At 35.6% G+C, this 57,671-nt stretch carries 53 protein-coding genes and 1 other RNA gene (2 of these 54 cut by a window edge); 36 read left to right on the forward strand and 18 right to left on the reverse strand.

Translation table 11 applies throughout. The features are described from left to right. Window positions 1-204, reverse strand: the 5' portion of a protein-coding gene (fumC, locus tag PGOND44_RS04535; protein WP_003437210.1) for a class II fumarate hydratase. Its footprint begins 1,188 nt before the window's first position; only the first 204 of its 1,392 coding nucleotides appear in the window; its start codon is at window positions 202-204; its stop codon lies beyond the left edge, outside the window. 285 nt (window positions 205-489) lie between these two features. Here fumC and PGOND44_RS04540 point away from each other — a divergent pair, with 285 nt between their 5' ends. Both PGOND44_RS04540 and PGOND44_RS15705 read left to right on the forward strand, forming a co-directional pair. Then, on the forward strand, window positions 490-1,392 hold the full coding sequence (locus PGOND44_RS04540; RefSeq protein WP_003437213.1) for an IS1595-like element ISPgo1 family transposase: 903 nt from the start codon (window positions 490-492) through the stop codon (window positions 1,390-1,392). Between the two features lie 131 nt (window positions 1,393-1,523). Continuing rightward, window positions 1,524-1,691, forward strand: coding sequence for a hypothetical protein (locus PGOND44_RS15705; protein ID WP_003437219.1), 168 nt, complete (start codon window positions 1,524-1,526; stop codon window positions 1,689-1,691). 68 nt (window positions 1,692-1,759) lie between these two features. Here PGOND44_RS15705 and PGOND44_RS04550 read toward each other — a convergent pair whose 3' ends face one another. After that, window positions 1,760-4,195, reverse strand: a complete 2,436-nt coding sequence (locus PGOND44_RS04550) for an outer membrane beta-barrel family protein (RefSeq protein WP_003437222.1) — start codon at window positions 4,193-4,195, stop codon at window positions 1,760-1,762. Between the two features lie 205 nt (window positions 4,196-4,400). Between PGOND44_RS04550 and PGOND44_RS04555 the strand changes: the two genes are divergently transcribed. Both PGOND44_RS04555 and PGOND44_RS04560 read left to right on the forward strand, forming a co-directional pair. After that, a complete protein-coding gene (locus tag PGOND44_RS04555; protein WP_003437225.1) occupies window positions 4,401-6,704 on the forward strand; it encodes a DUF349 domain-containing protein in 2,304 nt (767 codons plus the stop codon). Window position 6,705: 1 nt separating this feature from the next. After that, window positions 6,706-7,374 (forward strand): class I SAM-dependent methyltransferase, encoded by a 669-nt coding sequence (locus PGOND44_RS04560; protein ID WP_003437227.1) that lies wholly within the window; start codon window positions 6,706-6,708, stop codon window positions 7,372-7,374. A 9-nt stretch (window positions 7,375-7,383) separates the two neighbouring features. On the opposite strand, the gene PGOND44_RS04565 is transcribed toward PGOND44_RS04560, so the two are convergent. The 4 genes from PGOND44_RS04565 to PGOND44_RS04580 form a co-directional block, all read right to left on the reverse strand. After that, entirely contained in the window at window positions 7,384-8,745 is a 1,362-nt protein-coding gene (locus tag PGOND44_RS04565; RefSeq protein ID WP_003437229.1) for a tetratricopeptide repeat protein, read from the reverse strand. Between the two features lie 79 nt (window positions 8,746-8,824). Then, window positions 8,825-10,021, reverse strand: a complete 1,197-nt coding sequence (locus PGOND44_RS04570) for an aspartate aminotransferase family protein (protein ID WP_040555825.1) — start codon at window positions 10,019-10,021, stop codon at window positions 8,825-8,827. After that, window positions 10,011-11,717 carry an OstA-like protein gene (locus PGOND44_RS04575; protein WP_003437233.1) on the reverse strand — a complete coding sequence of 569 codons (1,707 nt, stop codon included), beginning with the start codon at window positions 11,715-11,717 and terminating at the stop codon, window positions 10,011-10,013. The genes PGOND44_RS04570 and PGOND44_RS04575 overlap by 11 nt, the downstream gene beginning before the upstream one ends. Window positions 11,718-11,826: 109 nt before the next feature. Then, window positions 11,827-13,404, reverse strand: a complete 1,578-nt coding sequence (locus PGOND44_RS04580; protein ID WP_003437235.1) for an NADP-dependent glyceraldehyde-3-phosphate dehydrogenase — start codon at window positions 13,402-13,404, stop codon at window positions 11,827-11,829. 309 nt (window positions 13,405-13,713) lie between these two features. Here PGOND44_RS04580 and PGOND44_RS04585 point away from each other — a divergent pair, with 309 nt between their 5' ends. The 13 genes from PGOND44_RS04585 to PGOND44_RS04645 all read left to right on the forward strand — a co-directional run bounded on the left by PGOND44_RS04585 (window position 13,714) and on the right by PGOND44_RS04645 (window position 28,579). Next, on the forward strand, window positions 13,714-14,064 hold the full coding sequence (locus PGOND44_RS04585) for a hypothetical protein (RefSeq protein WP_223810197.1): 351 nt from the start codon (window positions 13,714-13,716) through the stop codon (window positions 14,062-14,064). Window positions 14,065-14,112: 48 nt separating this feature from the next. After that, window positions 14,113-18,438, forward strand: a complete 4,326-nt coding sequence (locus tag PGOND44_RS04590) for a CusA/CzcA family heavy metal efflux RND transporter (RefSeq protein ID WP_003437239.1) — start codon at window positions 14,113-14,115, stop codon at window positions 18,436-18,438. A 4-nt stretch (window positions 18,439-18,442) separates the two neighbouring features. Continuing rightward, window positions 18,443-19,594: an efflux RND transporter periplasmic adaptor subunit gene (locus PGOND44_RS04595; protein WP_003437242.1), complete on the forward strand. Its 1,152-nt coding sequence runs from the start codon at window positions 18,443-18,445 to the stop codon at window positions 19,592-19,594. Between the two features lie 2 nt (window positions 19,595-19,596). After that, a complete protein-coding gene (locus PGOND44_RS04600; protein ID WP_003437244.1) occupies window positions 19,597-20,274 on the forward strand; it encodes a response regulator transcription factor in 678 nt (225 codons plus the stop codon). Beyond that, the gene (locus PGOND44_RS04605; protein ID WP_003437246.1) at window positions 20,274-21,653 is read left to right on the forward strand and encodes a sensor histidine kinase; all 1,380 of its coding nucleotides are present in this window, start codon (window positions 20,274-20,276) and stop codon (window positions 21,651-21,653) included. Before PGOND44_RS04600 ends, PGOND44_RS04605 begins: the two co-directional genes overlap by 1 nt. Before the next feature lie 82 nt (window positions 21,654-21,735). Continuing rightward, window positions 21,736-22,164 (forward strand): thioredoxin family protein, encoded by a 429-nt coding sequence (locus tag PGOND44_RS04610; protein ID WP_003437248.1) that lies wholly within the window; start codon window positions 21,736-21,738, stop codon window positions 22,162-22,164. Then, a complete protein-coding gene (locus PGOND44_RS04615; protein ID WP_040555802.1) occupies window positions 22,154-23,134 on the forward strand; it encodes an FAD:protein FMN transferase in 981 nt (326 codons plus the stop codon). The genes PGOND44_RS04610 and PGOND44_RS04615 overlap by 11 nt, the downstream gene beginning before the upstream one ends. Then, the gene (locus PGOND44_RS04620) at window positions 23,131-23,343 is read left to right on the forward strand and encodes a DUF4266 domain-containing protein (protein ID WP_003437259.1); all 213 of its coding nucleotides are present in this window, start codon (window positions 23,131-23,133) and stop codon (window positions 23,341-23,343) included. Before PGOND44_RS04615 ends, PGOND44_RS04620 begins: the two co-directional genes overlap by 4 nt. 7 nt (window positions 23,344-23,350) lie before the next feature. Beyond that, window positions 23,351-24,646 carry a DUF3570 domain-containing protein gene (locus PGOND44_RS04625; RefSeq protein WP_003437261.1) on the forward strand — a complete coding sequence of 432 codons (1,296 nt, stop codon included), beginning with the start codon at window positions 23,351-23,353 and terminating at the stop codon, window positions 24,644-24,646. Between the two features lie 44 nt (window positions 24,647-24,690). Beyond that, window positions 24,691-25,647, forward strand: a complete 957-nt coding sequence (locus PGOND44_RS04630) for an NAD-dependent epimerase/dehydratase family protein (RefSeq protein WP_003437263.1) — start codon at window positions 24,691-24,693, stop codon at window positions 25,645-25,647. Next, window positions 25,634-26,356 (forward strand): glycosyltransferase family 2 protein, encoded by a 723-nt coding sequence (locus PGOND44_RS04635; protein ID WP_003437265.1) that lies wholly within the window; start codon window positions 25,634-25,636, stop codon window positions 26,354-26,356. The genes PGOND44_RS04630 and PGOND44_RS04635 overlap by 14 nt, the downstream gene beginning before the upstream one ends. After that, entirely contained in the window at window positions 26,350-26,979 is a 630-nt protein-coding gene (locus PGOND44_RS04640; protein WP_040555826.1) for a lipid-A-disaccharide synthase N-terminal domain-containing protein, read from the forward strand. The genes PGOND44_RS04635 and PGOND44_RS04640 overlap by 7 nt, the downstream gene beginning before the upstream one ends. Then, on the forward strand, window positions 26,972-28,579 hold the full coding sequence (locus PGOND44_RS04645) for an ArnT family glycosyltransferase (protein ID WP_003437270.1): 1,608 nt from the start codon (window positions 26,972-26,974) through the stop codon (window positions 28,577-28,579). The genes PGOND44_RS04640 and PGOND44_RS04645 overlap by 8 nt, the downstream gene beginning before the upstream one ends. Here the strand turns inward: PGOND44_RS04645 and PGOND44_RS04650 are convergent. From PGOND44_RS04650 to PGOND44_RS04665, 4 genes are read right to left on the reverse strand one after another with little or no spacing between them, the layout of a single operon-like run. Further along, window positions 28,576-29,847, reverse strand: coding sequence for an adenylosuccinate synthase (locus PGOND44_RS04650; RefSeq protein ID WP_003437273.1), 1,272 nt, complete (start codon window positions 29,845-29,847; stop codon window positions 28,576-28,578). The two genes, PGOND44_RS04645 and PGOND44_RS04650, sit on opposite strands and share 4 nt — an antisense overlap. A gap of 3 nt (window positions 29,848-29,850) precedes the next feature. Continuing rightward, a complete protein-coding gene (locus tag PGOND44_RS04655; RefSeq protein WP_003437276.1) occupies window positions 29,851-30,312 on the reverse strand; it encodes a Fur family transcriptional regulator in 462 nt (153 codons plus the stop codon). 18 nt (window positions 30,313-30,330) lie between these two features. Continuing rightward, window positions 30,331-32,550 (reverse strand): RelA/SpoT family protein, encoded by a 2,220-nt coding sequence (locus tag PGOND44_RS04660; RefSeq protein WP_003437278.1) that lies wholly within the window; start codon window positions 32,548-32,550, stop codon window positions 30,331-30,333. A gap of 32 nt (window positions 32,551-32,582) precedes the next feature. Continuing rightward, entirely contained in the window at window positions 32,583-33,815 is a 1,233-nt protein-coding gene (locus tag PGOND44_RS04665) for a M48 family metallopeptidase (protein WP_003437280.1), read from the reverse strand. A gap of 134 nt (window positions 33,816-33,949) precedes the next feature. On the opposite strand from PGOND44_RS04665, the gene PGOND44_RS04670 reads away from it, so the two are divergent. From PGOND44_RS04670 to PGOND44_RS04685, 5 genes are all read left to right on the forward strand, one after another. Continuing rightward, the gene (locus tag PGOND44_RS04670) at window positions 33,950-34,240 is read left to right on the forward strand and encodes a hypothetical protein (RefSeq protein WP_003437283.1); all 291 of its coding nucleotides are present in this window, start codon (window positions 33,950-33,952) and stop codon (window positions 34,238-34,240) included. 2 nt (window positions 34,241-34,242) lie between these two features. After that, complete coding sequence (locus PGOND44_RS04675) at window positions 34,243-34,533, forward strand: cell division protein ZapA (protein ID WP_003437286.1); 291 nt, start codon at window positions 34,243-34,245, stop codon at window positions 34,531-34,533. Between the two features lie 51 nt (window positions 34,534-34,584). Then, window positions 34,585-34,698, forward strand: a non-coding RNA gene (gene ssrS / locus PGOND44_RS15240) — 6S RNA. A gap of 44 nt (window positions 34,699-34,742) precedes the next feature. Beyond that, complete coding sequence (gene rny / locus PGOND44_RS04680) at window positions 34,743-36,305, forward strand: ribonuclease Y (RefSeq protein WP_003437289.1); 1,563 nt, start codon at window positions 34,743-34,745, stop codon at window positions 36,303-36,305. Window positions 36,306-36,429: 124 nt separating this feature from the next. Next, a complete protein-coding gene (locus PGOND44_RS04685; RefSeq protein ID WP_003437291.1) occupies window positions 36,430-36,924 on the forward strand; it encodes an outer membrane beta-barrel protein in 495 nt (164 codons plus the stop codon). A 75-nt stretch (window positions 36,925-36,999) separates the two neighbouring features. Here PGOND44_RS04685 and PGOND44_RS04690 read toward each other — a convergent pair whose 3' ends face one another. Together PGOND44_RS04690 and PGOND44_RS04695 are read right to left on the reverse strand one after the other, a co-directional pair. Continuing rightward, window positions 37,000-37,419, reverse strand: a complete 420-nt coding sequence (locus PGOND44_RS04690) for a nucleoside-diphosphate kinase (RefSeq protein WP_003437296.1) — start codon at window positions 37,417-37,419, stop codon at window positions 37,000-37,002. Between the two features lie 65 nt (window positions 37,420-37,484). Beyond that, on the reverse strand, window positions 37,485-38,540 hold the full coding sequence (locus PGOND44_RS04695) for an alkaline phosphatase D family protein (protein ID WP_003437298.1): 1,056 nt from the start codon (window positions 38,538-38,540) through the stop codon (window positions 37,485-37,487). A 70-nt stretch (window positions 38,541-38,610) separates the two neighbouring features. On the opposite strand from PGOND44_RS04695, the gene PGOND44_RS04700 reads away from it, so the two are divergent. Genes PGOND44_RS04700 through PGOND44_RS04710 form a run of 3 tightly spaced genes read left to right on the forward strand, consistent with a single transcriptional unit; the run spans window position 38,611 to window position 41,211 of the window. After that, window positions 38,611-39,624 (forward strand): DHH family phosphoesterase, encoded by a 1,014-nt coding sequence (locus PGOND44_RS04700; RefSeq protein WP_003437304.1) that lies wholly within the window; start codon window positions 38,611-38,613, stop codon window positions 39,622-39,624. Then, a complete protein-coding gene (gldI, locus tag PGOND44_RS04705; RefSeq protein WP_003437306.1) occupies window positions 39,621-40,163 on the forward strand; it encodes a gliding motility-associated peptidyl-prolyl isomerase GldI in 543 nt (180 codons plus the stop codon). The genes PGOND44_RS04700 and gldI overlap by 4 nt, the downstream gene beginning before the upstream one ends. Window position 40,164: 1 nt before the next feature. Further along, window positions 40,165-41,211, forward strand: coding sequence for a peptidylprolyl isomerase (locus PGOND44_RS04710; protein ID WP_003437309.1), 1,047 nt, complete (start codon window positions 40,165-40,167; stop codon window positions 41,209-41,211). A 56-nt stretch (window positions 41,212-41,267) separates the two neighbouring features. Here the strand turns inward: PGOND44_RS04710 and PGOND44_RS04715 are convergent, their stop codons facing one another. Next, a complete protein-coding gene (locus tag PGOND44_RS04715; RefSeq protein ID WP_003437312.1) occupies window positions 41,268-41,456 on the reverse strand; it encodes a CsbD family protein in 189 nt (62 codons plus the stop codon). 51 nt (window positions 41,457-41,507) lie between these two features. Between PGOND44_RS04715 and PGOND44_RS04720 the strand changes: the two genes are divergently transcribed. Both PGOND44_RS04720 and PGOND44_RS04725 read left to right on the forward strand, forming a co-directional pair. Continuing rightward, complete coding sequence (locus tag PGOND44_RS04720) at window positions 41,508-42,623, forward strand: esterase-like activity of phytase family protein (protein WP_003437315.1); 1,116 nt, start codon at window positions 41,508-41,510, stop codon at window positions 42,621-42,623. A 186-nt stretch (window positions 42,624-42,809) separates the two neighbouring features. Further along, window positions 42,810-43,391, forward strand: coding sequence for a histidine phosphatase family protein (locus tag PGOND44_RS04725; RefSeq protein ID WP_003437318.1), 582 nt, complete (start codon window positions 42,810-42,812; stop codon window positions 43,389-43,391). On the opposite strand, the gene PGOND44_RS04730 is transcribed toward PGOND44_RS04725, so the two are convergent. Beyond that, window positions 43,378-44,127 carry a DUF6503 family protein gene (locus PGOND44_RS04730; protein ID WP_003437323.1) on the reverse strand — a complete coding sequence of 250 codons (750 nt, stop codon included), beginning with the start codon at window positions 44,125-44,127 and terminating at the stop codon, window positions 43,378-43,380. The two genes, PGOND44_RS04725 and PGOND44_RS04730, sit on opposite strands and share 14 nt — an antisense overlap. 86 nt (window positions 44,128-44,213) lie before the next feature. Between PGOND44_RS04730 and smpB the strand changes: the two genes are divergently transcribed. Then, a complete protein-coding gene (smpB, locus tag PGOND44_RS04735; RefSeq protein WP_003437325.1) occupies window positions 44,214-44,678 on the forward strand; it encodes an SsrA-binding protein SmpB in 465 nt (154 codons plus the stop codon). A 23-nt stretch (window positions 44,679-44,701) separates the two neighbouring features. After that, on the forward strand, window positions 44,702-47,176 hold the full coding sequence (locus tag PGOND44_RS04740; protein ID WP_003437329.1) for a DUF5686 and carboxypeptidase regulatory-like domain-containing protein: 2,475 nt from the start codon (window positions 44,702-44,704) through the stop codon (window positions 47,174-47,176). Window positions 47,177-47,184: 8 nt separating this feature from the next. Here the strand turns inward: PGOND44_RS04740 and PGOND44_RS04745 are convergent, their stop codons facing one another. Next, on the reverse strand, window positions 47,185-47,826 hold the full coding sequence (locus PGOND44_RS04745; RefSeq protein ID WP_003437331.1) for a protein-L-isoaspartate(D-aspartate) O-methyltransferase: 642 nt from the start codon (window positions 47,824-47,826) through the stop codon (window positions 47,185-47,187). A 169-nt stretch (window positions 47,827-47,995) separates the two neighbouring features. On the opposite strand from PGOND44_RS04745, the gene PGOND44_RS04750 reads away from it, so the two are divergent. From PGOND44_RS04750 to PGOND44_RS04765, 4 genes are read left to right on the forward strand one after another with little or no spacing between them, the layout of a single operon-like run. Beyond that, entirely contained in the window at window positions 47,996-48,961 is a 966-nt protein-coding gene (locus tag PGOND44_RS04750) for a Gfo/Idh/MocA family protein (RefSeq protein WP_003437333.1), read from the forward strand. Between the two features lie 19 nt (window positions 48,962-48,980). Next, window positions 48,981-49,871, forward strand: coding sequence for a 3-hydroxybutyryl-CoA dehydrogenase (locus PGOND44_RS04755; RefSeq protein ID WP_003437334.1), 891 nt, complete (start codon window positions 48,981-48,983; stop codon window positions 49,869-49,871). 3 nt (window positions 49,872-49,874) lie between these two features. Beyond that, the gene (locus PGOND44_RS04760; RefSeq protein WP_003437336.1) at window positions 49,875-51,113 is read left to right on the forward strand and encodes a DUF1015 domain-containing protein; all 1,239 of its coding nucleotides are present in this window, start codon (window positions 49,875-49,877) and stop codon (window positions 51,111-51,113) included. 10 nt (window positions 51,114-51,123) lie between these two features. After that, the gene (locus PGOND44_RS04765; RefSeq protein ID WP_003437339.1) at window positions 51,124-51,780 is read left to right on the forward strand and encodes a YggS family pyridoxal phosphate-dependent enzyme; all 657 of its coding nucleotides are present in this window, start codon (window positions 51,124-51,126) and stop codon (window positions 51,778-51,780) included. Between the two features lie 79 nt (window positions 51,781-51,859). Here PGOND44_RS04765 and PGOND44_RS04770 read toward each other — a convergent pair whose 3' ends face one another. Beyond that, window positions 51,860-52,285: an Hsp20/alpha crystallin family protein gene (locus PGOND44_RS04770; RefSeq protein WP_003437341.1), complete on the reverse strand. Its 426-nt coding sequence runs from the start codon at window positions 52,283-52,285 to the stop codon at window positions 51,860-51,862. A 335-nt stretch (window positions 52,286-52,620) separates the two neighbouring features. Here PGOND44_RS04770 and PGOND44_RS04775 point away from each other — a divergent pair, with 335 nt between their 5' ends. Genes PGOND44_RS04775 through miaA form a run of 3 tightly spaced genes read left to right on the forward strand, consistent with a single transcriptional unit; the run spans window position 52,621 to window position 55,712 of the window. After that, window positions 52,621-53,985 carry an exonuclease domain-containing protein gene (locus PGOND44_RS04775; protein WP_003437343.1) on the forward strand — a complete coding sequence of 455 codons (1,365 nt, stop codon included), beginning with the start codon at window positions 52,621-52,623 and terminating at the stop codon, window positions 53,983-53,985. A 1-nt stretch (window position 53,986) separates the two neighbouring features. After that, the gene (locus PGOND44_RS04780) at window positions 53,987-54,817 is read left to right on the forward strand and encodes an ion transporter (protein ID WP_003437344.1); all 831 of its coding nucleotides are present in this window, start codon (window positions 53,987-53,989) and stop codon (window positions 54,815-54,817) included. Beyond that, a complete protein-coding gene (gene miaA / locus PGOND44_RS04785) occupies window positions 54,807-55,712 on the forward strand; it encodes a tRNA (adenosine(37)-N6)-dimethylallyltransferase MiaA (protein WP_003437346.1) in 906 nt (301 codons plus the stop codon). Before PGOND44_RS04780 ends, miaA begins: the two co-directional genes overlap by 11 nt. Window positions 55,713-55,776: 64 nt before the next feature. Here miaA and PGOND44_RS04790 read toward each other — a convergent pair whose 3' ends face one another. Together PGOND44_RS04790 and PGOND44_RS04795 are read right to left on the reverse strand one after the other, a co-directional pair. Continuing rightward, window positions 55,777-56,499 (reverse strand): response regulator transcription factor, encoded by a 723-nt coding sequence (locus PGOND44_RS04790; protein ID WP_003437348.1) that lies wholly within the window; start codon window positions 56,497-56,499, stop codon window positions 55,777-55,779. A 4-nt stretch (window positions 56,500-56,503) separates the two neighbouring features. Next, a protein-coding gene (locus PGOND44_RS04795; RefSeq protein ID WP_003437350.1) for a sensor histidine kinase crosses the window boundary here: on the reverse strand, window positions 56,504-57,671 show its 3' portion. Its footprint extends 398 nt past the window's final position; the window shows 1,168 of its 1,566 coding nt (coding positions 399-1,566); the start codon falls outside the window, past its right edge; its stop codon occupies window positions 56,504-56,506.

Below are 57,671 nucleotides of genomic sequence, written 5' to 3' on the forward strand. Positions count from 1 at the left end.
TTCTACTTCAAGAACTCCGAGTTCTGCATTGGTATATGCTGCTGCTTTTTTCAAATACGCAAAGCCGTAAATAATTTCTAGGGGCATAGAAGCTTGGGGACCTATCTTAAAATTATTCCTTGAGCGTTCCGTTTGTGCAGCCCATAATTTGTCCGCAGGAACTTTCACTTCTCCTATGGTATCTTTCTCGATTCTATATGACATTGTATTGGATTTTTAATTTCTCAAATTTAAGAAATTATAGCCTTAGATACGTTTAATACCAAATTAAACCTGTAATGTCACAATTAATCTTTTTACCGAAACGAATTCGGCACAGGCTTTTTTCGCCTGCTTTTTATCAAAAATAATTACCGTAACTAAGGCTATGCTAATTATTTTTTATTTCAATCAATCAAAAAACCTGTGCTGAGCTAGGTCGTAGTATAATTCAATTTATTGAGTTAGTCATTTAGTTTCCGTATCTTGTTTTCAATAAAAACACTGGTTATGGAAGTATTCAAAGGTCAAAATATACTCAGTTTTGTAAAAGAACTACCAAATGATGAAGCTTGTAAAGCATATTTAGCCAAAATTAAATGGCAGGATGGTTTTAAATGTATGAAATGTGATCATACAAAAGGCTGTGAAAAAGCGGGTTATAGATATCATTGCTACGGTTGCAATCATGTCGAAAGTGCCACAGCAAACACCTTATTTCATAAGGTTAAATTTGGTTTACAAAAGGCATTCTGCGTTGTATTTGAAATGAGTACGAGTACTAAAAGTGTTTCCAGTATTCAAATGGGAAAGCGATTTGATATTCGACAAGGTACAGCTTGGTATTTTATGCAAAAGGTTAGAAAATCTATGAAAAGTAGTCAAAAGTATCCTCTAACTGAAATAGTTCATGTAGATGAGTTCACTGTAGGAGGCAAAGAAGAGGGAAAGCAAGGTAGAAGTTATGATTCAAAAAAGAAAAAGGCAGTAATAGCTGTTGAGTTGAACGTAAAACATCAAATAAAAAGAGTGTATGTAAAGTCTATAGATGATTATTCAGCGAAATCATTAACTCCAATATTTGAAGAACATATAAGTCCTTCGGCAAAAATTGTTACCGATAAATGGAGAGGTTATGCTCCGCTTAAAAAAAGCTACGATATAGAGCAAAAACTAAGTAATAACGGGAGAAACTTTAAAGAACTACATGTAGTAATTATGCAGTTGAAATCTTGGTTAAGGGCTATACCAACTCATGTTAGCAAATGGCATGTGCAAAGCTATTTCGACGAATTCTGTTTTAGAATTAATCGATCTCAATTCAAACAAAGTGTTTTTCACAAGACTATTGAAAGAATGGTAATAGCTAAACCGGTTTATCATAAAGATGTAAAACAGAGGTTAAGTGTGTAACTCAATAAATTTATTTATACGACATTATAAATTTAATTTGGTATAACTTTCTATTTCTGCACAATTATTTTTGTCTTTTATAGGTTTGTATTTTTAAGTTTATTTATCTTTGTCAAAATAAATTTATTCTGATGTTCGAATTTGATCAATATTTAGGTTTTTTGCTCTTCTTACTTATACTAACCATCGGCTTTTGGTTATTGATTTTTCTAACGGCTATCATTCCTTATTGGGTTGGAGGCGCGCTAATCGAACGTCTGAAAGAAATTAAAGAAGGCAAAAAGAACAAAGACAAATAGTCACCACCATTCACAAAATAAAAAAAGCAGAATCTTTCGATTCTGCTTTTTTTATTTTGCATCTAAAGCTATGATCCACCGAAATCTCCGTCATCATCATCGCCCTTTCTATTTTGTTCTCGCTTTTGTTGATTAAACCTATAGACAACTGTAGCTGTTACTTGTCTTACCCTCCATTGGAAAGAACTATTCGATGTGAAATTTTCTGCAATAGTGAATTGATCTCTTTTTCTTGAATTAAATAAATCTCTAACATTTAAAGAAATAGTTAGATTATCATCTTTTAAAAAATCTTTACTAAAGGCCAAATCAATTGAGGCTATTGGGTCTGTTTCAGTTTGAGCATTTACCCTAGGCCCTCTATAAAAAGCATTGGTTTGCCATTGTATTTTCCAAGGTAATATAACATTAGAGCTAAATCTTCCAAAATAACTTTCGTTAGTAGCTCCATATTCAATACCCTCAAACGATCCCTCACTCTGAAATCTAAAATAATTGAAGCTCAAATTGGTTCTTAGCCACTTGGTAGGATTGTACAAGATACCAAGCTCAGCTCCATAACGCTCTTCAGAGGAAAGGTTAATAGGTATATTTTCATTAATTTGAATATTATCTTCCTCAGTACGCCTACCGGTATCTCTCTCAACGCGTTCAAAAGCATCAGTTTCTCTTTGGTAATAAATGGAACTGGTTAAGGTTAACTTTTCCCAGCGTTTTAAATAGCCTAAATCAAAAGCATTAGCAAAAGAAGGGTCTAAATCTGGATTACCCTGAAAAACATTTACCCTACTAGATTGTGAAGGAAATGGGTTTAAAAACCAGCTTCTAGGTCTGTTGATTCGTCTATTGTATCCAAGAGTAACATTCTCATCTTCCCCTAATTCATAAACCAAATTGACTGTAGGGAAAAATCCTCCAAAATTTTTATCGAAATCAAAATTTCTATCAAAATTTTCTGGAACCAGCGGCGTTGTAGTTCCCTTCAGCTGAGTTTGCTCATAGCGTAAACCCAATAAAAATGAAAACTTATCAAATTTATTGCCATATTGAGTGTATACAGCTGTAATATTTTGCTGAAAATCGAAATCACTTGAAACAAACTCATCTATTTCAAGATTACCAGTTTCAAGATTTTGCCTTTGGACCAAAAAACCTTGGGATTGATCTGAATAATCTCCTCTAAATCCAGCTTCAAATTGGGCATCACCCATAGGCTTTACGTAATCTGCCTGTATGAGATAACTATCCCTTTTTTCAGTTTCTAGATTATCTTGGAAAGCTACTAAAGAATCGCTGGGAAGGATTTGATTTTCATTGATGATTCCAGTTTTTGTCTCATTACTACTAGAATATTGAATATCGGCCGTTAATTTATGATCACGATTCTCTTTATCAAATCGCTTTTCGTAATTCATCGAGTATTGGAAACTCTCATCATCTTCTAATTCGTTTTCAATTCTAACCGTAGAACTATTTTCAATTCCATCTACGAATCGACTGTTAGTATTGGTCGTCACATCTCCATCATCACCGAGTCTAGCAAATAAACTAGCTGTAACCGACGACATATCATCGATAAAATACTCAGCTCCAGCATTCACATTATAATTTTGACCATTCCTATTATACTCTCTAACTTCAATTATTCTATTGAAATCTAGTTCTGGGTTAGAGAATTCAGTGTCGAAAAATGCATTACCAGGTCTAGTCCTATCGGTATATCCTAGACTTGTAAAAACATTAAAATTATCTGTTCTTAAATTTAAGTCAATAAATGCTCCTGTATTTTTTGGATCCCCAAGCGTCCCTCGTATAGACCCATTAAAGCCAAGTGTTTTTTCTCTTTTTAGTATAATATTTATGATACCAGCAGTACCTTCGGCATCATATCTTGCAGAAGGACTAGTAATCACTTCGACGGATTCAATAGCCTCAGCAGGGAGTTGTTGAAACACATCTTGATCCCCAAATCCAGCAACAGAAGAGGGTTTGCCATTAATCAAAATTCTTACATTATTATTACCTCTTAAACTGATAGCTCCATCTATATCTACCGTTACAGAAGGGACATTTCCTAAAGCATCACTTACTGTCCCTCCAGCTGTGGTTAGATCTTTTCCTACGGTATAGATCTTTTTATCAAGTCTCACTTCCACTTGTGTGGTTTCAGCTACGACGGTAACTTCACCCAGTTCTCCAGCTTTAGCTCTAAGCTTTATGGTTCCTAAATCTGTATCTTTATCTATGGTGAAGTTTGAAATATATTTGACCTCAAATGAGATATATTCAATTTCAAGGTCATAAGTTCCTTTTTCTAGCTTTATGGAAAACATGCCTTCTCGGTTGGTTACTCCTCCATTTATAATACTTCCATCTTCAATGCTTTTAGCTGAAACTGATGCATATTCCAATGGAAAATCCATTGAAGCATCAATTACTTTTCCTGTCAATTCAAACTCCTGCGCAAATCCAATAATAGGAAGAAATGCCAGTACGATCATCATTTTTCTAATCACTAGTCATTGTTTTAATTCAATACTAAGACTAGTTTATTTAAACGTGGTTTAATTGAAGCCCGTTAAAGTAGAGTTAACATTAAACAATTAATAGACCAATGAATTCTTATTACTGAATTCACTCATTTTTTTTGTGAGGTAAGCTACTAGTTGTTATATTTCAACCAATTTACGAACCTTAACATTGAAAGACATGTCTGAACAAGAAAATCCAAAAAATAAAAACGAAGAAAGCCTAGGCGAATCTAAAGATATAGTCGAGTCTTCAGAAAAAGAAGAAAAGTCTACTCCTAAGGAAGAGGAAGCTTTGAAGAAAGAATCTAAAGTTGAAGAACAGGATATAGAAGATACCAATGCTGAAGATAGTAAAGAAGAAAAGTCTACTCCTAAGGAAGAGGAAACTCCGGAGAAAGAATTTAAAGTAGAAGAACAGGGCATAGAAGATGCCAATGCTGAAGATAGTAAAGAAGAAAAGTCCACTCCTAAGGAAGAGGAAGCTTTGGAGAAAGAATCTAAAGTAGAAGAACAGGGCATAGAAGATGCCAATGCAGAAGATAGTAAAGAAGAAAAGTCTACTCCAAAGGAAGAGGAAACTTCAGAGAAAGAATCTAAAGTAAAAGAACAGGGCATAGAAAATGCAAATGCTGAAGATAGTAAAAAAGAAAAGTCTACTTCTAAGGAAGAGGAATCTTCGAAAAAGGAATCTAAAGTTGAAGAGCAGGACATAGAAGATGCCAATGCTGAAGATAGCGAGGATGCTGATATTTCTAGACGACATGATATCGAAATGAAAGATTATCATGCGATGTCTCTCGATGAGTTGGTTTTGGAAATCGAAAATCTTGTTAAGAAAGAGAAGGTTCAGTCTATAAAAGATCACGTAAATAATATCAAAATTGAATTTGATAAGAAATTCAACGAAATTACAGAAGAGAAAAAAGAAGAGTTCCTAGCAGAAGGTGGAAATATTATCGACTTTCATTATTCTTCACCTGTTAAGAAAAACTTCAATACTATTTATTTCGATTATCGTGAAAAAAGAGATCATTACTATTCTCAATTAAAAAAGAATCTCAATACCAATCTTAAAACCAGACTGGGTATCATTGAGGAATTAAAAAATATGATAGGCTCTGGAGAAAGTATGAATTCCAGTTTCAAACAATTTAAAGAATTACAGGAGCGTTGGAAAAATGCAGGTTCAGTTCCAAGAAACGACTATAATACTGTCTGGAATAATTATCACCACCACATAGAAAGGTTTTATGATTTTTTACATCTAGACCGGGAGTTTAGAGATATGGATTTCAAGTATAATCTAGATCAAAAACTCAAAATTATAAATCGGGCTGAGGAGCTATCCCAAGAAGAAGATGTCAACAGATCTTTTCGGGAACTTCAGTTGCTCCACAAAATATGGAAAGAAGAATTAGGCCCAGTAGGAAGAGAATACAGAGATGAAATTTGGGATAAGTTTAGTGAAGCTACCAAACTAATCCACGAGAAGCGTCAAGCTCATTTTGAAGAGTTGGACCAAAAACGCGAGGAACACCTATTGGTTAAAAAAGATATTATCCTACAGATAGAAAAGCTGACTGAAAAAGAGATTACCCAACATAAGAACGCTCAGGAACGAATCAAAAATGTAGGTCAGCTTAGGGATTTATTTTTTAAAGCTGGAAGCGTTCCAAAATCTAAGCAAGATGAAACTTGGGATGCTTTCAGAAAAGTGACTAGAGAATTCAATAAAAAGAAAAATGATTTCTATAAAGACCTTAAGAAAGACCAATACGATAATCTTGAAAAGAAGAAAAAACTTATAGAGATAGCGGAAAATCATAAGGATAGTGAGGACTTTAAAGTGACTACTCCCCTCATGAAAAAAATCCAAAACGACTGGAAAAGCATAGGTCATGTGCCTAGAAAAGATTCGGATAAGATTTGGAAACAGTTCAAAGCTGCTTGTAACGCTTACTTCGACAAATTCCACACGCATAAAAACGAGGAGAACAATGAAGAAATACAGGCATTTAATGAAAAAAGAGACCTCATCACAAAACTTAAAGACGAAGTCTTAAGCGATGATGACGAGGTTAACATCAAGCTGGTGAAATCTTATATTTCTAAATGGAATGACATCGGGATGGTGCCCAATCAAAAACGCTATGTAGAGAATAAATTCAACAGAGCTCTAGACCAAATTTTCAAAAAAATAGATGTGAGTAAAACAGATGCTGAATTGATGAAGTATCAGAATAAACTCCAAAACCTTGAAGACACTGACGATTCCAACAGCATTTATAAAGAGCAAACTTTTTTAAGGAAAAAAATTGATGAAACAAAAGCTGAACTTCAGCAACTAGAAAATAATCTTCAATTTTTCTCCAATGCAGATCGAGAAAACCCGTTAGTAAAAGACGTTTATAACAATATGGACAAGCTGAAAGAAGATCTGGAGATGTGGAAGACTAAATTGCAAAAAATAAAAGCTTTGTAAGGTGAAACGCTCTTCAGAAGCCAAAAGTTTACCTTGCCCGCTTTGTGAGCAACAAGCTGACTATTTTTGTAAAATAGGTCGAAAAGGCAGATTTTATTACAAGTGTTCAACCTGTCAATCTGTCTTTTTGATTCCTAAGAAATATGTAGATCACTCATCAGAAAGGGCGCGTTATGAAGAGCATAATAATGATGTAGAGGACCTTAGATATCAAGAATTTGTAAGTCCAATTACGAAGGCAATTCAGGATCACTTCCCTACCAATGCAGAAGGTTTGGATTATGGCTGCGGAACTGGGCCAGTAGCTTCAGTGGTTTTGGAAGATTTGGGCTATAAAACTCTAGCCCTCTACGATCCTTTTTTTCAACCCGATGAAGGATATCTTTCCAAATCCTACGATTATATAATTTGCTGCGAGGTCATGGAACATTTTTATTATCCCAAAAAAGAATTTTTGAAATTGAGGAATTTACTTAAGCCCTTCGGAAAATTATTTTGCAAAACAAGTCTTTTGAAAAGCAAGTCTAGTGTAAAAGAGTTTAGTGATTGGTGGTATAACAATGACCCCACTCATGTCTTTTTTTACACTGTGGAAACTCTAGAGTACATATCGAGACACTTTGGCTTTAAAAAGGTTAAAATAGAACCTAAGTTAATCACCTTTAGTTAAAATAACCTTCTAGTCAAGTTTGAAGGAAGGAAATAATTCATTCAAAACAAAACTATAGTGAGTATCCAGCTGTATAGCTTTGTTGTAGTGCATTTTTGAATTTTTATAATCTCCCAATTCAAAATAAACACCCGCGTATCTATATTCTAACTCTGCGAAATCTGTAAAGAAATCCTCGGCCTGATTTAGAGTTTGCAAAGCATCCTTAAAATGCCTTAGTTCTATAAGAATATCCAAACGAGTTATCCAAGTATCTAGCTCATAATTTCCAAGTTCAAGACTTTTTTTAAAACCAAAAGCTGAATCTTTTATATTATCCAATTCAAGATTAATGATGGCGAAATGCTTCCAGTAAAGCACATTTTCTTCATCTATATTAATGGCTTTATTGATATAATACAAAGCCTTCTTATAATCTTTAATTTTGACGTGATAGTCTGAGAGTGCAAGCCACACTTTGTCCAACAAAGGATCTTCGTGAAGTGCTTTTTTGTAGTGCTTTAATGCTTTTTCAGGTTCATTCAGTTTCAAAAAGCACTTCCCAATTCTCAAATAGGCAAAAGCAGTAGGATCATCAATTTGAAGAGTGAGTATATAGCATTCTATAGCTTCTTTATAGCGCTTTAGACGTTCAAGTACCTTCCCTTTCTCTAGGTAAGCCCCTATAAAATATTCGTCTGAGATAATGGCATATTCGAAAGCCTCTAAGGCGTTATCGAACAGTTTATTTTCGAAATATATTTTTCCGAGTTGATGCCAAGCGACTTCGCAATAGGGTTGACGATCCAAAAAAGATTTTAAAAACTGAACTGCTTCTTCATTTTGATTTAAAAAGTCGAAGCAATAAATAATATTATATAAGGCGGTAGAGTCGCTTTCATCGTTCTCTAGACATTTGATGTAACTTTGCTTAGCATTTTCAAAATCTTCTAGAAACATATACTCCATTCCCATAATACTATGGATTTCTAGGAGATCATCGGCAAAGTTTAAAGATTCTTTTAAAATTTGAATAGCATCTAGATGAAGATCTTGCTTTGAGTAAATATTTGCAATAAGAATATATATTTCTTCATTATTGGGTTCCAAAGATTTTAGGCTTTCCAATAAATCCATAGCTTTTTCAAACTTATCTTCAAAAGAAAGCAATTCTGCTTTCATCAAAAGTAAATTAACCGACTTTGGATGTTGATCTAAAGCAAGTTTTAAGGCCTTTTTAGCTAGAGCTAAGCGACCACTATCGATATAATGACCTATGATATTTTCAAACTCCGTGGCATCGAAAAACAATATCTCATTGGTTTTCAACATCATTTCAAATTTCTCTATAGGAAAATCGAAGTCATCGTGATGAGAGGATCCTAATTGCATATAAAATGATTTAAGTTTTGGTTAAGGTAAAGGTCTTTTTTCAATTTAAATCGAGATTTAATAAAATGTTATCCACAAGTTATTCAGCTTTTTTGTGTTTAGAATACTCATTCAATATATCAATAATAATGCCACAGCCCTTGGTTATTTCTTCCTCAGAAATGGTTAATGGCGGGGAAATTCTTACAGCTTTTGTTTCGTAAAGTAACCAGAATAAAATAAGGCCTCGATTCTTGGCTTCAAGCACTAAATAATTAGCAATCTCATCACTTTTAAATAGCGGAGCTAGCATGAGTCCTTTGCCCCTTACTTCTTCAATAAGATCATGCTGAAGCAACTCTCTAAATAGTTTTTCTTTATGATCCACATCCTGTATAATAGTCGTGGAAAGAAGCACCTCTAAAGTAGCTTTACAAGCTGATGCGATCACAGGATTACCGCCAAAGGTCGTGATATGCCCAAGTTTCGGGCTGTCACTTAGTAGACCCATTAAAGCTTTGGACGCTGTAAACGCCCCCACTGGCAATCCAGAAGCCATAGCTTTTCCTAAAACAAGAATATCTGGGACCACATCAAAATGTTGGAAGCCAAAAAGCTTTCCTGTTCTTCCAAATCCAGGTTGGATTTCATCTAAAATCAACAAGGCTCCAACCTCTTCACAGCGTTGTTTTACTTTTTTTAAATAATCATTTTGAGGTAGAATGAACCCAGCCCCCCCTTGGATAGTTTCTAATATAACAGCTGCGGTTTGCTCTGTTATAATATCAAAGCAAGTTTCTGTATTAAATTGCAAATGAGTGATATCTCCAACTAAGGGTCTGAAGGGTGCTACACGCTCCTCATAATCCATCAAACTTAAGGCTCCATAAGAATTACCATGATAGCACTTTTTGGCAGCTATAATCTGACTTCTACCCGTCGCTCTGCGGGCCAACTTCATCGCACCATCAATGGCTTCTGTACCGCTATTTACAAGGTAAGTTTGAGATAAAGGCTCAGGTAATTGCTCTGCCAAAAGTTTGGTAAATTCTACCGCTGGAGATTGTATGTATTCCCCATACACCATGACATGCATGTATTGATCTAGCTGATTTTTTATAGCTTCAATCACTTTGGGATGTCTATGACCCAAACCGCAGGCAGAAACACCTGCCACAAAGTCTAGATATTGGGTTCCATCTTTTGCATAGATATAAGAGCCTTCTGCAGAGACTACCTCAACTCCTAAGGGATGAGGAGTCGTTTGCGCCTGAAAATCTAAAAAATCACTTTTCATCATCTGTTTGTACAGCTTTTATTTTTCTTAACGGTAATTTTTCATCCTCTGGGACTTCATCTGTATTTGAGGGTTTTAAGTTTGCTTTTTCTAAATTTGAATTTGAATTTAACTCTCTTATTCCTTCAAAAAAGTCATCGTAAATCTCAGGATCTTCTAGTCCTTTTATCTTAGGCAAGACTAGGCTATCTCTACCTTCAAATAAGTCAGCTTTGCTCGTCAGCCGCTCATCTCCCCTCCAACTGAAGTCTTTTAATTTCCTAGCATTATCTGGAAACATAGAACTTGGATGCGTTTTGGAATCCACTTCATTGTAATAATAGACATCCACGATTTCTTGTTTTTCCAACAAGATTTTAATTTTAGCCGAGATCGATTTATTGATGCCTAAAAGATCTGAGGTATCATCCCTCAAAAAGAATAAGGATTCTGTATTTCGAATAATATTAACTTCATAAATTTCATTATCTCTAAATAAACCGTAAAGTTCCTTTCCCTTAATTTGATTGTAACCTTCGATGGAATCTTTTTGGATCATAAACGCATTATAAAAAACTTTAAGAGAATCTAATTGCTCCGTTTCAGTATTACTGATTAAATGAATGGTATCTCCAGTGATTTGACTTTCACCTGACCACAGAATTGGATCTCGAATTAATTTAGTAAGTCCGGTGACTTCATTACTATGTATAGAGTCTGCTTTTCCGCTCAAATCCGATTTATACAATCTAGCATCATAAAAAGCCCGTATGTCTCTATTTCCAGTCTTTCCTGTAACCATCAATGTATCACTTGCAATAAAGACTGAATCCTTCTCTTGTTTTATAGCTGCAAGCGGATTTTTAGTAATAAACAGGGAGTCCTTCATCCTAAATACCTCCGCATAATGACCTTTAATAACCGACTGATTCACCGTGTCGGTGACTTTGATATTGTTGGTTGCAGAAGCGAAACCTGTGGGCCTGTCAAAATAAATACTATCGCCTTCCAATAGTCTATTTTCGTAATCGATTTTAGAATTCTTTACAAAGAAACCATTATCTTTTCGCGTATCATAAAATCCTCTCTCGCAATACACGGTACTCGTTTCGCTTGTTATCGTAGAAGGACCATATAAATAAGCATGACCTTTCTCAGAATAAAAATCTAAATAATCTGAGTCAATATCATACTCTGGATTTCTGACCTTAACTTCTTTCCGAAACGAAAATTTTTCTTGATTCATAAAATATCTACCTATCACGCTTGTAATCGTAGATGCAGAATCCTTTACAGCGCCGCCACTTCTGTAAAAAGCCTGTTGCTTGAGTCTATTGAAAAATAAGGAATCTGTTGTGAGTCTATTGCTAGGCGTTGTTAATACCACATCTTCACTAGCAAAAGCAAATTGGGTATTTCCATTATACTCGGCATACTTACTAGTCATATTCACCGTATCACCCTGCTTCATTCTTACATTCCCAAAAGCTCTAAAGAAGTCATCTGTTTGATAAAAAATAGCCCGATCGCACCAGATCTCAATACCCTCATGAAGGAAGTAAACCTGATTATTGACTTTCGATAAGATAAAAGCTCCGGGGTAGTTTGCTTCATCCACACGAGTTCTATCGCTAGTGTAATCTATTTTTTTTCCTTGTTGAGAATATAAAATGTTTCCAAAAAGCAAAAAAGATACTAAAACTATAAGGTATTTCAAATCGATTTCTTTAGGCTCACAAAATTACATTTTTATTAAAACAAAATCAGCAATTAACTGCTGCTTTAAGTGTATCGAATAACTTCACATTAAATCCCTTCAAAATCTATTAAAGAAGGTAATCTGTACTCACAAAATTGGACGTTTTACTTTCCAAAAGTTTACGAATAATATCATTATTGTGAGGATTGTCTTTTGATGCTAAAAAGGTTCTTATAGAAAAAGACCTTAGGGCATCGTGAACACTCAAGGTTCCAACTGCAGAATCTTTTCGCCCTGTAAATGGTAAGACATCGGGTCCTCGTTGGCAAGAGCTATTTAGGTTGACTCTACACACTAGATTTACCAATACATCTATGAGTGGTGCAAGGGTATCGACATTTTTGCCAAATAAACTAACCTGCTGTCCATAATTAGATCTTGCCATTTCGTCCAGCAGCTCTTGTGTATCATTAAAAGATTTTATAGGCACCACAGGCCCAAATTGCTCTTCTTGATATACGCGCATAGATTCGTTGACGGGGTATAATACTGCAGGGTAAATATAATTATCGGTAACAGTTCCTCCTTTTTTATTGAGAATCTTCGCTCCCTTTTCTTTGGCATCATCTATTAGTTCTTTTATATAAGCAGGCTTGTTAGGCTCTGGAAGTGGTGTCAATTTTACGCCTTCTTCCCAAGGCTGACCAAATTTAAGCTCATCCACTCGTTTTGAAAATCGCTCATTAAACTCCTCCTTAATTTTATCGTGGACATATATAATTTTAAGAGCTGTACAGCGCTGGCCATTATAAGATAATGACCCATTAATACACTCTTCAATAGCTAAATCTAAATCAGCATCTGGAAGAATGATCGCTGGATTTTTGGCTTCTAAACCGAGTATAAGTCTTAATCTATTTTTGTAGGGATGTTGATCCTGAAGGGCAATGGCAGAAGTTGAGTTTCCTATAAGCGCTAAGACATCAATCTTACCCGTTTTCATGATGGGTGCTGCAACTTCTCTTCCTCTTCCATAGATTACGTTTATAACTCCAGCAGGAAAACTTTTTTGAAAAGCCTCTAGCAAAGGAGATAACAAAAGAACTCCGTGCTTGGCGGGTTTAAAAACAGCAGTATTTCCCATCATCAGTGCTGGAATAAGCAAAGCAAAGGTTTCGTTCAAGGGGTAATTGTAAGGTCCTAAACATAGAACAACCCCGAGCGGCCCTCTTCTGATATGAGCATTGATTCCATCTATTTTTTCAAACTTGGCACTATCCCTGTCCAGCTGTTTGTAATCATCTATTGTATCATAGATATACTGAACAGTTCTATCAAATTCTTTTTCTGAGTCTGGTAGCGTTTTTCCAATTTCCCACATCAGTAGTTTTACAACTTCAGTTCGTTTGGTTTGCATATGCTTCACAAAAGATTTCATACAGTCAATTCTTTCTTTTACGCGCATAGTTGGCCAATCCCCTTTTCCTTTATCGTAGGCATTTACTGCAGAATTTAAAACTCCCAAAGCTGTTGGCTCATCCATATGAGGAACAGTGCCAAGCAAGGTCGGCTTATATTCTGAACTTGTAGAAATTGTAGAATGCACCTCATCCATTTTTCCATCCCAGTTGACTAGTTTACCGTTATCTAAATATGTATTTTGATGAAGTAACGAGTCAATTGTATCTAAATTTGTATTTACCATAATGTTTTAAGGGTTTTTATTGAAATATATGACAATTTAGATAAACTAACTTATCGTCCTGTCATAACCAAATAAAATGATTTGTTAAGCTTTAGTGATGCATACGTTTTGATAAAAATCCGCACAACTATTTCTAACCTCAAAATATCTAAAAAAGCAGAGGAGAATTTCCAATAATGAAGACTAACCTAGATGAAAGAATTTTACGTTTCTTCTAGGACAGACATTATTAAGCAAATCTTAAGTTCACAAAATTAAAAATGCACTACATTTGTAGTAATGAAGAATATGTTTTCATATCTACTAGTTATGCTTTTTACCCTACAATCGTTTGGTTTAAACGCTGCTAATTTAGTCAACCTCACTAGTTTGGCGGAACATTACGAGCTTCATAAAACTGAACATCAAAATTCATTTTTAGAGTTTTTTGAGCTGCACTATGGTAGTCAGAAAGAGGCGCACGAAAAGGAACACGATGAACATCAAAACCTTCCTTTTCAAGAATGCCACCATTATTCCAACAATTTTTTCTTTGAATTACCTCAGGTCATAAGTATAAAGCTAACAGCCCCTCTTGAAATAGTTCAGAATAATTTTAATTATACTTCACAATTTAATTTATTGATTGAAACTGATATTCTTCAGCCGCCGAAACATTAAACTCTGATGTCATCCAAGTTTATTGTTTCATTTTCAATTTAAAATTTCATGTTATCAAAAATTATTGAATTTAGCTTAAAGTCTAAATTCTTTATCCTATTAATGGTGAGTGGTATTGTTGGTTTTGGGGTTTATTCCTTAACCCAAATACCGATTGGTGCCGTACCCGATATCACCAACAACCAAGTACAAGTCATCACAACATCACGTAACCTTTCTACCACCGATGTTGAACAGTTTATTACCTATCCCGTCGAATTGGAAATGGTGAATTTACCAGGCGTCAAAGAAATACGCTCGGTCTCTAAGTTTGGCCTTTCGGTGGTTACCATAGTCTTTGAAGATGATTTAGGCACGTATTTACCACGCCAACTCATTGCCGAAAAACTAAAATCTGCAGCTGAAAATATTCCTTCAGGGTTTGGTACTCCAGAAATGGGACCTATTACAACTGGTTTAGGCGAGATATATCAATATACTTTAGAAACCAAACCGGGCTACGAAGACCAGTATGATGCTACCGAATTGCGTACCATTCAAGATTGGATTGTTCGCCGACAATTATCTGGAATTCCTGGCGTCGTTGAAATTAACACTTGGGGAGGCTTCTTAAAAGAGTACGAGGTCAGCATTAATTCGAAGCGCCTACAGGCCAATAACATCACTATTGCTGAAGTTTTTCAAGCCCTTGAAAACAACAATTCTGTAGCTGGTGGTAGTTATATCGAAAAAAATGAAGAAGCCTATTTTATAAGAGGCGAAGGACTTATTAAAAGTTTAGAAGACATTAAAAATATAAGTGTTACCACTCGAAACAATCAACCTGTTTTCATCAAGGATATTGCTGAAGTAGGTTTTGGTTACGCCAGACGCTTTGGTGCTATAACTGGAAATGGAGAAGGCGAAAAAGTTTTGGGGCAAGTGATGATGCTCAAAAATGCCGATTCCAAACGTGTCATTGATGCGGTAAAGACACGTATAGCTGAAATTGAAACTACTTTACCTGAAGGGGTGTATATCAACGGTTTTTTGGACCGCTCAGAATTAATACAACGCACAACTACTACTATTGCTGAGAATTTGTTGTTAGGGTTTTTGGTGGTTGCCTTTATTGTGGTTTTACTTATCGGCGATTGGCGTGCTGGTTTAGTGATTTCTTCTATTATACCGCTTAGTTTTTTAGTAGCGATAAGCTTAATGTACATCTTTGGTGTTGACGCCAATTTAATGAGCCTAGGTGCTTTAGACTTTGGAATCATCGTTGACGGTGCTGTTATTATAGTTGAGTTTGTCGCCTTCAAAATGTGGCAACGCTCCAATGAGTTTTCCAACAAAACATCGACCGAGATCAGTAAATTAAAAGATAAAATCACTTCTAAGGGAGCATCTAAAATGCTTAATTCAGCCATTTTTGGTCAGTTGATTATCTTGATTGTATTTATCCCAATTTTATCGTTGAGTGGCATAGAAGGTAAGATGTTTAGACCTATGGCGCTTACGTTTAGCTTTGCTCTTATTGGTGCTATGGTATTGTGTTTTACCTGGGTCCCAGTAGCCTGTAGTTTGATTTTGAAACCACAATCTAAGTCAAGTTTCACCATATCTACTAAACTCCTCAATGGCGTTAAACGCGTTTATTTACCGTCCATTAAATGGTCTTTAAAACATACTAAACCCGTACTGATTTCAGCGGTCGTTTTACTTGCACTTGGCGTGTTTACGTTTACTAGAATGGGAGGTGAATTTGTTCCCACACTCGATGAAGGTGACTTTGTCATTCAACCCATTTTAAAAACGGGGAAATCCTTAAAAAGCACAGTTGAACGCACTACTGCAATAGAAAAAATACTGCTTGAGCAATTTCCTGAAGTCACCCAAGTAGTCTCTCGTATTGGTGCTGCTGAAGTACCAACCGATCCAATGTCGATGCAGGATTCAGATGTAATTGTGCGCCTGAAACCCAAATCAGAATGGACATCTGCCGATACCAAAGAAGGCTTAGCCGAAAAATTTGAAGAGGCTTTATCTGTTTTTCCAGGAATGGAACTCGAGTTTACTCAACCTATTGAAATGCGTTTTAATGAATTGATTACTGGAGTTCGTTCAGATATTGCCATAAAGGTATTTGGTGAAGATTTAGATATTTTAGCTAGAAAGGGAAATGAAATAAAGTCGCTTATCGAAAATGTAGATGGGGCTGCAGACATCTCCGTAGAAAAAATTGTGGGTTTACCACAAATGTTGGTAAATTTTGAGCGTGATAAGATTGCACGATACGGTCTTGATATCAAAACTATTAACGATATTATCACCACAGGATTTGCAGGAAAATCTACCGGTGTTGTCTTTGAAGGTGAAAAGCGATTTGACTTAGTGGTAAGGCTTCAAGATACCCAGCGCCAAGATATAAGTGATCTTAGAAACTTAATGATTGATGCACCTGGTTATGGTAAAATCCCTCTAAATGAAGTTGCCGATATTACTTTTGATAGAGGTCCTGCTAAAATCTCTAGAGATGAATCCAAACGCCGAATTGTAGTAGGGGTAAATGTTCGTAACCGAGATTTAGAATCTGTCGTTACAGATATACAAAAAATCATTGATGAAAACCTAGAGTTGCCCGTTGGATATACCATGACTTATGGAGGCCAATTTGAGAATTTAGAAAGTGCCAAAGCACGCTTAAAAATTGCAGTACCGATAGCCTTGGTCTTAATTTATATTATGCTGTTTTTTGCCCTACGAACACATAAGGACGCCCTACTTATTTTTACAGCTATTCCATTTTCTGCCGTTGGTGGTGTCTTTTTACTATGGCTAAGAGATATGCCCTTTAGTATTTCGGCTGGAGTTGGGTTTATTGCTTTATTTGGAATAGCCGTTTTAAACGGTATCATTTTAGTTGAATACTTTAAAGACATCCTAAAAACCCACGATAAATTGAGTTTACAACACATTATAGATGCTACACAAGATCGCCTAAGGGCAGTTTTATTAACAGCCAGTTCTACAGCTTTAGGCTTTTTGCCTATGGCTATTTCAACTGGTGCTGGTGCAGAAGTCCAACGTCCATTAGCTACAGTTGTCATAGGTGGCTTGATAACGTCTACAATACTTACCTTAATTATACTTCCTGTGCTTTATGCTATTAGATATAAAACTCCTAAAATAAAATTAAATTCAAAGCTTAGTTTTTTTGTTATTTTGATGAGTTGCGCTGGTTTTACAGCCAATGCTCAAGATGATGAATTTGATCGCTTAAAAGAACAGATGCTCGATAACAATAAGCAGTTAAAAGCAGTTCAACTTAAAGCGGAAAGCACTGAAGCTGCCGAAGGACAAGCCTTTACTTTTAATAATGCCCAGATTTATCAAAATTATGATGAATCTGAAGCAGATCCTATTGCAAATCAACCTTTGTATCAATGGGGTATTATTCAGCAATTTGACTTCCCGACAGTATATGGGAGTAGATTGAAGTTGAATAAAGTTAAAACGAAGCTAGCAAGAACCCAATATAGTATTGTAGAAATCAGAAAGATTAAAACCCTTCAAGTTAATTATCAAAATTATCTTGAAACTGTGGCAAAACTGGCAATATATGATAGCATATATAAAATCTACAACGACTTCTCTCGTATGGCTAAACGAAAGTTTGAAGAAGGAGAATCAAATTATTTGGAAAAGATCACCGCACAATCCAAAGCCAATCAAATCACGATTGAACAAGCACAGCTAAAGCAAGAGTTGAATAATAGTATACTCGCTATAAAAGGCTTGCTGCAAAGCCAAGACAGTTTAGTCTTAAGGGAAAAAACGCTCTACAAGCTTCAATTGGATATGGCGAACAACGACTCTGAAAATCTGAGTTTGTCAGCATTAGAATTAGATCAGAAATTGGCAAAGCGCAACTCAGCTTTAGCTAAAAATGAGTTACTCCCTGGGATTTCTGCCAGTTATTTTATCAGAAGTAATTCGGCTATTGAAAAAAATTTTAATGGGTATCAAATTGGCTTAAATATCCCTCTGTTATTTTTCGGAGATCGTTCAAAAATTAAATCTGCAGAAATCAATACCCTTTCAAAACAAGCGGCTTTTGAAGATGCCCAAATCACCTTAACTCAGCAAAAAGACCAGTTGGTCAATCGGCTTTCAGTGCAGCAAGAAGCTTTGAATAACTATGAAGAAAACCAACTTAAAATCGCCGATGAACTATTAAAAACAGCTAAGCTGAGTTACAAAGCCGGTGAAATTGATTTTTTTAGATATGTGCAAAGCTTAGAATATGCCCAGCGCATCCAACTAGATTATTTAACAAAACTGCGCGATTATAACCAAACTATTATAGCCTTAAATTATTTTTTACTAAACTAAACTTATGAAACGATATATATATACGAGCCTGTTCCTATTCAATTTGATATTTTTATCTTGTAATGATAGCAAGTCTACTTCAGCTGAAGTAGAGCATAATGAAGACGAGGATTTAATAGAGATTACAGGCGAGCAATTTGAAACCGCGCAACTAGAATTAGGGAATTTAAAACAAAATAGATTTTCAGAGCAATTTCAGGTGACTGGAATGATAGATGTTCCCCCAGAGAATCGAGCTAGTGTAAGTTCTTATTTTGATGGTTATATTTCTGAGACTCGACTTTTAGTTGGGGACGAAGTTCAAAAAGGAGATTTACTAGTCACATTGAAAAATCCCGATTTTATTAAAATGCAACAAAACTATGTTGAGAGTTTCAGTAATTTAGAATTTCAAACTTCAGAATTTGAACGAAAAGAAAACTTATTAGAGGATAAAGTGATTGCACAGAAAGTCTTTCAATCTACCAAAAACGACTATCTACAAGCTAAAGCACAACTCCAAGCAACAGCAGAGCAAATCAAGTTGATGAATCTCAACCCAAAGGAAATTGCTGAGGGGAATTTCACATCAGAAATTCGCATCTATGCACCTATCAGTGGTAAAATTTCAAAATTGAATGTAGCCCAAGGTAAGTTTTTGGCTAAATCTGAAATGATTATGGAGATTCTTGATGTCGAACACGTTCACCTTGAACTGGATGTCTTTGAGAAAGACATCTTAAAAATCAAAAAAGGGGATACATTAAGCTTTAAGATTCCAGAAATTTCTGATGAAAGTTTCAGTGCTTACGTGAGATTAATTGGCGCTGAAGTAAATGAAAACAGGAGCGTTCGCATTCATGCACACCCCAAAAAGGACAACGTCAACTTTTCGGTTGGCATGTTTGTAAATGCCTATTTCAAATCTAACTCTAAAGACTATTTAGCTTTGCCTGAGACCGCTTTTACAGAAGTCGATGGGGAAACCTTCGTCTTACAACTCGATTCTAAAACCGATAGTTTATACACCTTCACTAAAATTGAAGTAAAAACGAATGCACCTCAAAATGGGCTCAAACCTATTTTAAACTCAGAACAAATCGATACAGAAGCTCAGTTTTTAACCCGAGGTGTATTTGATATTATTACAACAGGTGGCGGTGGTCACAGTCATTAATTATGAACAAAGGAAATTTTACCATTTTAATAGCAGAAGACCAGGTTGATATTGCTAAACTCTTGAAAAAAGGCTTAACCGAAGAGGGTTACCAATGCTTGGTGGTTAAAAACGGTGAAGAGGTTTTAAAACTTGTAAAACATAATTCCATCAGTTTAATTTTGCTGGATTGGATGATGCCAAAGCTAAAGGGTATTGACGTTTGCAAACAATTGAGAAGTGAACACATTTCAATACCAATTATTTTTTTAACCGCGAAAGATACCGTAGAAGATACTATTGAAGGCTTAAAAAGCGGTGCTAACGATTACATTAAAAAACCTTTTAATTTTGAAGAGCTTCTCGCAAGAATTGAAACTCATTTGCGTTTATATTATAAGATAGATGAGGTATTGCATCTCGGTGACTTATCCTTGAACATGAGTAAACATAAGGTTTTAAAGTCGGAAAAACCCATCAATTTAACCGATAAAGAATTTAATTTTTTAGCTCATTTAGTTCGCCATAAAGGACAAGTATGCACCAGGCAATCTATTATTGAAGACGTGTGGGATATTCACTTCGACTATGATTCTGGGGTCTTAGATGTCTATATGAATGCCATACGGAAAAAAATGAAGCTTGATAAAAATGAACTTATCAAAACCGTTCGCGGGGTTGGTTTTATAGCTGATGAGTAATGAAATTATCGATTAGAAATAGAATTGCTTTATATTCAGTTTTAGGTATAGCAAGCATATCTATTGTTGTATTTATTGCTATTTATTTTACCGTTAAAAATATTGTCTTTAGTGAAATCGATGGAGCATTAAAATTTGAAGCTAAAAAGCATATCAATGAAGTAATGTTTCGCAAAGACAGCGTTTATTTCGCCTATAAAGATGAGTGGCTAGAGCGCGAGCATATAGAAATTGAAGTATATCCCTTATTTGTTGAGTTATACAACGCCAAAGGTCAAGGTTTAGACAAATCGCCAAATCTTCGTGAAAGCAGTCTGGAATTAGACCTTCAACAAGAGAATACCTTTATCAGCAATCAAAATTTGGACGGTGAAAACATCAGGCAAATTCAATTTCCGCTTATAGAGAACAACACCATTCAAGGCTTTATTGCCATCGCCATTCCTTTGGGTGACGCAGAGTTAGTCATAAAAACACTTTTAGATACCTTATTATTTATCTATCCTATTTTACTGGTCATTACATTTTTCATGTCTAGATTCATATCGCAGATCACCATTAAGCCTGTGACTTTTATAGCCAAAACCGTAAATGAAATTAGCTCGAACAACCTCAACAAGCGCGTTCCTGAAACTAGTAATGGTGATGAATTAGAAACTCTGTCTAAAGCGATTAACAACTTTTTAAACAGAATAGATGCTGCCGTAAAACGCGAAAAGCAATTCACTGCAGATGCTTCTCACCAACTCAGAACACCACTAGCAATTCTCAAGGGAAATCTGGAAGTTTTAATTAGAAAAAGACGTGAGCCGGAACAGTATGTCGAAGAGATTAAAAACAATATTAATAAGATTGACGGCATGTCTGATGCTGTTGAAAAATTGCTCATTCTTGCTCGATTAAACAGCCATACCCTTAAGAATCTAGAAACCGAGGAGCTGTGTCTATACGACGAAATAGAGGCCATTTTAATAAATTACAAAAAGGATATTTTAAAAAAAGGCATCAGTATTACATTAGATAAATCTGAGGATTGCCAGATACAAACCCATAAAACTTATTTAAGGTTAGTCCTTGATAATTTGATTTCTAATGCGGTAAAGTATGGCGAAGACCAAACTAGGATTAGTATTTCACTAGAACCGACAACCCATCACTTGAAGCTTTCTATTTGTAATAAAGGCCAAAAGATTCCAGCTGATGAAATCAACGACATTTTCAATCCCTTTTTCAGAAACAGGTATCACGAAAATACTGAGAAAGGTTATGGTTTAGGTCTTGCCATCGTTGCCAAAGCCATAGATTTATTAAAGATTAAAATTCATGTAAGTTCTGATGAATACACTTGTTTTAGTCTTAAAATTCCAAGAACACCTTGAAACTTAAGATTCGCTTAAGATCTGTTCATTCCTAGAGTAAATGCTTTTTCTTGACGTTATTTTGTAAGTAAAAACAAAACTTATGAAGTTAACTGCGTTAATCATGTTTCTATGCCTAGGTCTCACAAGTTTTGCACAAGACTGGACCTACGATATAGAAGAAGCTAAAACACAAGCCAAAAAAAATAACAAAGACATCTTGCTTTTATTTTCAGGTTCAGACTGGTGTGCCCCTTGTATTAAACTTGACCGCCAAATCTGGCAAAGTGAACAATTTAAAGCTCATGCCAGTGAAAAATTGATATTGGTACGCGCAGACTTTCCTAGGCGTAAAAGCAATAAGCCGTCCAAGGCTATACAAGATAAAAACAATGCTCTTGCAGCAGAATATAATACTAGTGGATACTTCCCCTTTGTATTATTGCTAAACAGCGATGGTGAAGTCCTTAATAAATTAGGGTATAAAAACATATCACCAAATGAATACATAACTGCCATATATGCGAAGTAAACTAATGATTTTGCTTGTTTTAATAAATTTTGCTGCTCAAGCTCAGGATATTTTTAAGAGAGAGTTGGGCTTAATGGGAAGCAACTTTGATATTACCGTTATAGCTGATTCAAAAAAAGAAGCAGAAAATTACATAGACTTAGCCGTTTTAGAGATGCAACGCATCGAAGAATTGATATCCTCCTGGAAATCTACCTCTCAAACGTCTGCTATAAACCGTAATGCTGGTCTTAAGCCGGTTCAAGTCGATAATGAATTGTTTCAGCTTATCAAAAGGTCCATTTCTATTTCAAAAATAACCGACGGTGCTTTCGATATCAGTTTTGCGGCCATAGATAAAATATGGGTATTTAATGGTGAAGAAACACAAGTACCAGATAAAGCTTTGATCTCTTCCTCTGTAAATGCTATTGGATACAAGAATATCAAATTAGATGAAAAAAATTCAACTGTTTTCTTAACTCAAAAGGGAATGAAAATCGGCTTCGGCGCCATTGGTAAGGGCTATGCAGCAGATAAAGCTAAAAAGCTATTGATGGAAAAAGGAGTGTCTGGAGGAATAATAAATGCCTCTGGAGATATGAATGCCTGGGGCCTTCAACCTAACGGTAAACCCTGGAAAGTTGCAATTACCAACCCTGTGGATAACTCTAAGAACTATGGATTATTCGACCTAAAAAATAATGCTGTTGTCACTTCTGGCAATTACGAAAAATTTCTGCTCATCGATGGGGAGCGCTATGCCCATATTATTGATCCTCGAACAGGGATGCCCACAAAAGGTATATTGAGTGTTACTGTTTTTGCTCCTAAAGCAGAATTAGCTGATGCTCTAGCAACCTCCATTTTCGTAATGGGTAGCGAAGTAGGATTAAATACGATTAATCAACTTCCCGATGTGGAAGCCATAATTGTAAAAAATGACGGAAGCCTAGCCACGTCAACACACATAAACATTACAACACCATGATTAAAACACTCACAAAATTGACGCTCATAAGTTTCTTCTTTATGTCTTGTGTAGCAGTAAAAGAATACGAAAAAATCAATATCAACGATCCTGATATGCGATTATCAGAGCGAGATTTAGATAAGTATAAATCAACCTTTCAATCCTACCGCGAAGCAGCAGCTGGAGCAAATGGAGGTAAAACAGGCGGCGGTTGCGGCTGTAATTAAAATAAATATGAAGAAAAACATAGCTTTTTATAGCATCGTCTTACTACTTGTTTCAGGACATATAATGGCACAAGAAGAAGAACCCACTGAGTATAAAAAACGAGTACTAGAGGCGGTAGAAGTCAACTTATTGTCCAGTTATTATACTCAGGATGGGGAAAATGCTGCTGTTACAGGAGGTCGAGGCACAGAAGAATTAACTGATATTGCCCCATCCATCAACATATCTATTCCTTTAAACGATGATGATGTTTTGACTGTAGATGCAACCGTTTCTGCATATACTTCAGCCTCTTCTAGTAATATTGATCCTTTTGATGGTCCGCAACCTGCAGACCCATTTGTGGCATCATCGGGAGCATCAGAACAAGATACTTGGTTTGGTCTAACCGCCAATTATGCACATTCATCAGACGACCGAAATACCATCATAAGTGGAAATGTTTCTTTTGCCAATGAATACGACTACAGCTCGATTGGTTTTGGAGGGAGTATCACCAAACTATTCAATGAAAAAAACACTGAATTACAACTTAATGTCAACGCTTATTTTGATTCATGGAGACCGCAATATCCTATTGAATTTAGAGAAGGTTTCAATTTATCTGATTATTCCTTTAGTGGAAATCCAAATTTCTCAAGTAATTATACAGAATTTCAAGATGAGAGTAGGAACTCTTATAGTATTGGAGTAAGTCTTTCACAAATTCTTTCAAAATCTATTCAAACAGCATTTATTGGTGACGTTGTTCTTCAAAACGGCTTGCTATCTACACCGCATCAACGTGTCTATTTTGGAGATTTTGAAGATACGATGGTCGAGAACTTTACTTTAGGAAATGATATTGAGCGTTTACCAGATACACGTACAAAAATAGCCTTGGGTAACCGTACTAATTTTTACTTGAATCAAAATTTCATTTTAAGAACGTATTATCGTTTTTACACAGATGATTGGGGAATAGATTCACATACCTTTAAAGCCGAATTACCAATAAAACTAGGGTTGAATTATACGTTTTATCCTATGTACCGTTACTATACACAAACCGCAGCAAACGATTTTGGAGAATACAATACTATAGTCTCAACACAAGAATTTTATACTTCAGATTATGACTTAGCAGAATATGATGCCCATCAATATGGCATAGGCTTTAAGTACTATGATCCTTTAAATAAATTAAACATTGGTGGTTTTGGTTTGAAAAGCATAGATTTGAAATACAATTATTACGAGCGGACTACTCAGAATTTTAATGCAAACATAACGTCACTCAGTTTTAATTTCGTGGCAAACTAATAGTCTTAAATGATCAAATTTGATTGATTTTTAAATTGTTTTAAATGAAAGTTTTAATTACTGGTATTGCAGGTTTTATCGGCTCGCATATGGCCGAATACCTTAATAAAAAAGGGTATGTAGTTGATGGAGTGGATAACTTCAATCCTTACTATTCTGTTAAGTTGAAAAAGATAAATGCGGATAATCTTATTAAAAAAGGGATTTCCGTTATCGAAGGCGATTTACGAAACGATACCTTGTACGACAGACTAGAAAAGGATTATCAATTTATTATTCATTTTGCTGCTCAACCTGGGATTTCTGCAACAAGCAGTTTTGATAGTTATCTTACCAACAACCTTATTGCCACTCAGAAGCTCATTGAATTTACGAAGAAACAAAAATCCTTCATTCAATTCATAAACATCTCGACCTCATCCGTTTATGGAGATTATGCCACTAAAAGTGAAAAGGCAGTTCCTCAACCAACTTCATACTATGGAGTTACCAAACTCGCGGCAGAACAGCTCGTTCTTGCTGAAGCCAGAAAAAAAGAATTTAGAGCCTGTTCCTTGCGCTTGTATTCAGTATATGGCCCAAGAGAACGACCCGACAAGCTATACACCAAGCTTATTAAAGCGAGTTTAAACCATACTCAATTCCCTTTGTTTGAAGGGAGTAAGCAGCATAAGCGAAGTTTTACTTATGTTGAAGACATTGTTAATGGCATTTATTTATGTTTGAAAAAACAAAAATTAACCAATTTGGAAATTATAAACATAGGCCATCACAAACAGGAAACTACAGAGCAAGGTATCTTATGCGTGGAAAAATTATTAAAAAAGCATATTTCAATTGAATTAAAGCCAGCACGAGAATCCGACCAAAAAGAAACCGTTGCAAATATTACTAAAGCACGAAATTTATTCGGCTATAATCCTAAAACCAATCTAGAAGAAGGTATTCAACACCAGATCGATTGGTTTAAAACGACCATTGAAGACCATGGAGAATTTTAAATTAACCATAATCGTCCCCGTTTATAATGAAGCTGAAAATTTGCATAGACTTGCCGATGTATTTGAGGCCTATTTTAAGCAGTCAAATCATAAAATGAAACTGCTGTTTGTAAATGATGGTTCTAAAGATGAAAGCTTGGACATCATGAAACAATTATGTGAAGGAAACCCCTATTTCCAATACCTCAACTTTACTAAAAATTATGGATTAAGTGCTGCTATTAAAGCAGGATTCGATCACGTAACGACGGAGCTAACCGGATATATAGATGCGGATTTACAAACTCATCCAGAAGACTTCGACCTTCTTTTAGAACATGCCCAAGAATATGATTTGGTAACAGGAAATAGATCTAAAAACAGAAAAGATAGTAGGGTCAAAAATTTGAGTTCCACTATAGCAAATGGAATAAGGCGCTTATTTACTCAAGATGGTATGGACGATACAGGTTGTCCTTTAAAAATCATAAAAACAAGTTATGCTCAAAACATTCCCATGTTCAAAGGTTTACATCGGTTTTTACCTGCTATGATTTTACTTCAAAATGGAACGATAAAACAAGTAGATGTGAGGCATTTTCCCAGAATAGCTGGAACAGCAAATTTTGGTTTAATCAATCGACTTGTCGGACCCCTAATGGATTGTTTTGCATATCTATGGATGAAGAAAAAATATATCAATTACAAGATAGAGTCCAAATCATGCTAAGTTCATCAGTTGTGATCTATACTATTGGTTTTATAGCGCAGTTCCTTTTCTCCAGTCGAACCTTTTATCAATGGTTGAGTTCAGAAAAACAAAAGAAAGTGATTGCCCCGCGTTTTTTTTGGCAAATAAGTTTATTGGCTTCTTTTCTGTTGTTCGTCTACGGCTATCTAAGAAATGATTTTTCTATTATGCTAGGTCAAAGTCTAACTTATTTTATTTATATCCGAAATATTCAACTCCAAAATCAGTGGCATAAATTCCCATTGGTATCTAAGATTTTCTTGCTGCTTTTTCCTTTAGCAATTGTAATTTACTATTATAACAATAACACCTTTGATATTAATAATCTGTTGGTAGACAATGGCTTTTCAAACCAACTCTTATGGCTTGGGATTGTAAGTCAACTTATTTTCACCTTTCGTTTTGTTTACCAATGGTTGTATTCCGAACGCTTAAAATTATCGAAGTTACCCAGCGGGTTTTGGATTTTAAGCTTACTGGGATCCTTACTTATTTTGGTTTACGGAATTTTAAGAAGCGACCCTGTTTTGATAGTGGGTCATAGCTTTGGAATTATCATTTACATTAGAAACCTTTATCTTATAAAACGGGAATATGCTTAAACTTATTAATAAATATCCTGTCATCACCCTCATCTTAGTGTGTGTGATTTTATTTTTCTTCAACTTGGGTAAACTTCCAATCAGTATTATGGAAGCGAGAAACTTTAATGTTGCCAGAGAAATGCTTACTGAAAATAATTGGTTATTGACAACCATGAATGCTATACCTCGTTATGAAAAGCCGCCCTTTCCGGCATGGTTTACTACCATGTTTAGCCAATTTGACATTAAATCGGTTTTTCTATATCGATTACCCACCAGTATCGTAGCAACTTTAGGAGTTCTCTTTAGCTACTACCTCTTTAAAAGTTTAGCACAAACCAAAAAAATAGCCCTTATTGCCTCATTGGTTCTTTCCACCTCCTTCTACTATGTCGCAATTCGGTTTGAAGGACCTTCCGACACCTATACTCATGTATTTATGATTGCCGGTTTGCTCTTTATAACCAAAGCCATTCAATCTTCAACCAAAAGCCTACTTTATACTAGCCTTGCGATTTTAGGCATAGGCATTTCAGTATTATCCAAAGGCCCGGTTAGTTTATATGCGGTCTTTCTCCCTTTTATAATTGCTTACTTTATCGCATATTCCTCTTCAAAAAAAGCGATCATAATTAGCATTTCCACTTTACTCTTTGGTATTGCCTTGGGAGCTTCATGGTATTTATATGTTCAATTTTTAGACCCTAAAGTCCTTACCCAAATTGCGAATGAGGAGACCTCCAACTGGTCGAGTTATAATGTTAGACCCTTTTATTATTATTGGAGTTTCTTCATTCAATCGGGAATATGGAGTGTTCCTGCACTTATTAGTTTAGCTTATCCTTATTTTAAATCTAAAGTGGATAACAAAAAACTGTATAAGTTCAGTTGGCTATGGACTGTTCTAGCAGTAATTTTATTGTCGGCTATTCCAGAAAAGAAATCTCGGTATTTAGTTCCCGTTTTGTTTCCTTTAGCCTTGAATCTAGCTCAAGTTCTACTTTATCAGTTTAGAACTAAAAAATTGGATATCGTGAGCAGAATTGCTATGAAATTCCACTATGTTTTAATTTTCTGTATTGGAATTTCGGTGGTTGCCATTCCCTTGATCATAGAAGTCAGAACGACTTCATTTTGGATTTGGTATTATACTTTGGTCGCCTTGATGTTTGCTATTTCAGCAGTCATCTTTTTTAACTACAGCCCTCTAAAAAGCAAGGTGCTGTTTGTATCCAATATTCTTTTAATAATGGTGGTGACAAGTGTGGGGGTTTACGGCATTCAATTTTTAAAACAAAACGATAAGTACAACACCTTAACCTCAGCAGAGCTTCAACCAAGTTCTCTTTACTATTACAAATCGATGCAGCCTGAGGTAATTTGGGACTCTAATAGAGTTTCACAACCACTTGATTTCACGAAGAGCTTCCCGTCACAACCTAACGTTCAGGTGATTGTGGGAAATGGGTATGTGGAAGAATTCAGAAAACAAATTCCCTCGGAATATGAGATTGAATCGATAAAAGCTTACGACAGGAATTACTTTAGTAGCGCCGAAGACAATAAGCATCGTGGTCGCAAAGTAACATACCTATACACCTTAAAACGAAAGAATTAGCGTAAAATGGTCTCAGTTCGGTCTGGTCCCACAGAAACTATGCTTATTTTAACTCCAACACTTTCTTCAATAAAGGCCACATAATCTTTCAAGGTTTGCGGTAATTTTTCGAAATTATCTCCAGATGAAATATCCTCTTGCCATCCTTTAAACGACTTATAGATAGGTGTCACGTTTTCTGGCTCTATATTAAAAGGGAAGTGTGATATTTCTTTTCCTTTATAATTATAAGCAGTACAGACTTTTAAGGTTTTAAAACCGCTTAAAACATCAGCCTTCATCATAATAAGTTCGGTCACACCATTAACTTGAACAGCATATTTCAAGGCTACAAGGTCTAACCATCCACAACGTCTTGGCCTACCTGTTGTAGCTCCAAATTCGTTTCCAACTTTGGCCATTTTAGCACCATCAGCATCAAAAAGTTCAGTAGGGAAAGGACCGCTTCCTACCCGTGTAGTATAGGCTTTAAAAATTCCATACACGTCCTTAATTTTATTAGGCGCAATACCCAAACCTGTACATGCTCCAGCAGCAGTTGTGTTGGATGACGTGACGAATGGATAAGTTCCGAAATCAATATCTAGCAAAGACCCCTGAGCACCTTCGGCCAAGATCGTTTGATTATTGGTTTGTGCATTGTGTAAATAGTCTTCAGAATCTATGAAGGTAAGTGATTTGATGGCTTCAACAGCTTCAAAAAATTCATGCTCCAACTCCTTCAAATTATATTGAACATCTACATTGTAAAATTCGATAAGATCTTGATGCTTATTGGCTAACTGTCTGTACTTATCTTTCCAAGAATCCAATTCCAAATCGCCAATTCGTATTCCGTTACGACCCGTTTTATCCATATAGGTTGGACCAATTCCTTTAAGAGTCGAGCCAATTTTAGCTTTCCCTTTAGACGTTTCAGAAGCTGCATCTAGCAGTCTGTGGGTAGGAAGAATGATGTGAGCTTTTCTAGAAATTAACAGGCTTTTCTTGATATCAATATTGAATTTTGATAAGGCTGTTAGCTCTTTTTGAAAAATAACAGGATCGATAACAACTCCGTTACCGACGACGTTTATGGCCTCTTTATGGAAAATTCCTGAAGGAATTGTGTGGAGTACGTGCTTGATACCGTCAAATTCCAAAGTATGCCCAGCATTTGGACCTCCTTGGAATCTTGCTATAATGTTATAATCTTTGGTAAGATAATCTACAATTTTGCCTTTGCCTTCATCTCCCCACTGAAGTCCTAGTAGTAAGTCTACTGCCATGTCTTAATCTGTCTTTGGTTGGTTTTTTGTTCCGTAGAAATATAATGAATGGCGTTCTATTGAAATATCAAACACCTCTTCAATTGTTTTTTTAATAGATTCGATCCTTGGGTCGCAAAATTCTATGACTTCACCAGTATCGGTTAAGATCACATGGTCATGCTGTTTATCGAAGTAAGATTTTTCGTATTGCGCTTGATTTTTACCAAACTGATGCTTTCTCACCAATCCACAATCCAACAGTAAATCTATAGTATTGTATAAAGTCGCTCTACTAACTCTATAGTTTTTAGTTTTCATTTTAATATATAAAGACTCAATATCAAAATGATCGTCACTTTCGTAAATTTCTTGAAGGATAGCAAACCGTTCTGGAGTTTTACGATGACCATTATTTTCTAAAAATTTAGTAAAAACGTTTTTTACAACAGCTAAATCGTTTTTTAAATTCTCTTTATTTATCATAGTTACAAAAATAGACTTTTATTGACGCTTAACCTTGTCGATCCCATCGATTTTTTCTAATCTTTCGATAAGTTTATTCAATATGGATATATTCTTAACTTTTACGACCATTTTCCCTTCGAAAATACCATCGGTGCTTGTAAAAGAAATACTGAGAATATTGACATTGAGATTTTTTGAAATCTCATTCGTGATGATACTTACTAGACCAAGATCGTCTATTCCAGTGAGTTTAAGGGTAGCACTAAATTCTTCTTGACTGGAGTCTATCCATTTGGCCTTGAGTATTCTATAGGCATAATTACTTTGAAGTTGAATAGCATTGGGGCAGTTTTTTTTATGGACTTTAATCCCCTCTTTGATGGTTGTAAAGCCAAAAACTTCATCTCCTGGTATCGGGTTGCAACAAGCTGATAGTTTATAATCTAGCTTTTGCTCATCATCTCCAAAGACAAGTTGATCGTAATTACTCGATACATCATCTTGGTCTATTGAACTATCTTTTTGTGGCGAACGCCGAATTTTATTTTTGAAAAACGACACCAAAGCATTACTTCTGGAAGACGCAAAATTCTTAATTTGTTTATTGTCTATAGAACCAATTCCAACTCTGTAAAATAAGTCGAGACTGGTTTTTAATTTAAAGAAAACAACCATTTCGTTAACGGCTCTTTCATTGAGACTTATGCGTTGAGACTTCAGTTTTCGTCTTAAAATCTCTTTACCTTCTTCAGCAACTAGCTTGCGTTTTTCTCGTAAAGCTGACTTAATTTTGGTCCTTGCTCTAGCGGTAGTGGCATAATCCAACCAGTTTTTGGTAGGCTTGGCGGTAGAGGATGTAATGATTTCTACCTGATCGCCACTTTTTAAGACACGACTTAAAGCCACAATCTTTCCATTAACTTTTGCTCCACGGGTTGTATAGCCGATGTCGGTATGAATAGCAAAGGCAAAATCGAGCACAGTAGAGCCCTTGGGCAAGGATTTAAGATCACCTTGGGGGGTAAACACGAATATCTCTTTGGAGTATAAGTTGAGTTTAAATTGCTCCACGAAATCAACGGCATTCATTTCATTATTCTCTAATGCCTCTTGTAGCCTATTAAGCCATAAATCCAAACCTTGTTCATCTTGAGCTTCACTCTTATGTTTGTATTTATAGTGAGCCGCGTATCCTTTTTCTGCGATTTCATTCATGCGCTCACTTCTTATCTGTATCTCTACCCATTTTCCTTTCGGTCCCATAACAGTGATGTGGAGAGCTTCATAACCCGTGGTTTTTGGAGAAGAAATCCAATCTCGTAGTCGGGTTGGGTTGGGCCTAAAATAATCTGTAACTATAGAATATATCTTCCAAGCTAGAAATTTTTCATCTTCTGTTTTGGATTTATAAATGATTCTGATGGCAAACTTGTCGTAGATTTCGTCGAAAGAAATGTTTTGAATTACTATCTTTTTTCGAATGGAGTAAATAGATTTTGGCCTTCCTTTTACCTCTACTTCAATATCTTCTTTTTCTAAAGCAGTTAAAACAATCTTGGAAAAGTCATGTATATATTGATCTTGTTGTTCTTTACTGTCCTTGATTTTATCATTTATATCATGATAAACTTCTGGCTCAGTATACTTCAAGCTTAAATCTTCGAGTTCAGTTTTGATATTGTAGAGCCCAATTCTATGGGCTAAAGGGGCGTAAATATATAAGGTTTCACTGGCAATTTTGACCTGCTTATCTGGACGCATGGCATCCATGGTTTGCATATTGTGAAGTCGATCTGCTATTTTTATGATGATGACACGAATATCATCATTCAAAGTCAGCAACATCTTCCTAAAGTTTTCTGCTTGCATGGAGATATCGCCATCTTTTTTAAGGCTAGAAATCTTAGTGAGTCCATCCACAATTCTGGCTACAACCTCTCCAAACATTTGCTCGATATCTGTAAGAGAATACTTCGTATCCTCCACTACATCGTGAAGCAAAGCAGAGGCTATTGAGGTGGCATCTAGCCCAATTTCTTGGGCTACAATTTTGGCAACGGCTATAGGGTGAAATACATAAGCCTCGCCAGATTTTCGACGTTGATCTTTATGTGCCTCAACTGCTGTATCAAAAGCTTTTCGGATTAGTTTTTTATCTTCAGAACCTAAAGTCCTATAGCTAATACGTAAAAGCTCCTTATATTGTTTGGTAATTTTTTTGCTTTCTTGCTCTAAATACGCATCGGTGATCTCCATAACTTTCGACTCTTATTAAAATGAAATTACAATTAATTTTTTAAATTTTTCAATCTTTCTTTCAAAGGAGGATGTGAGAAATGAAAAAACACATAAGCTGGATGAGGGGTCAAATTACTGAGACTTTTCTTAGACAGCTTTTTTAAAGCAGAAGATAAGTAGTCTCCTGAATAAGTAAAGCTGGCAAAATCATCTGCCTGAAATTCGAAGACCCTGGACAGGTGATTTGTCAATAAGCCACTCACCAAAGAAATAGGAGCATATAAAAAACTAAAAGCCACTAAACCTACATGAAAGCTTGGCTGCTCAATACCTAAGGCTTGAGACAAGACAGGCTCTTCTATAAAAAGAGAAAATAACCAAAGCATAAACCCGGTTGACATTAAGGACACAAATAGATTTATGATGATATGATGCTTTTTATAATGTCCGACTTCATGAGCCAGAACCGCCACGATCTCTTTGATGTTGAGATCCTTAATTAAAGTATCGAATAGTGTAATTCGTTTTTCATTTCCAAATCCTGAAAAGTAAGCATTAGCTTTCTGACTTCTTTTAGAACCATCAATCACAAAGATATTTTTCAAATTGAAATTCATGGAAGAAGCATAATCTTGGATTTGCGACCTCAACTCTCCTTCTTCAAGCGGAGTTTGTTTATTGAATAAGGGAACTATAAGTTTAGCATAGAACATGTTCATAAAAACAGAAAATACTGCTATTAAAATCCAAGCATACCACCAGAAATCCGAACCCACGGCAGAATAAACCAGTAAGATGAGGCTTAAGATAATTCCTCCAAAAATAAACGCAATGAAAAGAGACTTCAGCTTATCCAACCAAAATAGGCGTTGAGTAGAGGTATTGAATCCATAGCGCTCTTCAATTCTAAAGGTAAAATAATAGTCGAATGGCGTACTTAAAATTTCACCACCCAAAAAGAGGATGAATAAAAAGGAAAGCGAAACTAAAATGGGATGATCAAAAAGACCATGAGCGATTTCATTTACAAAACCAAACCCATCAAGGCTTAGAAAAACCAGAATTAAAGTTATAGATAAGATAGACTGTAAAGTTCCAAACTTAAATTTCTCTTTTTTATAGGCTTGTGACTTTAAGTAGTCCTCTTTATCGTACAAATCTCTTAGGCCTTCAGGAAGCTGAGCATCAAATCTGGAGGCGTTTAGGTAATCGAGAAATGTTTCCAAAAGAAAATTGAAAACCAGAATACCAACGATAAGATAAAAAACAAATTCTGAGGTCATTTTATAATTTTAGGCAAATTTAATTCATGTGAATTGAATCTAGTATAGAAATAGATTTTGAATTTTTAGCCAACAGGGTTGCCTTATTCATTAATAGATGCTAAATTTGCTTTAAAGCAATGCGAAAGTTGTAGATGAGTAAATTGGTAGAAAGCGTCAGATTTTTAGAAGATAATTTGAAAAAATTAATCTCTGAACATCAAGATTTAAAAGTTAGATACAGCGCCTTAGCTACCCAGTTTGATTCTGAAAGCAATTCTATCTCTGAATTAAATTCAAAAATAGAAATGCTTCAAAAAGAGAATAAAACACTTAGAACAGCCAACGCAATGCTAGGCAGTACCGAGTACAAAAGAGAAACAAAACTTAAAATAAATAGTTTAATTAAAGAAATAGATAGTTGCATTATTCAATTGGCTGAATAAAGATGGGAGATAAACTAAAAATAAAATTATCGATTGCAGATAGAGTTTATCCGCTCACTATAAGACCTGAACAAGAAGAAGGCTTAAGGAAAGCAGCCAAACGAATAAATGAAGTTATTAAGAAATTTGAACAAGATTATGCAGTAAGAGACAAACAAGATGTCTTGGCCATGAGTGCCTTACAATTTGCTGCTGAAATTGAACAAAATCAATTATCCTCTACTTCAGAATTACAAGAAGCAGAACTAAAACTTGTAGAGCTGAATGAGATGCTAAAAGATCAATTAAACTAACGTTCATTACATAAATCGACACTGCCTGTATTAGTCGTACCTTTTTGATAAACTCAACATTTACTATTTAAAAAGGGTGAGTTTCAGTTGCTAAAGCAAGCCGCCACTTCGGTGCAGCGGATCCTTGATCAGCTGGGTATCCCTAAACCTGTTTACACGGAGTTTTATACAAAACTAGGCTAGTACAGGCTTTTTTTATATATACAATTATGGAGATTACATTTATTATCATAGCAGCTATAGCTGGCCTTATCATAGGATTTTTAATATCAAAAACCATAGATAGCAAAAGCGCCACAGGAACTTTGAAATCTGCTGAAAAAGAAGCCAACAAACTCTTAAAAGAAGCCGAGAAAGAAGGGGAAAGTCTCAAAAAGGATAAAATCCTTCAGGCTAAAGAAAAATTTATTGAACTTAAATCTGAACATGAGAAAGTTATTCTTTCTAGAGATCAGAAAATTAATGAAGCAGAGAAAAGAACGAAAGACAAAGAATCTCAAGTCTCTAACGAGCTTTCGAAGAATAAAAAATTGAATGCTGAAGTCGAAGAAAAGCTTAAAGATTACGCCTATAGAAATGAGTACCTAGAGAAAAGGCAAGAAGAAATAGATAAGATACTCCAGCGTAAGATCAACCAACTTGAGGTAGTAAGTGGCCTTAGTGCTGAAGATGCAAAAGCTCAATTGATGGAATCTCTTAAAGAGACCGCAAAAGCTGAGTCGATGCAAATGATACAAGACACTGTAGAAGAAGCTAAACTCACAGCTCAACAAGAGGCTAAGAAAATTGTCATTAACACCATACAAAGGGTAGGTACGGAAGAAGCTATAGACAACTGCGTTTCTGTCTTTAACCTGGAAAACGATGATGTAAAAGGGAGGATTATTGGTCGAGAAGGAAGAAATATTAGAGCAATTGAAGCCGCAACGGGTGTAGAAATAATTGTTGATGATACTCCAGAAGCTATTATTTTATCTTGCTTTGACTCCATACGCAGAGAGGTAGCAAGACTATCTTTACACAAATTGGTAACCGATGGTAGAATTCACCCTGCCAGGATTGAAGAAGTTGTAAAGAAAACAAGAAAGTCGATTGACGAAGAAATTATAGATATAGGGAAACGAACTATTATTGATTTAGGCATACATGGTTTACACCCAGAATTGGTGAAAATGGTAGGCCGAATGAAGTATAGATCGTCTTATGGTCAAAATTTACTCCAACACTCTAGAGAAGTGGCTAAGCTTTGTGGCATTATGGCTTCAGAACTTGGGCTTAACCCAAAACTAGCCAAACGCGCTGGTCTTCTTCATGACATCGGTAAAGTGCCAGAGACGGAAACAGAACTTCCTCACGCTATTTTGGGAATGCAATTGGCCGAAAAATATGGAGAGAAACCAGAAATTTGTAATGCCATTGGTGCTCACCACGACGAGATAGAAATGACTTCCCTTCTCTCACCCATTATACAGGTGTGTGATGCCATAAGCGGAGCTAGGCCAGGAGCTAGACGCCAAGTTCTAGACTCCTACGTAAAGCGTCTAAAAGATCTTGAAGAAATTGCCTTCGGATTTGGAGGGGTTAAAAAAGCTTATGCTATCCAAGCGGGGAGAGAATTGAGGGTTATTGTGGAAAGTGAAAGGGTAAGCGACGAAAAAGCTTCTGCCCTCTCGTTTGAAATTTCCCAAAAGATACAAACCGATATGACCTACCCAGGTCAGGTAAAGATTACCGTTATTCGGGAAACTAGAGCTATTAATATTGCTAAATAAGCAAACTCATAACGCTACATAAAAAAAAGGGCTGTTTCTAACGAAACAGCCCTTTTTAGTTGGTGAAAAATATATTCCTTCTTATATTTACTTTATGTATTACTAACCTTAAATTATCAGAGACATGAAAAAATTACTTTTACTCTCAGCAATTGTCGTCTCGACGATGACTTTAAGTGCCCAAGAAGCTAATATTGGTCTAAGTGGAGCACTACCGATTGGTGACGCTGGAGACATTACAACTTTTGGTCTTAACCTTGACGCCAATTACTTGTGGGAAGTTTCCGAACAATTCGACCTAGGTGTAGCAGCAGGATATCATTATTATTTTGGCGAAGATATAGACACACCCTTTGGAACTTTTGAAGCTGAGGATGTTGGTTTTTTACCCATCGCAGCAGCTGCTCGTTTTAATGCATCTGAAGATTTTACGATTGGTGCAGATGTAGGTTACGCCCTAGGAATAAACCCTGATGGAAATGATGGAGGTTTCTATTATGCCCCAAAAATTCAGTACAGTGTAAGTGAAGCATTGGACATCGTCTTTGCCTATAAAGGAGTAAGTCTAGATGGTGGATCCTTTGATGCTATTAGCCTAGGTATAGAATTTGGACTATAATTCAAATAATTGAATAGATTAAAAAAAGGGCTGTTTCAAAAGAAACAGCCCTTTTTAGTTTAAACATATAATTTGTTAGAATTGCTCTCTTCCTGCAAAATGAAAATTGCTTTCAATCGTAGCGTTTTCATCGCTATCACTCCCGTGAATTGCATTTTCGCTTATGGACGTAGCGTAGTTTTTACGAATAGTGCCTTCTGCTGCTTCTTCAGGATTGGTCGCCCCTATTAAAGTTCTAAAATCGTCTACAGCATTTTCTTTTTCAAGTACTGCCGCAACGATAGGACCGCTGGTCATATAATCTACAAGCTCTCCGTAAAAAGGACGTTCTTTATGAACTTCGTAGAAAGCTTTAGCATCATTTGTGGTCATGTGCGTCATTTTAAGCGCTACAATTTTAAACCCTGAGCCTGTAATTTGTTTGAGGATATCACCAATATAGCCTTTAGATATTGCATCTGGCTTAAGCATTGTGAATGTTTTAGTTCCTGCCATTATAATGTATTTTATTTTCGTGCAAAAGTAATCATTTCAAAAGATATACAAATCATCTCTTAACATTAGAAATCTAGGTGTAATTCTCTAATCGTATGACCATCTGTAGTGGATTTAATTTTTAGTTCAGCTTCTTCAGTGACTAAGTTCAAATCTATAATACCATAACTTGTCTGCGCAACAACCTCCCCTACTCTATATCGATTAGGCTCACCACTATAACTACTATAAGAATGCGTTAAACCACTAGACGTAAAGTCGGTTAAAGGGTAAGCTAGACCGTCAATTTTCTTTTGAGAAAACTCTGAAATATGCCTGTCACCACTAAAAAGTAAAATATTCTGAAGTGGATACTCTAGCCACAAGTTTTGCATTTTTTCAATTTCATTCGGGAAATTACCCCAAGTTTCAAAGCCATGCTCGCTGGATAAAAACTGAATGCTACTCACAATGATATTAAAATTAGCCTTCGAACTTTTAAACTCCTTCTCTAGCCATTCCCATTGTTGCTCGCCTAAAAGGGTAGAATCTTTGGAGGTATGTGGTTGATATCTTTTTCCAGAAACCTCTGCATCGACCAATCCATCTCTAAAGTATCGACTATCTAACATGTAAAATTTAATCGATTTGCTACCTAAAGGAATAACTTTTGAATAATACGTCCCCTTTCTATTGGCCACAGCTTGGGTTGAATCGATATCCAAAAAGTCTAAAAAAAGTTCTTTTGCCTCATCTTTGTAAGGCCATTCTTTACCCGCATCGTTTTTGCCGTAGTCATGGTCGTCCCACACTCCCAAAGGAGCATTTGGTAAGCTCTCTATAAAAGATTGATAATAGGGATTTGACTTTATGCTGTCGTATGTTTCCCCCATAAGACCCATATCTGGGGTGTCTGCATAAATATTATCCCCACCCCACACAAAGATATCTGCCGAATCTTTCTCTATAATAGACCAATACTCTTGGGGTAGATCTTGACGATTGCAACTGCCAATGGCTATTCTAAAGGTTTTAGGTTCACTTTCAGCAAGCTTGCTTTCTGTTTTTTTATCATCGGTGTTCGATTTACACGATGCAAATAGGATCACTACTAAAGTGACAATCCAATGTATTTTTTTCATAATTATATTTTTTTCAAAACTAGGGATTCCTGTGTTACTGCATTATTAAGAATTTGTACATTTGGAATCTATGAGAAAAGAAACGTTGGAAGGCTTAAAAGATCAACTGAATCCCACTTCCAAAATCAGTATTATCAGTCATAAAAATCCAGATGGAGATGCCTTGGGGTCCTCATTGGCCTTACATTTGTTTCTGAAACAACTTGAAATTCCCTCTCAAGTCATCATGCCAAACAATTATCCAGATTTTTTGAAATGGTTGCCAAATAATCAAGACATACTCTGCTACGACTCTAAAGAAGCAGAATGCAAAGCTGCTTTAGAAGCTTCAGACTTTATTTTTACGCTGGATTTTAATCATTTAAATAGAGTTGGGAGTCTGGGCGATTTCTTAAAGGACTTGGAAGCGACTTTTGTAATGATAGACCACCATCAAGAACCGTCAGACTATGCAAACTATATGCTGGTCGATACTCAAATCGCCTCTACTTGCGAATTGGTTTATGAGTTTATCACTTCTCAATATCCAAGCACCTCTCTAAGCGCTGATGTGGGCAGTTGTTTATATACTGGAATTATGACAGACACTGGGTCCTTCAGGTTTCCATCTACAACTAGTAAGACGCATAGAATTATTGCAAACTTGATAGATGCTGGTGCAAATAATAGTCAAATCCATCAACATATCTATGACAGTAACAACATAAGCCGGCTTCATCTTTTGGGAGTCGCGCTTAATAATCTGAAAGTTATTGAAGAATTTAATACTGCTTACATTTATTTATCTCAAGAGGATTTAAATTCAAATGACTTCAGAAAAGGTGATACAGAAGGTTTTGTAAATTATGGCTTATCGATAAAAGGTATTAAGTTTGCAGTTATATTTATAGAACATAAAGCTGAAAATATTATTAAAATATCATTAAGATCTATTGGTGACTTCAACGTTAACGCCTTTGCTAGAAAGCATTTCAGCGGTGGTGGACACAATAATGCAGCTGGAGGCAAAAGCGATTTAGATTTGAAATCTACTTTAGCTGAATTTGAAACTACACTAAAACACTATAAAGACGATCTATCATGAAGAGCATCCTATATATGATATTATGTTGTTGTTTGATTTGTAGTTGTAAATCACCAGAACCTAGAAAGCCAGTTTCAAGAGCTTCACAAAGTTTTACAACAAAATCCTTGACGCTTAATAAAGCTATAGTCAAAAAGGAAGAAGCCTACATTAAGGAGATGATAGACGCAGACTCTACCAACAACTACATTAGTTCTGCCGATGGATTTTGGTATTACTATAATTCAGAAAATAAAACAGACAGCATCACGCCAGGTTTTGGTGATGAAGTAGAGTTTAATTATAACCTATTAACGCTACAAGGCGACACCATATATTCTAGAGAAGAACTTGGAGAACGCGCTTATACGATAGACAAAGAAGAAATTTTTACGGGCTTACGTCAAGGCTTAAAGCTAATGAAAGAAAGAGAAACGGTTACTTTTTTATTCCCTTCTCACCAAGCTTATGGCTACTATGGCGATAATGATAAAATCGGAACCCACGTCGCTCTAAAATCTACTGTAACTTTAAATGAAATAAAACCAAAAACTGAATAACATGAGAACTTTAAGATTATCGCTTGCCACATTAGTCGGAATACTGCTTTTTAGCTGTTCTTCCCAATATCCAGAATTAGAAGATGGATTGTATGCTGAATTCCAAACCTCTATGGGAGATTTTGTTACAGAACTTCATTACGACAAGGTCCCTATGACTGTTGGAAATTTTGTTGCCTTAGCAGAAGGTGAGCATCCATTGGTTGATGAAGAGTATCAAAACCAAAAATTTTATGATAGCATAATTTTCCATAGAGTGATCGACCAATTCATGATCCAAGGAGGGGATCCTAATGGTACTGGCCAAGGAGGACCAAGTTATGAATTTGCAGACGAGATTGATTCTTTATTAACCCATAAAAAGGGAGTCTTATCTATGGCCAATGCCGGTGCAGACACCAATGGAAGTCAATTTTTTATCACTCTTGTTCCTACACCACATTTGGATGGAAAACATAGTGTTTTTGGCGAATTGGTAGTCGGCATGGAAGTGGTAGATAGCATAGGAAAAGTAGAGACTATAAAAGGTGATAAACCTGCTGAAGATATCGTTATTGAAACGGTGAATATCATTAGAAAAGGTAGCGATGCCAAAGATTTTGATGCTGTTACCGCTTTTACTACTGGTGTTGAAAAAGCTAAACTAGCCAAAACCGAGGAAGAAGTTGCAAGAAAAGCTAAACTTGAAGGAGCTAGTGAAGGCTTTGAAGTCACCGATAGCGGGTTACGTTACTTAATTACTCAAACAAATCCAAGTGGAACATCACCAGAAGCCAAAGACATGGTAAGCGTTCATTATACAGGCTATCTCCTAGACGGAACCAAATTTGATTCTTCTTTGGATAGAAATCAACCTATAGAATTTCCTGTAGGAACTGGTCGTGTCATTAGAGGATGGGACGAAGGAATAATGCTTTTAAAGACTGGTGAAAAGGCAGAACTTGTCATTCCATCTTATTTAGCTTATGGTCCAAGACAGACTGGACCGATTCCTCCAAATTCAATTTTGAAGTTTGAGGTTGAGCTTTTAGATATAGTAAAGAAATAAATTAAAAATCCCCGTTATGATATCATAACGGGGATTTTAATTTAATAGAAGTTAGATTATAAACCGTTAATCTCCTTCTCTAACTCTTCCTTAGTTTTTCCTGTTTTAGCTTGAAGCTTACCTAGCATTTCTTCAAATTTACCTTCAGAATATTGAAGGTCATCGTCTGAAATATGCTCAGCATACTTTTGTTTCAATTTACCTTTATTCTCTTTAAATTTTCCTTCCAATTGATCTAAGTTCATAATATTAAGTTTTTATGGTTTATTTAAATATAATCAACAATCCTATGCTTTATGTTAACAGCCTCCCATTTAACTCAACTTTTAAAGTTAAGCGCCTTTGCATTTTTAATAACGAGTTGCAGTACTACTAAAGCTTTAGACGATAAATTGTATGAAGTTCAGTTTTTGGATGAATACATTATTCCTTCGAATTTCAAATTTCAAAATGAGACCTATGGTGGAGTCTCCGGTGTAGATTATGCTAAAGGTGAACTTCTTATGGTAAATGATTCGCCTTCCAATCCATTGATCTTTAGAGCACGATTAAACCTTGACGGCTTTCGTTTGGATACCCTCGAATTCAAATCGGTTATTAGATTACAAAACAATACCTTCTTTAGAAAAAATGCACTGGATATGGAGTCCATTAGATACGATGGAGGTGGATATTTAATTTCTACGGAAGGAAGTATCAATTCCAATTTATCGCCAAGAATTTTCAAAGTAAGCAAGACAGCAGAATTTATTGAAAGTTATTTGTTACCAGATTATTTTCTGGTCAATGGGAATAACCAACCACGTCATAATGGCGTTTTCGAAGGCCTATCGAACAGCATAAATTCTTCTGGGTTTTGGTTTGCTAACGAATTACCCTTAGAAAAAGATGGTAAATCACCAAAATTGTATAACACCAACTCTCCTATTCGATTGAGTTTCTTTGATAAAGAGGAGAAAAAAGTGACTCGCCAATATGCTATGGATTTGGATAGGATTACTAAATTTCCTTTGCTTCCTTTTGCTATCAATGGACTTACAGAGATTTTGCAGGTGACCGAGAATTCTTTTTTGGTCCTGGAACGCTCCTATTCTGCAGGTCATAAAAGCCAAGGCAATAAGGTGAAACTATATTTGGTAGATGTGAGTAAAGCATCCGACATTCATGCCATAGCAAAACTAGAAGACGCCTCTTCAAAAGATATCATTTATGCAGAAAAAAGTTTAGTGTTCGACTTCAAATCGATCAAAAGAAAATTAACTAAAGGTATTGTCGATAATATTGAGGGGCTATGCTTTGGACCAATACTCCCCAATGGTAATTCTTCCCTCATTGTCGTTTCTGACAATAATTTCAATAAATTTGGTACACAATTGAATCAAATCATTTTATTAGAACTAATACCAATTTAAACCTATAATGTCGCAATAAATCGTTTCTTTTTTGACTCCTTTTAATCAAAAATAATTACCGTAACTAAGGCTATGCTAATTATTTTTAACTTCAATCAATCAAAAAACCTGTACTGAGCTACGTCGTAGTATAATTCAATTTATTTACACGACATTATAAATTTAATTTGATATAAAACAAATCCGATGAAAACATTTTACTATTTAATTTTGAGCATCTCGATTCTTTGCCTGTCTTGCCAGGAAAGTCCGTCGAAAAATAAAGATTTTCAATTTGATATTCCAGAAGGCTTAGAGGCTCAAAAGACCACTTACTATTTTGTGAGACATGCAGAAAAAGACACTACAGACAAAGAGAATAGAGACCCTCAACTCACAGAGGAAGGTATACGCAGAGCAAATTTTTTGGCGACTTATTTTAAAGATAAGTCCTTAGATATGTTCTATTCTACAGATTACAGTAGAACCCTTCAAACCATCATCCCTACACTACATCAATTTAAAGGAGACATCAAAAGCTATAGTGCTGGAAAAGACACCCTTTTCAATGCTGAATTCTGGAAAGCAACCTACGGTAAAAAAGTATTAGTCCTAGGACACAGCAACACAAGCCCAAAGTTCGTAAATGAAATTCTTTCAGAATCGATGTATGACGACCTAGATGAAAACACCTATGACGTTTTTTTCAAAATAGAAATCAATGAAGATTTGTATTTAAAAGACACTTTAATTCAACTTAAAGTTCCAAAAGACTTTAGTTACAATTAAGAGCAGAAGACTCTAAAGTAACATTTTCATTTTCAATTTTAGAGAGAAGTTCCAGGTCTCCGCTTTCCCAAAACTGACCTAGATCTTCTAATTTTCGGGAAGTCTCTTTGGGTTTATAATTTTCATAATCCTGAAAAACAACACCTTTAATAGTTCTTTGGTTAATCGCCCTTCTAAAACGCAGTCCACCTCCATTGACTAAAAAGCTATAAGCTAGAAAGTCCATTGAAAAATCTGAGGTGTCGAACCAATAGATATAAGTATCTTTGAAGTCTTCGCCACCATCATTTTCGGTAAACTTAACCTTCAATTTATGGTAAGCTTTGCCATCAATTTCTTCTTCACCTAGATAAGTTGGGCGTACAGCATCATCTTCTAAACGAAGAGGTAACTGAGTAAAATAGTGGACAGAATTAACTGATTCGTAATAAGAAAATGCAGTGGTGTCGGCCAACTTCACGATAGAATCTTGATAAAAACGCGTCAACTCTCCATTTTTTACAACATCTTTTGTTGGTGAAGCTGTTGAAAGTCTTTCCAACTGAAACCCTTCGCAGGTAGGTATTGCCTTGTAAGAATAGTCTCTAAATTTGAACTTTAAGACATTCTCATTAAGTTTTGACTTACCAGAAAACTCAATTGCTTTCTCCATAACCTCTGAAGGTTCAATCGTTTTATGTTCAGATTTTTGACATCCTACCAAACTCAGCAAGATGAATCCAATTAAATACTTCATATCATTATTAATTTAAATATAAACACTGTCGTTAATTCTAGCTATCCTTTCAAAAGTCTTATTTTTGAAAGATATATTTCAGTTCTATGGTTAAAAACAAAATTAATATACAAAATAAAAAAGCCAGGTTTCAATACGAAATTCTGGACAAATATACAGCTGGAATTGTATTAGCCGGCACCGAAATTAAATCTATTCGGGAAGGAAAAGCCACAATCACTGAAAGCTTTTGTGAATTCAATGATAAGGGAGAATTATTTGTGATTAATATGGATGTTCAAGAATATTCACATGCCACCCATTTTAATCATAAGCCAAAGAACGCTAGGAAACTTTTACTCAATAAAAAAGAGCTGAAAAAACTTCACAAAGAGGTAAAAAACAGCGGTCTTACTATTATTCCTTTGCGCTTATTTCTCAACGACAGAGGCTTTGCAAAATTACAAATCGCCTTATCTAAAGGTAAAAAACTTCATGATAAACGAGAAACGATCAAGGATCGGGATACCAAAATAAAACTCAATAGAATCAACAAAACCTATAACACCTAGTTTCTATATCATTTATTAAATTTATGAAGCATCCTTTCCTTATTATTTTTTTATTGCTGTCTTTTTTTACTAGTCATTCCCAAATTACAGGAAGGGTGACTGATACCGTCGGTAATCCTTTACAAAATGTAAATGTTTATGATGAAGGCACCTTCAATGGAACCACTACCAATGCCAATGGTGAGTTCAAATTAAAACTTGAGCAAACTAAAGAGTCTTATCTCATTTTTAAATTTTTGGGGTTTCAGACCGAAAAAAGAAAGATAGAAACCTCTACTGATATTATCACTATACAATTGATAGAAAAAGTAACAAGTTTGGACGATGTTGTCATTACCAATAACGAAGATCCTGCCTATTCTATTATCCGCAATGCAGTGGAAAATAGAAAGAAAAACCTGTCTAAAATTCAAGAGTATAAAGCTGATTTCTATTCCAAAGGGCTCTGGAAAATCGAAAATGCCCCAGAAAAAATATTAGGCCAAGAGGTTGGTGACTTAGGAGGTGGTTTGGATTCCACCCGAAGTGGCGTGGTCTACCTTAGTGAAACCTTTTCAAAGATTTCATACAAAGCGCCAAACCGTTTCAAAGAAAACATCGTCGCTTCAAAAGTTAGCGGAAACGATAACGGATTTAGCTTTAATTCTGCGGAAGATTTTAACTTCTCATTTTACGAAAACACCATCGACTTAGGTAAAAATCTAGTCTCTCCGATTGCTAACTTTGCCATGCAATATTACGACTATGAGCTGGAAGGAACTTTTTATGAAAATGATAAATTTCTAATCAATAAAATAAAAGTTATCCCTAAGAGACCTAACGATGCTGTATTTAGCGGATATATTTATATCCTAGAAGATACTTGGGAAATTTATGGTGTTGACCTTATGACGACAGGCAAATCACTTCAAGTCGAAGTGGTGGAAGAACTCAATCTCAAACAAACCTTCAACTATAGCGAGGAGTATAAATTCTGGACTCTTATTTCCCAAGATATTTCTTTTAGTTGGGGGATTTTAGGAATTTCTGGAGGCGGTAATTTTGTAGCTTCTTATAAAAATTATGAGTTCAACCCTCAATTGACCAAAAAGGATTTCTCGAATGCCATTATTACCTTCGATAAGGAGGCGAATACCAAGGACAGTTTGTTTTGGGAACAAAATAGGCCTGTGCCACTCACTAGTTTAGAGCGAGAAGATTACACCTTTAAAGACAGCCTACAGACCCTAAAAAACTCTCAACCTTATAAAGATTCTATAGATACAGTACGTAACACCTTCAAAGTAACAGATCCTTTATTTGGCTACTCTTGGCAAAATTCAACGACCCATCAAGAAGCTGGATTTACGGGCTTAACCGATCTAAATTATAACACTGTACAAGGGTTTAATATTAAATCGGGAGTATATTTTAGACAAAAAGATACTGCTGGAACCTTTAGAACCTTTTGGGAAATTCGATCTGATTTAGATTATGGATTCTCCGATGAAACCCTGAGACCTAGACTTACTTTTACGAAAAAATTCAATAATTTTTCAAAACCTTTTTTAATAATTTCTGGTGGTGTCAAAGCCGAAGAAATCAATTCTACCAATCCTATCAACGAAAGATTGTCGTCCATTGCTTCAGTGTTTTTTGAACGCAATTACCTTAAACTTTACGAAAGGATTTTTGGAGAAGCCACTTATAGTCAAGACGTGTTTAATGGCTTTAGACTCAGTGCCCAATTAGGATTTGAAAGAAGACGTTCTCTTATCAATTCTACGAATTCACCAATTATTGAAAATAAAAACGGAGGCTTTACCTCCAATAATCCTCTAGCGCCAGAAGCTTTTGGATCTCAATTGTTCCCTTCCCATAATATTGGTAGGTTAAGAATTGCAGGACGTATAAATTTTGATCAGAAATATGTGCTAACGCCTAATGGGAAATACGACACCTTTAGTGATAAATTCCCCGTATTTAGCTTTGCTTATGAGAAAGGCTTTGCTTCAGATATAAGTGATTTCAATTTTGATGTTGTAAAAGCAAGACTCACTCAAACCAAAACGATTTCTAGATTTGGAGAGCTGGCTTATAGCCTTAACGCTGGTTTATTTTTCAATGCAGAAAACATCTCCTTTTTAGATTTTAAGCATTTCAATGGCAACCAAACTCGAATAGGAACCTCAGATAATTATCTCAATCAATTCAACTTGCTACCCTATTATGAATTGTCTACCAACTCAGATTATGCAGATGTTCATTTAGAGCATAATTTTAAGGGATTTCTCCTTAATAAAATTCCGCTTCTCAACCAGCTGAATTTCAATATGGTCGTAGGGGCTAAAAGCTTATTTACGGACTCTCATAAACCCTATTCAGAATTTTCGGTAGGTCTAGACAATGTTGGCTTTGGTCAATTTCGATTTTTTAGAATCGATTACGTCAAGCCTTATCAAGGGGGTTGGCAAAGTGGAGCTTTGGTTTTCGGAATTAAACTATTGGACCAATTCTAAGGGAATCCCTAATTTTTATCCTCCAAAAGTGGCACAAAACGAAATTCGCCAAAAGTTTCTTTTTGAAAGCTTTTAGCAGAAGTCCTTTTCAATAAAGTCATAATTTGTGGGTCTTCCCCTACGGGAATCACGAGTCTACCTCCAACTTTCAATTGAGACATTAAAGGTTTCGGTATAAAGGGCGCCCCAGCAGTCACAATAATTTTATCGAAAGGGGCATACTCTGGCAAACCTTTGTAGCCATCGCCAAAACTCATAAATTTGGGTCTGTAGCCTAACTTTTGAAGAAAGTTTTTAGTTTTCTTATAGAGTTTTTGCTGTCTTTCGATGGTATATACTTTCGCTCCTAGTTCACATAAAACAGCGGCTTGGTAACCGCTCCCCGTGCCTACTTCCAAAATTAAATCACCAGGTTCTACCTGCAAAAGTTCCGTCTGGAAAGCCACTGTATACGGCTGAGAGATTGTTTGTCCAGCAGCAATAGGGAAAGCCTTATCTTGGTAAGCATGATCTTCGAAACTGCTATCCATAAATAGATGCCTCGGAATTGCATTTATCGCTTGAAGAACTTTTTCATCTTTAATGCCCTTTTCTCGAACCAATTCTACTAGTAATTTGCGTTTTCCTTGCTGTCTATAACTGTCTTCCAAGCTTTTATATTTAAGTTGTAATAAGAGTAAAATTAGAAAAAAATGTTGGATACATCCATTCAAAGAGCCTATTATTAGTCTAAGAGTTTTTAAAAGAAATCTTATAAAAAGCCTCTGCTCACAGTTAGCTTAAAAAGAAATGTTACTTTTGTGTAAAACCATATAATTTATGCTAAAAGTTGGTGTTTTGGGCGCAGGACATCTCGGAAAAATTCATCTGAGATTGCTCAACGAATCAAAGAAATATAAACTTATAGGATTTCACGATACAGATCATACTCACGCAAAGAAGATCGAAAAAGAATTTGGTTATTCTTACTATAAGGACTATGCGGAATTACTGAGTAATGTAGATGTTATTGATATCGTCACTCCTACCACCTACCACTATAGTATGGCAGAACAAGCCATAAAAGCAGGTGTTCACGTCTTTATAGAAAAGCCTATCACTTCTACAGTGGAAGAGGCTGAGGCGCTTATAAAACTAGCTAAAGCTCATAATGTAAAAGGGCAAGTTGGACATGTGGAACGGTTTAACCCCGCCTTTAGAGCTGCTATTGGCAAAATAGACACTCCCATGTTTATTGAAGCCCACCGACTTTCAGAATTTAATCCAAGAGGAACCGATGTTCCTGTCGTTTTAGACTTGATGATTCATGATATTGATGCTATCTTAAGTATCGTTAATTCTAAAGTGAAAAAAATCAATGCAAGTGGCATATCTGTCATTTCTGAAACTCCTGATATTACCAATGCAAGACTAGAATTTGAGAACGGTTGTGTGGCTAATCTTACGGCAAGTAGAATATCGCTTAAAAACATGCGTAAGTCAAGGTTCTTCCAGAGAGATGCTTACATTTCGGTAGATTTTCTTGAAAAAGTAACCGAAGTTGTCAAAATGAAAGATGCTCCTAAGGACCCAGACGATTTTGCAATGATTTTACAAAACGCTGAAGGTGTAAAGAAACAAATCTACTTTGATAATCCAGATATAAGTCCAAATAATGCTATTTTGGACGAATTAGAAACATTTGCAGAAGCTATTGAAAACGACACGATACCTATTGTAACTTTAGAACAAGGTACCGAGGCTTTAAGAGTAGCCATGCAAATCATAAAAGCATTCGACGAGTAATCATTTTAAATATAAAATCATGAAAAATATAGCTATAATAGGTGCAGGAACTATGGGAAATGGTATTGCACATACTTTCGCTCAATTCGACTATAACGTAAGTTTAATAGATGTCTCAAAAGATAATCTAGATAAAGGTATTGCAACCATTACTAGAAATCTAGACCGGATGGTCAGCAAAGAAAAGATAAGCGAAGAGGACAAAAAGAGAACTCTAGGAAATATTAGCACGTTTACAAGTTTAGCAGACGGGGCAAAAGATGCAGACCTTGTCGTTGAAGCTGCTACAGAAAACGAAAAAATCAAACTAGAGATCTTTAAGGAACTTGATAGCCTTTGTCCAGCCAAAACGATTTTAGCAACAAATACTAGCTCTATTCCAATCACCAAAATTGCAGCAGTCACGGGCAGACCCAAGCAAGTGATCGGGATGCACTTTATGAATCCAGTACCCATCATGAAGCTTGTGGAAATCATAAGAGGCTATAATACTAGCGATGACATTACAAACCAAGTTGTAGAACTAGCTAAGAATCTGGGTAAAGTCCCAACTGAAGTTAACGACTACCCTGGTTTCGTAGCCAATAGAATTTTAATGCCGATGATTAATGAGGCTGTAGAAACTCTATACAATAATGTAGCGGGCGTAGAAGAAATCGACACCGTAATGAAGTTAGGCATGGCCCATCCTATGGGCCCACTTCAGCTTGCCGATTTTATTGGATTGGATGTATGTCTATCTATTTTGGAAGTGATGTACGAAGGTTTTAAAAATCCAAAATATGCTCCTTGTCCCTTACTCGTGAACATGGTAAGAGCAGGTAAGCTTGGAGTGAAATCTGGAGAAGGATTTTACGACTACAGCGAAAGCAAAAAGGCAGAAAAAGTATCCTCACAATTTGTATCTTAAAAGATGCCTAAAGTTATTCCATTCCAAGCGACTAGACCTACTCGAGATAAAGTAGGTCTAATCGCTTCAAAGCCTTACGAAACCTATACCAAAGCTCAAGTTGAAGCGAGATTGGATAACAATCCTTTTTCCTTTTTGCATATCGCAAATCCTGGGTATAAGTACAATAAAGAAATTTCTGGAAAAGAACGCTTTAGCCTCGTCAAAAACAGGTTTGAAGAGTTCAAAGAAGACGGCAGTTTCCGGCAGGATGATAAACCTTGCTATTACCTTCATAAAATCATTTATAGAAATGAAATAGAGTTTGTAGGCTTTGTAGGTGCTGCAAGCACTGAAGATTACGAAAACAATATCATTAGAAAACACGAAGACACCCTAACGGAAAAAGTAGAGGTGTTTACCGAATATCTCAAGACGGTGAGATTCAACGCCGATCCTGTTCTTCTCACCTATCCAGATAATGAAGTCCTTGACGGCATTTCAAAAAAATTGATGCAGACTCGACCAGAGTACGAATTCACAACCACCTCTAGAGAAACACATCACTTTTGGGTGATTGATGATACAAAGCTTCAGGAGCAAATTCAAAAAGAATTTGAGGTGATGGAACATATTTATATCGCCGATGGACACCATAGAAGTTCCTCTTCTATTGACTTAAAACAAGTGCTTCAGGCCGAAAATGATCACCATACAGGGAAGGAAGCCTATAACTTTTTTATGGGATTTTTTATTCCAGAAAGTCACTTGAGAATTCATGAATTTAATAGACTTGTAAAGGACCTGAATGGTTTAAGTAAAGACGAATTTCTTATTAAGCTGGATGAACAATTCAAAATTGAAAACTTAAAACAGAATTATTACAAGCCTAAAAAGGCTCACCATTTTAGCATGTATCTCGATGGTGATTTTTACGAATTAAATTTAAGGGATAGAAATTACGATTTTAATGATGCGCTATCTAGATTGGACGCTCAGATTCTGTTTAATACCATTTTGAAACCAATTTTGGGAATTCAAGATTTGAGAACAAATTCTAGATTGATGTACAGTCAAGGTCAAAAAGACATGGCTTTTGTAAAAGGGGTTATAGACAAAGGAGAATATCAGGTTGGATTCGGAATGTACCCTGCAAGTATTGAAGAAATGAAAACCATAGCAGATGAAGGAATGAAAATGCCTCCAAAGACAACCTATATTGAACCTAAGTTGAGAAGTGGGATTACGATTTATGAATTTTAAAATTAGAAAGATGGAAGGGTCAATTAAAGAACATATTAAAACATTTACAGAAGAATTAGGGGAGAATATCGACTTGGTTGCCGTATCCAAGACCAAGCCCAACGAAGACTTGATGGAAGCTTACAACGCTGGTCAGCGAATTTTTGGTGAAAATAAGGTTCAAGAAATGACGGACAAATGGGAAGCTTTACCCAAAGATATTAAATGGCATATGGTAGGTCACGTGCAAACCAACAAAGTGAAATACATGGCTCCCTATGTAGATTTAATTCACGCAGTCCAAAAGATGAAATTACTTCTAGAAATCAATAAACGTGCAGAGGAAAATGACCGAGTCATCGACTGTTTATTACAAGTAAAAATAGCTGAAGAGGATTCTAAATACGGCATGTCTCCAGAAGATTTAAAACTATTTTTAAAGGATGACAAACTAGCTGAATTAAAAAACGTAAGACTAAAGGGCTTAATGGCTATGGCTACGTTTACAGATGATGAAGAGCAAATTCATAGAGAGTTTAAAATTCTGGAGACGCTTTATAAGGAGACTTCCCAAACTCAAAAAGACTTCAGTATCCTATCCATGGGAATGAGCGGAGATTATAAAATCGCAATGCAACATAACACCAACATGGTAAGAATAGGGAGTTCTATTTTTGGAGCTAGATAAACATAAAAAAGCTAACCCGAAGGTTAGCTTTTTAGCTAATTCACAAACTGTAATTCAAACAAACTTATTGACTCTATACTTACTTAACTGCGATTTGCTTAGGTAATTTTGGCTTTGCTTCTTCTCGCTTTGGAATATCTACGTATAAGACACCATCTTTATACTGTGCAGAAATTTTATCACCATCTACAGTTTCAGGTAGGGTAAATGATCTCCTAAATGACTGGTAACTAAATTCTTTTCTTGTATACTTTTCACCTTCTTGCTCTTTATTCTCTTCTTTTTCTGAAGAAATAATGAGTTCATTTTCATTCAATTCAATATTGAAATCATTTTTGTCGAATCCTGGAACAGACATTTCTACGCTATACTTGTCTTCAGCTTGTTTGATATTTACTAAAGGTGAGCTTGAATTGGTCTCAGAGAAATCTCTATGAAACTTATCTGCATTAAAAAGTCGATCCATTAAACTTAGGTCTTGGGTTGAAAATCGTGTTGGTATCATACTATTAAGTTTTAAAATTATTTTAGTTTAATTGTAAATCTATAGTCAAATAGAGTACCAAGCTAAATCAGATAATAGGTCTTACAACAAAGCAGAACGCCATACCGCATAAATACTGATCTTTCGATTCAATAGCTCATAAACCTAAAAACTGCCATATTGTCTACTAAATTCAATTTTAAATGCCATATTGTCGCTTATTCAAATTCTAAAAGCACTTCATTTTAAACATTTGATGAAAATTATATGCAGTGGTTAAACTTTAGAAACTCAGCGAAGGAAACGGAATTATATCTTTATTTTTGCTACCTTGAATCAAAACACATAAAGCTAGGTTGTACGCCATTTTAGACATAGAATCCACCGGAGGAAAATATAATGAAGAAGGGATCACAGAAATCGCTATTTATAAATTTGACGGTAATGAAATTGTAGATCAATTTAGCTCACTTATAAACCCTGAGCGAAAGATCCAATCGTTTGTTGTTGGCCTAACGGGTATCAACAATGAAATGCTCCACCAAGCACCTAAGTTTTACGAAATTGCAAAACGCATTATAGAAATAACTGAAGGATGCATTGTTGTAGCTCATAACGCTAAGTTTGACTACAGGATGCTAAGGCTTGAGTTTGATAGACTGGGATACCCTTTTGAACGCAAAACACTGTGTACCGTTAAACTATCTAAAAAGCTTTTGCCCGATTTTGAGTCTTACAGTCTTGGTAAGCTGGTAAGGAAACTTGGAATTCCTATAACAGATCGCCATCGAGCTAGCGGAGATGCTCTAGCTACGGTAAAACTTTTTAAACTTCTACTAGAAAAGGATACCGATAAAGAAATAATAAGCTCCCATTTAAAGCTAAATGCAGTAAGTAGTATCGACACAAAACTCATTAGACTTATAGACGACTTACCCAATGCAGTTGGAGTCTATTATTTCTCTAATAAAGAAGGGGATATTATTTATGTAGGCAAAAGCAACGACATCAAAAAAAGAGCTAACCAACACTTTATAAGTGACGCCCCAAAATCTAGAGAGATTCAAGAGCATATTTCATCGGTAGATTATGAAAAAACTGGCAATGAACTCATGGCATTGCTAAAAGAAAATCAATCCATCAAAAAACTCAAACCAAAGTATAACTCTGCCCTAAAGAAAGATCTGTTTACCCATGGGCTTTATATGTTCGAAGACCATAAGGGATATTTCAACTTGACTGTTTCTAAGCTAGACTCTAAAAAAGAGTATATCACCAGTTTCACCAACTACCAACAAGGGAAAGCATTCTTAGAAAGAGCTTTAGAGACTTATCAACTTTGTCAGAAATTAACGGGTTTACATAAAACCAAGGGAGCCTGTTTTAATTACACCATAAAGAAATGCGATGGAGCTTGCATACAAGAAGAAGATGCTGTTTCTTATAATTCTCGCGTTATAGCACTTATCGAATTTTATAATTATAAAGATAAAAACATGATTATTCAAGATCGAGGTAGACACCTAGGTGAAAAAAGCGTTGTCTTGATTGAACATGGTAAACTCATAGGTTTTGGATATACCGAGTTAAATTTTCAAATTGAAAATATTTCAATTTTGAAAAATATCATCAATCCTATGCAAAATGATAGAGATGCCCAACATATCATACAAAGTTATTTGAGGAAGAATAATAAAAATTTGAAAGTAATCCATTTTTAAAATGACTTGGAAGGAGAAGGTTCACGAAGTAATATACGAGGCAGACACCAAAGCAGGGAAAGTATTTGATGTGGCATTATTTATCATTATTGTTGCAAGTCTGGTGTTGGTGATACTTGACTCTGTTGAGCACATTAGCCTTGAATATCATACCTTATTTGTCACTTTAGAATGGATCATAACTATATTTTTTACGATTGAATATATCCTAAGAGTCATCAGTATAAAAAAGCCTAAAAATTATATTTTTAGCTTTTATGGTATTGTAGATTTTCTTTCCACTATTCCTCTATATGTTTCTTTAATTTTTGCTAGCTCTGGAGCGTTATTATCCTTGAGAGCTTTAAGGTTACTTAGAGTCTTTAGAGTTTTTAAACTGGTGAGGTACACTGGAGCTGGCTCCAGTGTAGCCGTTGCCTTAAGAAAAAGTATACCAAAAATATTAATTTTTCTTTATAGTGTAGTTATTATCTCCTTCATAGCTGGAACCGTAATGTATATTGTAGAAGGCCCTGAAAACGGCTACACTTCTATCCCAACGGGAATCTATTGGGCTATCGTTACTCTTACCACAGTAGGATTTGGAGATATTCACCCGGTAACGCCTTTAGGTCAGTTTATTGCTACTATTATTATGCTACTCGGATATGGTGTTATAGCCGTTCCTACGGGTATAGTAACCGCAGAAATGACTAAAGAAAATACCAGAAAAAATACACAAGTTTGTTCTAATTGTGGGGAAGCTGATCACAGAGATAGTGCAGAATTCTGTCATAATTGCGGCGATTCACTACATAAAGAACAGGAGAAAGAAATTAAGAATGAAGACTGAAGACTCTTCTTTGATCTGTATCGTTGGGCCAACTGCCATCGGGAAAACCAATTTAAGCATCAAGTTGGCTGAACATTTTTCTACTGAAATTTTGTCTGCAGACTCTAGACAGTTTTTTAAAGAAATGGAAATTGGCACAGCAGTCCCCAATCAAAATGAGCTTTCTCAAGCAAAGCACCATTTCATTCAACATATTTCCATTGGAAAAGCATACAATGTTGGAGAATTTGAAAAAGAGGCCTTAGAGGTCTTAGACACTATTTTCAAAACTCATTCCCAGGCTATCCTAGTTGGGGGAAGTGGTCTATATCAAAAAGCGATAACCGAAGGTCTGGACGTCTTTCCAGAAATTCCTTCAGACATAAGAACAAAAATCGAGAATCTCCTCAATTCCGAGGGTATAGGAGCATTACAGAGCTTGTTAAAGAAAAAAGACCCTGACTATTACCAACAGATTGAAATAAGCAATCCAAGACGATTGACGAGAGCGCTTGAAGTTATAGAAACCTCTGGAAAACCCTATTCAACTTTCCTTAACCAAAGCAAACCAGAACGGGGTTTTGATAGTATTAAAATAGGCTTGGATGCTCCACGAGAAGTCATTTACAATAGAATTGAAAAACGTGTAGATAGAATGATTGCAAATGGGCTTATAGAAGAAGCAAAATCTCTAATCCCCTTCAAACACTTGAACGCTTTACAAACCGTAGGCTATAAAGAATTATTTGCCCATTTTGAGGGTAAAGCAACATTAGATGAAGCCATTTTTGAAATTAAAAAGAATACCCGAAGATTTGCCAAAAGACAATTAACATGGTTCAAAAAAGATCCACAAATTAAGTGGTTTCATTACGAGACTCCTAAAGAAGATATCATCAGCCATATTAAAACATAAATAGCTCACTGTAGTATACAGCAAGCTATTTATGAAACTGAAAAAGTAAACCTAAAGCTAGGCTTTAAGCACCTTTCCCATCAGATCCCTTTACTACTAGACGGAATCCTTCACCATGAATATTTAAAATCTCGACTGAATCGTCTTTTTTCAAATACTTTCTCAATTTGGCAATATACACGTCCATACTTCTTGATGTGAAGTAATTGTCATCTCTCCATATCTTAGTAAGCGCTAATTCTCTTGGCATTAGATCATTTTCGTATAAAGCCAACAAGCGCAATAACTCATTCTCTTTTGGAGATAACTTGATAGGTTCTTCCTCTCTGAAGGTTAAAAACCTCAGTTTAGAATTTAAGTGAAAGTTACCCACGCTAAACTCAAATTGCTTACTATCTGCAAGTGTATCTGAATTCTTTCTTTGCATGATGGCTTTGATTTTCATCAAAAGCACTTCACTATCAAAAGGCTTATTGAGGTAATCGTCAGCCCCAACTTTATAGCCTTTTAAGACATCGTCTTTCATAGCTTTAGCCGTCAAGAAGATAATAGGAATATCCTCATTTTTAGCTCTGATCTCTTTGGCTAAAGTAAAACCATCTTTATAAGGCATCATGACGTCTAAAATACAAAGGTCATAGTTTCCTTTTTTGAATTTCTCGAAGCCTTCCATGCCGTTTTTTGCATGCGTAACGTCGTAACTATTCATAGATAGGTAGTCTTTTAATACGATTCCAAAGTTAGGATCGTCTTCTACTAATAAAATTTTCTTGTTTTCAGTTTCCATATATTTATGATATTAATGGTAATTTAATTATAAATGAACTTCCTTTTCCTTTTTCGCTTTTCACGGAAATTTCTCCATGATGATCGTCTACGATTTGCTTAACATAAGCCAATCCTAGGCCGTGGCCCTTTACGTTATGAACATCTCCTGTGTGTTCTCTGTAAAATTTATCAAATATTTTCTTTTGAACTTGCTTAGTCATTCCATTTCCTTGATCTGTAATGATAAGCACAATATAATTATTCACATTTTCAGTAGTCACAGTAATTTTAGGCTCAGAGGTAGAATACTTTACTGAATTATCTAAAATATTTATAATAACATTTGAAAAATGTGAATCGTTCGCTAATATACTATCTCTTTTGGCATCTAGATGCGTTTTGATGTAACCATCTCGATCTTCTACTATTAAATTGATATGACTAATTGCATCTTCTATAATATCATGAAGGTTCAATTTTTCTTTATCAATATTGAGCTCATTTTTTTCTAGTTTAGAGATCCTCAAAACATTTTCAACCTGAGCATGCATGCGTTTATTTTCTTCCCTTATCATATTCATGTAGCGGTCTACCGCTTCAGGATTGTTTGAAATCATAGGATTTTTGACGGAATCTAATGCCAGATTAATAGTGGCAATAGGCGTTTTAAATTCGTGCGTCATATTGTTTATAAAATCAGTCTTGATTTGTGAGATTTGTCGTTGTCTTATAAGCTGACCTATTGCTGAAGAAAAAGCAAGAACAATAACCAAAGTAAATAAAACTGAAAGTCCACCCATAAGCGCTATTGAAGACAAAATTTGCTTGTTTTTATCTTTAAAATTGATAAAAAGTTGGTAATCCGAATATTCATCGTTATAACTGTATACCGGCACTCCATAAGTAGAAGGGGAATTGAGCTCGAAACTTGCGGTCTTCACTTTAGTAGAAAGAGCATTGCTATAAATCCCAAAATCAAAATCTGACTTTAAATTGCGCTTTTTCATTTGTTCATCGATAAGCTTTTTGATTTCTAAAGTATCTACCCGCTCATGGATAGGGATTTTTGAAGCCATTTCCTTTATAGCGTCTAGCCATAAATATTTTTGCTCATCTTCTAGGTTATTAATACGCTCGTAACGTTCTAAGGCATTAAGAGTATTTCCATCTATACCATCTCTCCTCATCACC

Source organism: Psychroflexus gondwanensis ACAM 44, assembly GCF_000355905.1.
Classification (GTDB): domain Bacteria; phylum Bacteroidota; class Bacteroidia; order Flavobacteriales; family Flavobacteriaceae; genus Psychroflexus; species Psychroflexus gondwanensis.

Coding starts and splice junctions, on each gene's coding strand:
- PGOND44_RS04540 (WP_003437213.1), top strand. CDS start 490: ATGGAAGTATTCAAAGGTCAAAATATACTCAGTTTTGTAAAAGAACTA.
- PGOND44_RS15705 (WP_003437219.1), top strand. CDS start 1,524: ATGTTCGAATTTGATCAATATTTAGGTTTTTTGCTCTTCTTACTTATA.
- PGOND44_RS04550 (WP_003437222.1), bottom strand. CDS start 4,195: ATGATGATCGTACTGGCATTTCTTCCTATTATTGGATTTGCGCAGGAG.
- PGOND44_RS04555 (WP_003437225.1), top strand. CDS start 4,401: ATGTCTGAACAAGAAAATCCAAAAAATAAAAACGAAGAAAGCCTAGGC.
- PGOND44_RS04565 (WP_003437229.1), bottom strand. CDS start 8,745: ATGCAATTAGGATCCTCTCATCACGATGACTTCGATTTTCCTATAGAG.
- PGOND44_RS04570 (WP_040555825.1), bottom strand. CDS start 10,021: ATGAAAAGTGATTTTTTAGATTTTCAGGCGCAAACGACTCCTCATCCC.
- PGOND44_RS04580 (WP_003437235.1), bottom strand. CDS start 13,404: ATGGTAAATACAAATTTAGATACAATTGACTCGTTACTTCATCAAAAT.
- PGOND44_RS04585 (WP_223810197.1), top strand. CDS start 13,714: ATGCTTTTTACCCTACAATCGTTTGGTTTAAACGCTGCTAATTTAGTC.
- PGOND44_RS04590 (WP_003437239.1), top strand. CDS start 14,113: ATGTTATCAAAAATTATTGAATTTAGCTTAAAGTCTAAATTCTTTATC.
- PGOND44_RS04595 (WP_003437242.1), top strand. CDS start 18,443: ATGAAACGATATATATATACGAGCCTGTTCCTATTCAATTTGATATTT.
- PGOND44_RS04600 (WP_003437244.1), top strand. CDS start 19,597: ATGAACAAAGGAAATTTTACCATTTTAATAGCAGAAGACCAGGTTGAT.
- PGOND44_RS04605 (WP_003437246.1), top strand. CDS start 20,274: ATGAAATTATCGATTAGAAATAGAATTGCTTTATATTCAGTTTTAGGT.
- PGOND44_RS04610 (WP_003437248.1), top strand. CDS start 21,736: ATGAAGTTAACTGCGTTAATCATGTTTCTATGCCTAGGTCTCACAAGT.
- PGOND44_RS04615 (WP_040555802.1), top strand. CDS start 22,154: ATGCGAAGTAAACTAATGATTTTGCTTGTTTTAATAAATTTTGCTGCT.
- PGOND44_RS04620 (WP_003437259.1), top strand. CDS start 23,131: ATGATTAAAACACTCACAAAATTGACGCTCATAAGTTTCTTCTTTATG.
- PGOND44_RS04625 (WP_003437261.1), top strand. CDS start 23,351: ATGAAGAAAAACATAGCTTTTTATAGCATCGTCTTACTACTTGTTTCA.
- PGOND44_RS04630 (WP_003437263.1), top strand. CDS start 24,691: ATGAAAGTTTTAATTACTGGTATTGCAGGTTTTATCGGCTCGCATATG.
- PGOND44_RS04635 (WP_003437265.1), top strand. CDS start 25,634: ATGGAGAATTTTAAATTAACCATAATCGTCCCCGTTTATAATGAAGCT.
- PGOND44_RS04640 (WP_040555826.1), top strand. CDS start 26,350: ATGCTAAGTTCATCAGTTGTGATCTATACTATTGGTTTTATAGCGCAG.
- PGOND44_RS04645 (WP_003437270.1), top strand. CDS start 26,972: ATGCTTAAACTTATTAATAAATATCCTGTCATCACCCTCATCTTAGTG.
- PGOND44_RS04650 (WP_003437273.1), bottom strand. CDS start 29,847: ATGGCAGTAGACTTACTACTAGGACTTCAGTGGGGAGATGAAGGCAAA.
- PGOND44_RS04655 (WP_003437276.1), bottom strand. CDS start 30,312: ATGATAAATAAAGAGAATTTAAAAAACGATTTAGCTGTTGTAAAAAAC.
- PGOND44_RS04660 (WP_003437278.1), bottom strand. CDS start 32,550: ATGGAGATCACCGATGCGTATTTAGAGCAAGAAAGCAAAAAAATTACC.
- PGOND44_RS04665 (WP_003437280.1), bottom strand. CDS start 33,815: ATGACCTCAGAATTTGTTTTTTATCTTATCGTTGGTATTCTGGTTTTC.
- PGOND44_RS04670 (WP_003437283.1), top strand. CDS start 33,950: ATGAGTAAATTGGTAGAAAGCGTCAGATTTTTAGAAGATAATTTGAAA.
- PGOND44_RS04675 (WP_003437286.1), top strand. CDS start 34,243: ATGGGAGATAAACTAAAAATAAAATTATCGATTGCAGATAGAGTTTAT.
- rny (WP_003437289.1), top strand. CDS start 34,743: ATGGAGATTACATTTATTATCATAGCAGCTATAGCTGGCCTTATCATA.
- PGOND44_RS04685 (WP_003437291.1), top strand. CDS start 36,430: ATGAAAAAATTACTTTTACTCTCAGCAATTGTCGTCTCGACGATGACT.
- PGOND44_RS04690 (WP_003437296.1), bottom strand. CDS start 37,419: ATGGCAGGAACTAAAACATTCACAATGCTTAAGCCAGATGCAATATCT.
- PGOND44_RS04695 (WP_003437298.1), bottom strand. CDS start 38,540: ATGAAAAAAATACATTGGATTGTCACTTTAGTAGTGATCCTATTTGCA.
- PGOND44_RS04700 (WP_003437304.1), top strand. CDS start 38,611: ATGAGAAAAGAAACGTTGGAAGGCTTAAAAGATCAACTGAATCCCACT.
- gldI (WP_003437306.1), top strand. CDS start 39,621: ATGAAGAGCATCCTATATATGATATTATGTTGTTGTTTGATTTGTAGT.
- PGOND44_RS04710 (WP_003437309.1), top strand. CDS start 40,165: ATGAGAACTTTAAGATTATCGCTTGCCACATTAGTCGGAATACTGCTT.
- PGOND44_RS04715 (WP_003437312.1), bottom strand. CDS start 41,456: ATGAACTTAGATCAATTGGAAGGAAAATTTAAAGAGAATAAAGGTAAA.
- PGOND44_RS04720 (WP_003437315.1), top strand. CDS start 41,508: ATGTTAACAGCCTCCCATTTAACTCAACTTTTAAAGTTAAGCGCCTTT.
- PGOND44_RS04725 (WP_003437318.1), top strand. CDS start 42,810: ATGAAAACATTTTACTATTTAATTTTGAGCATCTCGATTCTTTGCCTG.
- PGOND44_RS04730 (WP_003437323.1), bottom strand. CDS start 44,127: ATGAAGTATTTAATTGGATTCATCTTGCTGAGTTTGGTAGGATGTCAA.
- smpB (WP_003437325.1), top strand. CDS start 44,214: ATGGTTAAAAACAAAATTAATATACAAAATAAAAAAGCCAGGTTTCAA.
- PGOND44_RS04740 (WP_003437329.1), top strand. CDS start 44,702: ATGAAGCATCCTTTCCTTATTATTTTTTTATTGCTGTCTTTTTTTACT.
- PGOND44_RS04750 (WP_003437333.1), top strand. CDS start 47,996: ATGCTAAAAGTTGGTGTTTTGGGCGCAGGACATCTCGGAAAAATTCAT.
- PGOND44_RS04755 (WP_003437334.1), top strand. CDS start 48,981: ATGAAAAATATAGCTATAATAGGTGCAGGAACTATGGGAAATGGTATT.
- PGOND44_RS04760 (WP_003437336.1), top strand. CDS start 49,875: ATGCCTAAAGTTATTCCATTCCAAGCGACTAGACCTACTCGAGATAAA.
- PGOND44_RS04765 (WP_003437339.1), top strand. CDS start 51,124: ATGGAAGGGTCAATTAAAGAACATATTAAAACATTTACAGAAGAATTA.
- PGOND44_RS04770 (WP_003437341.1), bottom strand. CDS start 52,285: ATGATACCAACACGATTTTCAACCCAAGACCTAAGTTTAATGGATCGA.
- PGOND44_RS04780 (WP_003437344.1), top strand. CDS start 53,987: ATGACTTGGAAGGAGAAGGTTCACGAAGTAATATACGAGGCAGACACC.
- miaA (WP_003437346.1), top strand. CDS start 54,807: ATGAAGACTGAAGACTCTTCTTTGATCTGTATCGTTGGGCCAACTGCC.
- PGOND44_RS04790 (WP_003437348.1), bottom strand. CDS start 56,499: ATGGAAACTGAAAACAAGAAAATTTTATTAGTAGAAGACGATCCTAAC.